We start from the raw sequence: 57671 nt of genomic DNA, 5'->3' as shown, positions 1-57671 counted from the left end.
TAAATGATGATATGAAACAAGCGATGAAAAACAAGGAAAAAGACAGACTCTCCGTCATTCGGATGGTGAAAGCTTCGTTGCAAAATGAAGCCATCAGGCTCGGAACAAAAGAGCTTTCCGAGGATACAGAGCTAACAATCCTTTCTCGCGAAGTAAAACAACGCAAAGACTCCCTCCATGAATTTGATAAGGCTGGTCGTCAAGATCTAGTTGATAAGTTGCATACAGAGCTGGCAATCGTCGAACTGTATTTACCGAAACAGCTTTCTGAAGCTGAATTATCAGAGATTGTAAAAGAAACAATTTCTGAAGTCGGTGCAAAATCAAAAGCGGAAATGGGAAAAGTGATGGCTGCTATTATGCCCAAAGTTAAGGGAAAAGCAGACGGGTCACTTGTAAATAAATTTGTACAACAACACCTTTCATAGTATTCTGACACTGAGACCGCAGGCTAACAAGTCTGCGGTCTTTTAACATTAATAAATCTAATGAAACTTTCTTCGAGTTCAAACGTATTAAAAACAGTCAGTTGAAAAAAGAAAAAAAGGGGGGGACACCTGATGATTGAATTTCTTACTGACCCGATTGTTGTAACCGTTCTCTTAACGATTGCTGGGGTCGGCATCGTCATGGAACTTTTTTCATCTAAGTTTGGTATAGCTGGATTCATCGGGATCTTTGCATTAATACTATTCTTTTATGGCCATTTTCAAGCTGGACTTGCAGGATGGGGCGCATTAGTATTATTTGTGGCAGGAATTCTTCTAATTTTTTTAGAGTTCTTTTTGCCAGGGGCGATTGCGGGAACACTTGGTGTTGCTGCGTTAATTTTAAGCCTTTTTTTATCAGGGGAAGATGCCTTGCAAATGGGGGTATCCATCTTAATTGCCATCATCATTTCTATCGTCGTTTTCTTTAGTATGATTAAGGTTTTTGACAAAAAGCTGGTTCTGTTTAGTAAAATGGTTTTGTTTGATTCAGCTAAGAATGAGGATGGATATGTTTCTAATATTAACCGGACAGACCTTTTGGGGAAGACAGGGACGGCATTAACGGTTTTAAGGCCGGCTGGGACGGTTATTATTAATCATGAACGAATCGATGTGGTCAGTGAAGGCGGCTTTATTGAACAGGATGCCAGAGTTAAAGTCATTAAAGTTGAAGGAGCCCGCATTGTTGTTAGAGAAGTGAAATAGTTGAAGGAGGGTTTAATAATATGCAAATTAATGATGGAACCATTTTTATTCTTGCTGTTGTCGTCGTTGCTTTAATTCTTTTTGGTATTCTATTATCCTTTGTACCAGTCATGCTCTGGATTTCAGCACTTGCTGCCGGAGTACGCATCAGTATTTTTACATTAGTAGGGATGAGACTTAGAAGGGTAACGCCAAGCAGGGTCGTTAATCCGTTGATTAAAGCCCATAAAGCCGGTATCAATGTCACGATCAATCAGCTTGAAAGCCATTACCTTGCCGGCGGGAATGTCGATAGGGTAGTAAATGCTTTGATTGCCGCACACCGTGCCAATATCGAACTATCGTTTGAACGCTGTGCAGCCATCGATCTTGCCGGCCGTGACGTGTTAGAAGCGGTACAAATGAGTGTTAACCCAAAAGTAATCGAAACCCCGTTTATTGCGGGTGTAGCGATGAACGGGATTGAGGTTAAAGCGAAGGCGAGAATTACCGTTCGTGCCAATATCGAGCGCCTCGTCGGTGGTGCCGGTGAAGAAACTGTTGTTGCCCGTGTTGGTGAAGGGGTCGTTTCTACCATCGGTTCATCGGATAGTCATAGTAAAGTCCTTGAGAATCCAGATTTAATCTCACAAACGGTCCTTGCCAAAGGGCTTGATGCGGGTACAGCATTTGAAATTCTCTCGATTGATATCGCGGACGTTGATATCGGTAAAAACATTGGTGCAGAGCTGCAAACAGAACAGGCTGAAGCAGATAAGAAGATTGCGCAGGCGAAAGCGGAAGAGCGCCGGGCAATGGCTGTTGCTTCTGAACAAGAGATGAAGGCGAAAGTACAGGAAATGAGAGCAAAGGTTGTAGAAGCAGAAGCAGAGGTTCCACTTGCGATGGCTGAAGCACTTAAATCTGGAAATATCGGTGTGATGGATTATATGAACATTAAAAACATTTCCGCTGATACAGATATGCGAGGATCCATCGGGAAGATAACCGGTGAGAAAAAGGACGGCCAGTAAAACCCACTTTGATAAAAAAGGAGGGTAAGAGTTGAATACACTAATAATCATGATTGTTATCGGCATCATCACTTCAATGTTTGGTAAAGCAAAAAATAATCGCGGACAATCCCAAAATAAGCCTACTTCACCCAATGGTATCGGGGAGATCCGCAAACTTTTTCAAGAGCTTACTGATCATGAATTAAGTGAACCGAGCCCAATTAAGGAACCAACAAGAACGAGTCCGGTAATGGTTGAGCAAAAAAAAGCAGCTACGCAAAATCTCGAAAAAGAGTACTTGCAGGTGAGAAAAGAGTCTGAATTCAGTCGAGAGAGAGCAGCCGTGTCTCGACAGCAAAAAGAAATAAGTAAAGAGCATGTTAAGAAGGATAAGCAAGAAGAAGCTGGAACGATTTTTTCTGAATATCCGGATGCTAAGACACTGGTTAATGGAATTGTCTGGTCAGAAATTCTTGGCGAGCCACGTTCAAAAAAACCGTATTTTGCTAAAAGAGGCTAAGCGGGCCATCATTAATCAAATCGAAAAAGATGTGCTAGAACCCCCTTTCATTTCATAATATGAGATGAAAGGGGGTTCTTTTTTTATGGCAAAAAAGTGGGGCCAAAGAGTCCGCAATTGGATGGCTAATAAAATGGATCTTCCTCAGGATGTCATGATGGATCTGCCTCGGATTACGATGATTGGCCAAATCCATATATATATTGAGAACCACCGTGGCCTGCTGGCCTTCACCGATAAAGAGCTGCGCCTGCTATTAAAGCAAGGCCAATTATTGATAAAGGGAAGTTCGTTTGTGATTAAAACGATTTTACCTGAAGAACTCTTGTTAGAAGGAAAAATTGATCAGGTCATTTTTATAACTGATAATCCGGGAGGAAAAGAATGAAGAATCAGTGGATTGAATTTCTTTATGGCAGAGTGACCGTTAAAGTATCTGGGAAGGGAATTGAGCGTTTCTTAAATGTTCTAATAAGGGATGGTATTCATATTTGGAATGTTAAGCGCCATGGAACGGAAACCATTACCTTTATAATGAGGCTTCAAGATGCCAAGAACATTCGACTTTATGCAAGAAAAAGCGAATGTTTAATTACCTTTTTGCGAAGAAGCGGTATCCCTTTTTTATTCAAAAGATTGTTAAAAAATAGCGGTTTTTTGCTAGGCGCAGGTGTTTTCCTGTTCATCATCTTATTTTTATCAAACGTTATTTGGGGAATTGAAATAAAAGGTGCCAAACCCGCGACAGAATACAAAATTCGCAAAGAATTGGACAAGATGGGTGTGAAAATTGGCAAAGTTCAATTCTTTGTTAAAAATGTTGAAGGAATTCAGCGGCAATTAACGAATAACATTGGCGATCTTACTTGGGTTGGTGTGGAGTTAAACGGGACAACCTATCACCTGCAAGTGGTCGAAAAAAATGAGCCCAAAAAGCCAGAGCAATTATCCCCGCAGAATCTTGTTGCGAAAAAGAAGGCCACAATTGTAAACATGTTTGTTGAAACGGGTCAGCCGGTTGTTGAGAGAAATGACCATGTAGAGCCGGGGCAAATCCTTGTTTCCGGAGTGTATGGACAAGAAGGTAATACAGAATTAGTTGCAGCTACGGGGAAGGTTTGGGGGGAAACTTGGTATAGAAGTACCGTTAAGCTCCCGTTAATCACTACTTTTAAGGTATATAACGGTAAAGAAAAGCAAAAACAATCTCTTTTAGTGGGCAGTTGGGAAATCCCTTTTTGGGGCTTTGGAAAGCCGGAGTTTGCAAAATATGAGACAGAAAAGGATGTTCGTAAAATTCACTTTTTAAAGTGGGACTTGCCGATATCCTATGTTCATAAAACACTTCGTGAACGAGAAGAGTTTACTCGTGAATATACAAACGAAGAGGCGGAAAAAGAAGCGCTTAACTTAGCAAAAAAACAAATAAAAAGTCAATTAGATGAAGATGCTATCATCAAAGATGAAAAAATTTTACACAAGTCAACTAAAAATGGTAAAGTTATACTAGATATCCACTTTAAAATAATCGAAAATATAGCAGTCGGACAACCGATATTCAAGGAGACACCTGAATGACAGAGAAATTAACAACGATAAAAGTACAGCTAGAAAATCCAGCTGAGGCGATTACGCTCCTGGGTAATTCTGATCAAAATTTAAAAATAATTGAACAAGAGCTTGATGTCTCCATCATAACAAGAGGGGAATCTGTTAGCCTGTCAGGTGACGAGGAGAAGGTCAGCCTTGCCGGTCAAATTCTTGACAAATTAATGATTGTGATTCGCAAGGGAATTAATATTAGCCAAAGAGACGTCCTCTATGCGGTGCAAATGGCGAATAAGGGAACACTTGATTACTTTGTCAATTTGTATGATGAGGAAATCGGCAAAAATGTCAAAGGCAAAACCATTCGGATTAAAACCCTTGGACAAAGGCAATATGTTATGGCGATTAAAAAGCATGACCTTGTCTTTGGAATTGGACCGGCGGGAACGGGGAAAACCTATCTAGCCGTGGTTATGGCTGTGGGTGCGCTAAAAAATGGTCAAGTAAATAAAATTATCTTAACAAGGCCGGCTGTTGAAGCGGGAGAAAGTCTTGGGTTTTTGCCCGGAGACTTGAAAGAGAAGGTGGATCCTTATTTAAGGCCCCTGTATGACGCTTTAAACGACGTTTTGGGCGTCGAACATACACAGCGGCTAATTGAACGGGGAACGATTGAAATTGCTCCTCTAGCGTATATGAGAGGCCGTACATTAGATGATGCCTTTGTTATTTTAGATGAGGCCCAAAATACTACACATGCCCAAATGAAAATGTTTTTGACAAGACTAGGCTTCGGGTCGAAAATGATTATTACTGGCGACAAAACACAAATTGATTTGCCTAAGGGAGCAAAATCCGGCTTAATCGCAGCGGAAGAAATTTTACAAAATGTAAATGGCCTTTCGTTTATCTTTTTAGAACAAAGCGATGTTGTCCGTCATCCGCTTGTAGGCAGGATTATTGAAGCTTATGAGAAGAAACCGATCTAAAAAAGTCTGGGGTAAACCTGTTTTCATGGTTTACCCCTTTTTCCTTAGCAAAATAATCAATCTTCTTCGTTTAGTGGATGAAACTTGATAGAAAAACTGTTATCATTTTACATAAAGCATACTTTCAGTAATAATATGTTTAATATTCGCTATAAAGTCGGGCCGCGCTTGGGGGGATTTAGTTGGAAAAACTGCATAAACACTTCATACGGATACGAAAGCTGCTCGATATTACCTTTTTTCGAATCCTATTTTTTATTGTATTAGGAGCCGTCCTTTTTACTGCGATGTATAGTCAAGTAAAGCCAGAAAAACTTGATGTAGGCTTGTTTTCAGTTGCTGATCAGACAATCCGTTCCCCGGGGACTGTCGAGGATAAAAAGAGTACGGAAAAAAAACGAAAAGAGGCTCGCGACCAAGTCCAGCCTGTTTATACCTTAAAAAATGAATACACGCAAAACCGAGTTGATTTAATTACTTCGATTTTCTCCGCAACAACGGAGGTCAATGATGAAATAAAAGAAGAAATAAAGAAGCAGGAAGAGCTGGCTACTGTGGAAAAGCCGGCAAAAGGGGAGCCGAGTGTATCAGAAAAAGTGACAAGGCTTAAAGCAAAATTGACATCCGGTGTTTCAAAGGATCTCCCTGGTCAAGTGTTCTCAAGCTTAGTCCAAGCTAGTAACGATGAGTTGTCCATCGCAAAGGACTTGACCGTAACAGCCATCAACAATGTCATGACGAAAAGAATACCTGGAGATGAAGTCGAAAATGCTAAAAAGCGAGTCGAGGAAGAATTAAAATACACATCATTAAATGATAGTTTAGGAACCGCAGCGATTGAACTGGGCAGGTATGCAGTGATTCAGAATGAATTTTATGACCCGGCTGCCACAGAGGATTTGCGACTTCAGGCGGCTGAAAACGTAGAACATGTAAAGATTCTTCAAGGGCAGATAATAGTGGAAGAAGGAAAATTAATTAATCAGGATATTTATCAGCAGTTAAAGCTGGTAGGTCTTCTCAATAACGAAAAATCATTTAAACCATTTATTGGGTTAGTTGTCTTAATTATCATTATTCTTTCGGCAGTCTATTATTATTTTTATCAAATGAAATCTCTTCCCGAGCAGCGGCAAACGTTTTTATTATTGTATGGGATTATTTTTATCCTTTCCATTTTAATTATGAAACTGGTCAGCCTGCTGCAAATATTTAATTATGCAGGAATTGGCTATCTATTCCCTGCCGCGATGGGGGGCATGCTAATCAAGATATTAATTGATGAAAAGCTGGCCATCCTCACGGCGATTATTATGGCAGTTTGCGGCAGTGTTCTTTTCAATGAAGGAGTTACTGGAACCCTTAACTTTTCAGAAGGTATATATATTCTTTTCAGCGCTTTAGCGGGCATCCTGTTTTTGAGCGGACAAAATCATCGCTCGAAAATATTACAAGCGGGCTCCATTGCGTCATTAGTCAATCTTTTGACGATAGTGGCGTTAATGTTTCTGCCAAATGGTCAGTTCTCAGGAATCGAATATGGGTATTATCTTATTACAGCCCTTGTGTCTGGCATTGGCTCCGCTGTGTTAACAATTGGCTTACTTCCTTTCCTAGAGGCTAGTTTTGGGATTCTTTCGACGATGAGGCTGATAGAACTTTCTAATCCAAATCACCCGCTGCTTAGAAAAATTTTAATGGAAGCACCCGGTACCTATCATCATAGTGTAATGGTCGCTAATTTAGCGGAATCTGCGTGTGAGGCAATTGGGGCAAATGGTCTTTTAGCAAGGGTTGGCAGCTACTATCACGACATTGGCAAAACAAAAAGGCCAAACTTTTTTATTGAAAATCAAATGCACCATGATAATCCTCATGACCGCTTGCCGCCAGACAAGAGTTCTCATATTATCCTTGCTCATGTAACAGACGGCTCTGCGATTTTGAAGAATTATCATATGCCTAAAGAAATTATTGATATTGCTGAACAGCATCATGGGACAACATTATTGAAGTTTTTCTACCACAAGGCCCTCCAAAGTGATGCAGAAACAAAGGAAAGCGATTTTCGCTATCCGGGACCAAAGGCACAGACTAAAGAGTCTGCTATTGTTGGCATTGCAGACAGCGTAGAGGCTGCAGTCCGGTCTTTATCACAGCCAACCCCCGAATTAATTGAGTCGCTTGTCAATAAAATTGTCGCTGACCGGCTCCAAGACGGTCAATTAAATGAATGTGATATCACAATTAAGGAAATTGAAACCGTAGCCCATACGTTATGTGAAACATTAAAGGGGATTTTTCACTCTCGGATTGAATATCCAGAAATGACGAAAAAGAAGGTGAAGCAAGCATGACATTACTGATTGATTGTATCGACGAAACCAATGAACTTACAGACGAACAAATGCTTGAAATCGAAAGAATATTAAATTTTGCAGCAAATAAACAAAATGTTGAAATTCATAGCGAAGTTTCGGTCACATTTGTTTCCAATGAGAGAATTCAAGAGATTAACCGGGAATATCGTAAGAAAGATACTCCAACCGATGTTATTTCTTTTGCAATGGAAGAGCTTGGCGAAGGAGAAATTGAAATAACTGGCAGCCAGATACCTCGTGTCCTAGGGGATATTATTATCTCTGTTCCAAAAACAAAAGAGCAGGCAGAGGAGTATGGGCATTCTTTTTTACGTGAGCTCGGGTTTCTAGCGGTTCATGGTTTCCTGCATCTTTTAGGCTATGACCACATGAGCGAGGATGAAGAAAAAGAAATGTTCACTCTGCAAAAGGAAATATTAAATGAGTATGGACTCACAAGATAAACGAAATCCAATCCCTTTCATTAGCTCTTTGTCATTTGCCATATCGGGGGTTAATACAGCGCTTAGAGCAGAAAGAAATATGCGGATTCATTTCATCAGTTCCATCATTGTTTTACTCGTTTCGTTTTATTTTTCGATTACTAAAATAGAGTGGTTATTTATCCTTCTCGCTATTGGCGGCATGTTTGCCTTAGAGCTGGTAAATACCGCTATCGAGCGAGTGGTTGATCTAGTGACGGGGGAATATCATCCGCTTGCAAAACAAGCGAAGGATTTGGCTGCTGGAGCTGTCTTAGTTTATGCTTTCCTCTCGGTGGCAATCGGGATTCTCATTTTTTTCCCTTACGTTCTAAATTTATTTTAGCAACGATTTGAAAAGGGATTGGGAATTCGGTAAAATGACATATCGGCTCAAAATTTTAGGTTAAGCTGACTTATGAGAAAATTCTAACTTTTTAAAATTTTTATTACTTTTTTGTTGCAAGTAATGATTTTCTCTCATTTTTGATGTAAAATAAAGGAACAGCAGATTTCTGCTGGAAGGGAAGAAGAATCATGAACATCGAAGAATTAATTGAAGAAGCAAAAAAAGCAAGAGAAAAAGCCTATGTTCCTTATTCGAAGTTTAGAGTAGGGGCAGCCTTGTTAACAACGGATGGAAAAGTATATCATGGCTGTAATATAGAAAATGCCGCTTACAGTATGTGCAATTGTGGTGAACGTTCAGCCCTTTTTAGTGCCTATTCACATGGCGATCGGGATTTCGCTCTACTTGCCGTTGTAGCAGATACAGAACGACCATGTTCTCCTTGCGGTGCCTGCCGGCAAGTAATTTCTGAATTGTGCCCTAAGGATATGAAGGTGGTTTTAACCAACCTAAAAGGCGATATTCAAGAAATTACTGTTGAAGAGCTATTGCCGGGTGCCTTTTCGCCGGAGGATTTACATGCAGAATAATGGGAATGAAAACGGATACAGGTCTGGGTTTATTTCGATTATTGGCCGGCCAAATGTAGGGAAATCAACGTTCCTTAATCGAGTGATTGGCCAGAAAATTGCCATAATGAGTGATAAACCGCAAACGACGCGTAACAAAATTCAGGGTGTGCTAACCGTTAATGATGCACAAATGATTTTTATCGATACACCAGGTATTCACAAACCAAAACATAAATTAGGCGACTTTATGATGAAGGTTGCACAAAATACACTAAAAGAAGTTGATTTGATTCTATTTATGGTTAATGCTGAAGAAGGATTTGGACGTGGGGAAGAATTTATTCTTGAAAAATTCCAAACTGTCAACACACCAATCTTCCTTGTTATTAATAAAATTGATCAAATCCACCCGGATGAATTATTGCCAATTATTCAGTCTTATAAAGACAAATATGCCTTTAAAGAAATTGTGCCTATTTCTGCGCTTGAAGGAAATAATGTAGAGCGTTTGTTAGACCAAATTAAGTCTTTCTTACCCGAGGGTCCACAATATTATCCTGCAGACCAGGTTACCGATCACCCTGAACGGTTTATTATTACAGAACTGATAAGGGAAAAGGCGCTGCACTTAACGAGGGAAGAAATTCCCCATTCTTTGGCTGTTGTTCTTGACAAAATGGAGCGGCAAAAAGATAAGGATATCATTCATGTCATGGCAACTGTGATTGTGGAAAGAGATTCACAAAAAGGGATCATTATCGGAAAACAAGGAAGTATGCTGAAAGAGATCGGAAAGCGTGCCCGTGTAGATATTGAAAATCTCCTTGGGTCAAAGGTATTTTTAGAGCTTTGGGTGAAGGTTCAAAAGGATTGGCGCAATAAGATGTCCCAGCTTCGCGATTACGGCTTCAACGAAGATGAATATTAATGATTCACCCTAATTAAAATATTAACTTACCTACAAAATTATGCATGGACAACATTAACAATATTTTCGTCTTATGATTTTTGCGCTGGCAGGCTATGATAATTGTAAGGTTTGGGACCCGAATAGGGCTAGTCTAAATATTGAAAGGTGGGGTTTTCGTTGATGGATTTTACGTGGAAAGTATTCCTTCAGACAGGTAATATTGACACATATCTTCTCTTCAAAGAGCTTGAGAAGGAAAACCAAGAAATACCCGGAAATCTGAATGAGGAGCTAGCACAAATCGATTTTCCCGTTTCATAAGCAAGTCTTTCGCGCTGCTTAAGAGGGTGGCTTTTAATGCTTCAGAAGTGTGAAGGCATCGTGATTAGAACGACAGATTACAGTGAAACCAATAAAATTGTCACAATATATACAAGGGAATGGGGAAAGATTGGTGCGATGGCACGAGGAGCTAAAAAGCCAAACAGCCGCCTTTCCTCCATTACTCAGCTGTTTACACATGGATATTTTCTTATTTCTAGAGGATCCGGTTTAGGAAGCTTACAGCAGGGAGAAATCATTACCTCATGGCGTTCAATCGGTGAGGATATTTTCTTAACTGCTTATGCTAGTTATATTGTTGAATTAACGGATAAATGTACAGAAGATAAAAAACCAAACCCGTTTCATTTTGAATTGCTTTATCAAACATTGAATTACATGAATGAAGGCTATGACCCGGATATTCTGATGAATATTTATGAGATGAAAATGTTAAATGTAATCGGGATGTATCCCATCTTAAATCAATGTTCCGTTTGCGGCAGTACAGACGGACATTTTTCTTTTTCGATACGGGAAGGTGGATTTATCTGCCACCGCTGTTTAGAGAAGGACCCGTATCATTTTAAATTATCACCAGCTGCAGTTAAATTATTAAGGTTATTTTATTATTTTGATCTTTCAAGGTTAGGTAATATTTCTGTTAAAGAAGAAACGAAGACAGAACTGAAAAATGTGATTACTGCTTACTATGAAGAGTATTCCGGCTTACATCTCAAAACAAAGAAATTCCTTAATTCCATGGATCAATTTCGCAATCTTTTATAAACGCCTTGTTGACAATGTTTGGAGTATTGGTTAAAATTTTGGTTAATAAAATAATTGCTGTGACGGAAAAGAGTACTTAGTCATCTCTATAAAAGCGAACCTAGGACGGTGTGAGCTAGGGTATAGGGCACTAACGAAGGCGTTCTTGAGCAATCATGTGTTGTTAAAACACAACTTAAAGAGGCTGCTCTCATGGCAGCAATTAGGGTGGAACCGCGGGTAACTCTCGTCCCTATGCTTAAAAAGCATAGAGATGGGAGTTTTTTTGTTTTATATTTTTATAAAAAGGAGCAAAAATGATGAATGTATCGATGGAGCAAATTGTTTCACATGCTAAACACAGAGGATTTATTTTTCCGGGGTCAGAAATTTACGGCGGCCTTGCAAATACGTGGGATTACGGTCCGTTAGGCGTTGAATTTAAAAACAATATTAAACAGGCATGGTGGAGAAAATTCGTTCAAGAGTCTCCTTATAATGTCGGCTTGGACGCCAGTATCCTGATGAACCCGCGAACTTGGGAAGCGTCTGGCCATATTGGGAACTTTAACGACCCGATGATGGATTGTAAGAACTGTAAAGCCCGTCATCGAGCCGATAAATTAATTGAAAATGCGCTTGAAGAAAAAGGCATTGAAATGGTGGTTGACGGACTGCCGTTTGAAAAAATGGAAGAGCTCGTTAAAGAGCACAATATCGCCTGCCCGGATTGTGGCAGCCATGATTTTACGGGTATTCGTCAGTTCAATTTAATGTTTAAAACCTTCCAAGGGGTAACAGAATCAAGCACGAATGAAATCTTCCTTCGTCCGGAAACAGCGCAGGGTATTTTTGTTAACTTTAAAAATGTCCAGCGGACGATGAGAAAGAAACTTCCATTTGGTATTGCCCAAATTGGAAAAAGCTTTCGGAATGAAATTACCCCTGGTAACTTTACCTTCCGGACAAGAGAATTCGAACAAATGGAGCTTGAGTTTTTCTGTAAACCAGGTGAAGAGCTGAAATGGTTCAATTATTGGAAGCAATTTGCGAAAGATTGGTTACTGTCATTAGGTCTTACGGAAGAAAATTTACGCCTGCGCGACCATTCAGAAGATGAGCTTTCTCACTATAGTAATGCGACAACAGATTTTGAATTTAAGTTCCCGTTTGGCTGGGGTGAATTATGGGGTGTTGCCTCGAGAACGGATTATGATTTGAAGCAGCATATGGAATACTCTAATGAGGACTTCCACTATTTAGACCCTGAGACGAATGAAAAATATGTTCCATTTTGTATTGAACCATCACTGGGTGCTGACAGGGTAACGCTTGCATTCTTAATTGATGCGTATGACGAAGAACAGCTTGAAGATGGCACGTCTAGAACGGTTATGCACTTTCACCCTGCAATTGCTCCCTTTAAGGCGGCAGTACTTCCATTATCGAAAAAGCTGTCTGAAGAGGCAAGAGAGGTTTTCGCTGCCTTAGCTAAACATTTTTCAGTGGATTACGATGAAGCGGGTTCCATTGGTAAACGTTATCGCCGTCATGATGAAATCGGTACACCATACTGTATTACCTATGACTTTGATTCCAAGGAAGACAACATGGTTACTGTTCGCGATCGCGATACAATGGAGCAAAAGCGAATCCCGATTACTGAACTAGTTAGCTTTTTACAAGAAAAAATGTCATTTTAAATGAAACCCGCCATCCGGCGGGTTTTCTTTTAAAATGAAGGTTATATAGGTTATAATAATTCTATAATAGTATGACTTTATTTTAATTTAAATGTAAATATCGGTATTTTAAGGTGGTGAGAAAAATCGAACTGACTAAACGCCAAGAGCATATATTGGACATTGTAAAGGAAAATGGGCCGATTACTGGAGAGCAAATTGCTGACCAGCTAAGTTTGACTAGAGCGACATTAAGACCGGATCTTGCAATTTTAACGATGGCAGGTTTTCTAGATGCAAGGCCGCGTGTTGGCTATTTTTATACGGGTAAGTCTGGGGTTCAGCTGTTAACAGAAAACCTGCAAAAAATTTATGTTAAGGATTATCAATCCATTCCCGTGGTAGTTACTGAAAATGTTTCTGTATATGATGCTATTTGTACCATGTTCCTTGAAGATGTAGGAACATTGTTTGTAGTCGATCAAAACACAATTTTAGTTGGTGTATTGTCCAGAAAGGATCTCCTTCGGGCAAGTATCGGGAAACAGGAGCTTACCACGATTCCAGTCAATATCATTATGACCAGGATGCCAAATATAACCATGTGTGAACGAGAAGATTTATTAATTGATATCGCTAAAAAATTGATTGAAAAGCAAATAGATGCCTTGCCGGTAGTTAAGAAATCAGACAAAGGTTTCGAGGTAATTGGCAGAGTAACGAAAACAAACATCACAAAAGCGTTTGTGTCGTTAGGCGATGAATAAACTAGGATATGAGGAGTTGTTGAGGGAGAATGAGTTTACCAATCATTTATGTTGTCTCTGATTCAGTCGGTGAGACAGCTGAATTAGTTACAAAAGCAGCCGTCAGCCAGTTTAATGGCGCAGGAATGGCATTAAAAACGTTTCCATATGTAGAAGACAACGAACATATTGATGAGGTATTATCGTTAGTGTCATTGGATAAAGGGATGATTGCCTATACCCTTGTTATACCTGAAATGCGTACATATATGAAGGAAAGAGCGGAAAAGGAAGGGATATTGGCAGTGGATTTAATCGGTCCAATCATCGATCAGATCCAAGCTTACAGCGGGAAGACGCCTTTATGTGAACCAGGACTTGTCAGGAAACTTGATGAGGAATATTTCAAAAAAGTGGAAGCAATCGAATTTGCAGTCAAATATGATGATGGCCGTGACCCAAGAGGTATATTAAAAGCAGACATTGTTTTGATTGGGGTCTCAAGAACCTCGAAAACTCCATTATCACAGTATTTGGCACATAAGCGCTTAAAGGTAGCGAATGTCCCGCTAGTTCCAGAGGTTGACCCGCCCGAAGAACTATATAAAGTCCCCATTGAAAAATGTTTTGGTCTCAAAATAAGTCCCGAAAAACTAAACAATATTAGACGGGAACGCTTGTTATCTTTAGGTTTAAATGATCAGGCGAGTTACGCGAAAATCGAGCGGATTAAAGAAGAATTAGCCTTTTTTGAAAATGTAGTGAAAAAAATTAATTGTCCGGTTATTGATGTTACAAATAAAGCAGTGGAAGAAACCGCAAACGTGATTCTAAATTATATCCAAAAAGGCAGACCTTAACACATAATCATTCGATTATGTGTTTTTTAAAAAAATAAATGAAAAATAATAAGAAAAAGTTATGGCAAAATGATAATTAATATACTATAATAAAAAATTGTGATAAAAATGTATCTTTTTAGGTTTAGAGTTGGATGTGAACGAATAAACTATTTATTGTTAGATGTCAAGGCAGGTACCCCTTAAAACTCCCAAAAAAATTCGACATCAATCCTTTTATAAAAGTTAACTCATTAAGAAGGAATATGCGGAGTGATGTAGAATTAATACTTAAGTAAAAAGCATTCCGACGATTTTTGTCGAAGTTACTGCTCATTTTTCCTTGTAGTGCTGTTTGCTGCTTCCTGGGATCACATGTGAAAGACAAGTATACATATGCAGCCTGGTAATATGTTGATTTAGGAAAGTTGCCGCAGACTTATTCGTCATGAACAATAAGGGTAAAGGAGATATAACGATTTGCGAAAGCAAGGAATAGGGGAGTTTCGGAAATGGCCCAAGATCCTTTCAATCAGAGGTTCTATTCAGATTAAGGACAGATTTAATAAAATTTTTGTCGAAATTTGCAGGAATTTAATTAGTTTCTGCCGAATACCTGTAGTATAAATGGAGTTGTTTTCATGGCAGACCGTATTGCCGAAGAAAAGATTGATCGAATTCGTCAGAATGTTGATATTGTCGAGATAATCAGCGACTATGTTCAACTGAAAAAACAGGGGCGAAATTACTTCGGATTATGTCCGTTCCATGGAGAAAGCACCCCATCTTTTTCAGTATCACCCGACAAACAAATTTTCCACTGCTTTGGCTGCGGAGCTGGGGGAAATGTTTTTTCTTTTTTAATGGAGCTAGAAGGAATCTCCTTTCAAGAAGCAGCCATTAAACTTGCGGCCAAGGTAAATATTGACCTTGAAATTAATTTATCATCGGTGCATGGTGAGAAAAAGGTTTCCGAAGAATTTCAAGCTATGCTTGATGCTCATGAACTGTTACAGAAATTCTACCATCACTTACTGGTAAATACAAAAGAAGGCCAGCATGCTTTAGAGTATTTGCTGGAGAGAGGCTTTACCCGCGAGTCAATCGATAAGTTTCAAATTGGCTATTCGTTAAATTCATGGGATTTTGTGTATAAATTCCTTTCTAAAAGGGATTTTTCATCTGAATGGATGGAAAAGGCCGGCTTGATTATCAGGCGTGAGAGGGATGGGACCTATTTTGATCGCTTCAGGGATCGAATTATGTTTCCAATACATGACCGAAATGGCAAAACGATTGCTTTTTCTGGGAGAACACTTGGGCATGATGAGCCAAAATATTTAAATAGTCCCGAAACAGCAATCTTTAATAAAAGCAAAATTTTATATAATTATCATTTAGCTAAACCAAGTATAAAAAAATTGCAGCACGCTGTTTTATTTGAGGGCTTTGCAGACTGCATCGCCGCGGACCGCTCAGGAGTAGAGAATGGTATTGCCACAATGGGGACATCCTTGACAGATGAACATATAACTCTTTTACGTCAAAGCGTCCAATCGGTTACCATTTGCTATGACTCTGATAAAGCAGGAATTGAAGCTGCTTTCCGTGCAGGTAATCACTTAAACAATGCGGGTTTTCAAATCAAGGTTGCCATGATGGCTGATGGACTCGATCCTGATGATTATATTAAAAAAAATGGCCCTGAAAAATTCCGCAATGAGGTGATAGGTGCAAGTTTAACTTGGATGGCCTTTAAATTTCTTTACTTTCGAAGAGGGAAAAATCTTCAGATTGAAGGAGATCGGCTTGCTTATATCGAAGTCATAATCAAAGAAATCAGCAAATTAGATAAAGCGGTTGAAAGAGATCATTACTTAAGGCAGCTTGCAGCAGAATTTTCGCTTTCGCTGGATGCTTTAAAACAGCAGCAGAAGCAGATATTTTTTGCAGAAAAAAGGAGAACAACTGGGAAAAACGAACCACTTCATAAACCTCTCGTAATTGCAAAACAAGTAAAAGCATTAAAGCCTAAACATTATACAGCAGAAAGGCGTTTAATTGCCCATATGCTGAAAAACCGCGATGTGGCTTATAAGGTTCAGGATTTACTTGCGGGTCAGACGTTCAATATTGATGAACATCAGGCAATAATAACCTATCTGTTAGGATTTTATGAGGAACACCAAGAACCTGATTCTAGTGCGTTTTTAACCTATATTGAAGATGGAAATCTTAGAAGAATGGTTGCGGACATTGAAATGATGTCAATTAATGACGAGGTAAGCGATCAAGAATTAACTGATTACATCAAACAGGTGTTGAATTATCCAAAGTTGTTAAAGATAAAAGAAAAAGAAGTGGAACTAAAAGAAGCAGAGCGGCAAGGTGAAATTACTAGAGCTGCAAAAATTGGAAATGAAATCAACCAATTACGTAAATCGCTATAGATTATATTGGAATTGTCTTTGATTTTGGAAGGAGGGGCCCCATATGGCTGCTGAAAAATCAGCCCGTTCAAAAGAAGTTGAGAATGAATTAACTTTTGAACAAGTGAAAGACCAATTAACGGCACTGGGTAAAAAAACCGGCGTCCTTGCCTACGATGATATTGCAGAAAAAATGGCAAATTTTGAATTAGAATCTGATCAAATGGATGAATTCTTAGAGTTTTTAGGTGATCAAGGAATCGAATTAGTCGGTGAGAGTGACGAGGAAGATCCTGATATTAAAAAGTTAGCAAAAGAAGAGGACGAATTTGATTTAAATGACCTCAGTGTTCCACCAGGAGTAAAGATAAACGATCCCGTTCGTATGTATCTGAAAGAAATTGGCCGGGTGGATTTGCTGTCTGCTGAAGATGAGATCAAGCTGGCTAATCGCATTGAAGAAGGCGACGAAGAAGCAAAACGCCGTCTTGCTGAAGCAAACCTGCGCCTTGTTGTAAGTATAGCGAAACGCTATGTTGGCCGGGGAATGCTATTTCTTGATCTCATTCAAGAAGGAAATATGGGCCTCATTAAAGCTGTCGAAAAATTTGATTATCGCAAAGGCTTTAAGTTTAGTACCTATGCAACGTGGTGGATCCGCCAGGCGATTACCCGTGCGATTGCAGACCAAGCAAGAACCATTCGTATCCCTGTGCATATGGTTGAGACCATTAATAAATTGATTCGCGTTCAGCGTCAATTGCTTCAGGATCTTGGGCGTGAACCAACACCTGAAGAAATCGGCGAAGATATGGATCTAACACCTGATAAGGTACGTGAAATCCTCAAAATTGCCCAAGAGCCAGTATCGCTTGAAACACCGATTGGTGAAGAAGATGATTCACACCTTGGGGATTTTATTGAAGATCAGGATGCAACATCACCTTCTGAACATGCTGCTTATGAATTATTAAAAGAGCAGCTTGAAGATGTCCTTGATACATTAACGGACCGGGAAGAAAACGTACTACGCCTCCGTTTTGGATTGGATGATGGCCGTACTCGCACCCTTGAAGAGGTAGGAAAAGTTTTCGGTGTAACCCGTGAGCGTATTCGCCAAATTGAAGCGAAGGCATTAAGGAAATTACGTCACCCAAGCCGGAGCAAACGACTTAAAGACTTTTTGGAATAGAATACTTGAGATAAAATAGTTTACTCCTTTGCAGGGGTGAACTATTTTTTTGCCTTCATCCTTGTTCGGTAAAGCTGAGCAGGCACTTTCTGTTATTTTACTGAATTGTCTTTCACTTTGCAAATAGACTGAGGGAAATCTATTTAATTTTTATTGGTTTTTATTTTTGCAAAAAAAGAATAATTGGCATTCATTTTTTGCAGGTTGTAATTGTCTTCATTCATTTCCTCTTATTACTTAAAGGACATATTATTTTTTATTATATTCACATAATATTTTATTTTTAAAAATTTTTAAATGTTGAGAAATCATGATAAATGCTCTTATAATAATAAAGAAAGCGTATACAAAGTGTTCTAGGGGGATGGAAATGAATTTTGATTTAACTTCTGAACAAGAAATGATTAAACGAATGATCCACCAGTTTGCAGATGAAGAGGTTGCGCCTGGTGCCATAGAACGTGATCGAACAAAGAAATTTCCTTTGGAGATATTTCAGAAATTGGCTGAGATGGGGATTATGGGGCTGCCTTTTCCTGAGGAATACGGCGGCGGCGGTGCGGATACGGTCAGTTTTGCTATTGTAGTAGAAGAATTAAGCAGAGCCTGCGGTTCGACAGGCATTACCTACTCTGCCCATATTTCCTTAGGCGGGGCACCGCTCTATTTGTTTGGGACAGAAGAGCAAAAGCAAAAATATTTAACGCCGATTTGTACGGGAGAATCTTTTGGTGCTTTTGGTTTGACTGAACCGAATGCTGGTTCAGATGCAGGCGGAACAAGAACATCTGCCAAGGAGGAAAATGGTGAATTTGTTATTAATGGTAATAAGTGCTTTATTACCAATGCCAGCTTTGCCAATCATTTAGCGATTACGGCTGTAACTGGCGAGAAGGAGGGGAAGAAGGAAATTACAGCGATTATCGTTCCTACCAATACGGCTGGATTTACGGTTGTCGATAATTATGAAAAAATGGGCTTAAATGCTTCGAATACAACGGAACTTGTATTAGAGGATGTAAGAGTTCCTGTAGAAAACCTCTTAGGGAAGCGTGGAGAGGGCTTTAGACAGTTTTTAATTACACTTGATGGCGGACGTATCGGGATTGGAGCAATGGCAGTAGGGATTGCTCAGGGGGCGTATGAAAAGGCCCTTGCCTATGCGAAGGAACGGAAACAGTTCGGCAAATCGATTTCCTCCTTTCAAGCGATTCAGTTTAAGCTTGCCGATATGGCAATGAAAATTGAATTAGCACGAAATATGGTGTATAAGGCCGCCTGGTTAAAAGACCAGGGAAGACCGTTTTCAAAGGAAGCTGCCATGTGTAAGCTCTATGCTTCAGAAATGTGCATGGAAGTGACGGACCAAGCCGTACAAATTCATGGCGGTTACGGCTATATGAAGGAATATCACGTTGAGAGAATGATGCGTGATGCAAAGCTGCTTGAAATTGGTGAGGGTACATCTGAAGTTCAGCGAATGGTCATTTCACGAATGATTGGTTGTTAATAAGAATAACGGAAGTGCCCTGTTCAGCGGCGTATGGCCTGGAGCTGGACAATTCTCAAAGTCGAAATGATATATTTGAACTAAATAGGGGAGGATAACAAGAGGCTGAAAAGATAATTTTATGTTGTACAGCCTCTTTTTTCTTTTTTACAAAGATTATAGTGATAAAATAAGTTTAGGGCTTTTCCTTCTGTTCTTTTTCAAGTAAAATAGTAGTTGTTTGTAAACGATTTTTTATTTAACAGATTTACGTACATAAGGGAGGTATTATCATGAAGAAAAATCCAGCTATTCCTTACATTCTAATCTTGGTTTTTGGAATTGTACTTGTATTTATCTTGTCGTTCAAAGGCCTTGGTGATATGAAAGAGATTGCAAAGGGTAATAAAGGGGATGGCGGCGCTAAAACAGAAACGGCTTCAGCCAAACCTGAAGACATTTATAAAAATGCCGGTTGTCTTGGATGCCATGGCGACCAATACCAAGGAGTAGTGGGCCCTTCATTAAAAGGAACCGGGTTATCAAAAGATGAAGTCAAGGATATCCTTGCAAATGGAAAAGGTACAGGGATGCCGGCTGGTCTTGTACCGGCAGACCAAATTGACGCAATGGCAGAGTGGGTATCAAAACTTAAGTAAGTAATATGAAAAAAAGTCCTTTGCAACTGTAAAGGACTTTTTTTATACTTAAATGATTACATAAAGAAGTGGTGATATTTTTGAATACAGATAAATTATCAGTCCGGTTGTCAACGGTGGCGAAATATGTAATTGAAGGAGCAAGAATTGCAGATATTGGCTCCGACCATGCCTATTTGCCTTGTTACTTAGCGAAAAATGTGGGGATTCGCTTTGCCGTTGCAGGAGAAGTGGCTATGGGCCCTTATCAATCGGCTGAAAGAAATGTTTTGTCAGAAGGGTTATCTGATATTATTTCTGTCCGAATGGGTGACGGTCTTGAAGTAATTCAGCCGGGAGAAGTGGATTGCATTACGATCGCCGGCATGGGCGGCGCTTTAATTACAAATATTTTAGAAAATGGGAAAAACAAGCTGGATTCGGTCAAGCGACTTGTGCTGCAGCCGAATATTAGTGCGATATCGATTCGAAAATGGTTTTTAGCAAACAACTGGGAGCTTGTTGCCGAAGAAATCATTGAAGAAGATGGAAAAATTTACGAAATTTTAATTGGTGAAAAAGGTGACCCTTACAAGCCGTACAGAACGAATGTAGATATGGGGCTTTTACTAGGGCCCTTCCTTGTAAAAAAACAAGATGCTGCCTTCAGGAAGAAATGGGCAGCAGAAAAGGAAAATTGGCAATGTATTTACGGAGCACTTGAAGGGGCAGCCGAGACTGCCGAAACAAACGAAAAAAGACAAGAGCTAGTGAATAAGATGAAACTTGTAGAGGAGGCTTTGGGAAATGAAAAATCCTAATGGGCATGAAATCATTCAATTATTTGAACAATTCTCACCGAAAGGGTTGGCTATGGAAGGGGACAAAATTGGCTTACAAATCGGCCGTTTAAACAAAAAGATTGAGCGGATTATGATTGCCCTTGATGTCCTCGAAAATGTAATCGACGAAGCGATTGAAAAAAAGGTGCAGTTGATTATTGCCCATCATCCGATCATTTATCGCCCGCTTAAAAATTTGCAGACCGATACGGTTCAAGGGAAAATGATAGAAAAATTACTTAAACACGATATTGCTGTCTATGCAGCGCATACAAACCTTGATGTCGCAAAGGGCGGGGTGAACGATTTATTGGCAGCGGCGCTAGGTTTAGAAGATGCAGAGGTACTTGTCCCTACTTTTGATACAAAGCTAAAGAAATTAGTCGTTTATGTTCCAGCTAGTCATGCAGAAGAGATTAGACAGGTCTTGGGCAATGCAGGCGCAGGCTTTATCGGCAATTACAGCCATTGTTCGTTCTCAGCAGCTGGAACGGGGCGGTTTCTGCCCGGGGAGCAAACCAATCCATTTTTGGGGCAGGCTGGCCGGTTAGAGGAAGTGGATGAAGTGCGGATTGAGACCATTGTTCCCGAGCCGCTTCTGAAGAAGACGATTACGGCAATGATTAAAGCACATCCATATGAGGAGGTTGCGTATGATGTGTATGCACTCGAAAATAAGGGGGAAGTTCTTGGGCTTGGCAGAATCGGGAAGGTCGAGGAAATGACCTTAGGTGAATTCGCGGAAAAGCTGAAAATTGCACTTGAAGTGGATAAAGTGCGGGTAGTGGGCGATTTAGCCACAAAGGTAAAAAAGGTTGCCGTTTTAGGCGGCGATGGCAATAAATATTTCATGAGTGCCAAATTTAAAGGGGCAGATGTGTATGTGACTGGGGATATTTATTACCACACCGCCCACGATGCGATGATGCAAGGCTTGAACATGATTGATCCAGGCCATAATGTCGAAAAAGTAATGAAAAAAGGGCTGACAGCTACCTTACAAAAGATGTGCCAGGAAACTGGCTATGAAGTGGAGATTTTTCCTTCTGAAGTCAATACGGATCCATTTCAATTTCTATAAAACAAAAAGAACCGGTCATCCGGTTCTTTTTCTATTTTATTCAGCTGTCTTTTTCACTTTAGGTAAAATCCTGCTTAATTGGACCTTTTTACTAAGTTCCCAAGTTGCTTCGTTATTTGGGTCGAATTGTTCAAGGAACGTGATGACCTCTTTTGTAATAGGTGTTGGCGTTGAGGCACCTGATGTAACGGCAACATTTTTGGCATCCTTAATCCAATCAATTTTTAATTCGGTAATATCAGCAATGCGGTAGGCCTTTGTTCCGGCAATTTCCTCCGAAACCTGGGCAAGCCGATTGGAATTATTACTCATTGGATCACCGACGACAATCGTCACGTCAGCTTCGGTTGCTTGTTCTGCTACTGCTTCCTGACGGATTTGGGTAGCATGACAAATTTCATTATAAACTTCCACATGTGGAAACTTTTCCTGTACTTTTTTCATTGTATCGGAGACATCCCACTGACTCATGGTTGTTTGGTTGGTAACAATAAGTTTTTCACTTTCAACCGTTAACGCTTCAACATCATTAGGAGTTTCAACTAGATGGACCATACCTGGTGCAACACCAACAGCTCCTTCTGGTTCTGGATGACCCTTTTTCCCGATATAGATCACTTGAAACCCTTGTTTTGTTTTCTCTTCAATCAGATCATGGGTTCTGGTTACATCAGGACATGTGGCATCAATCGTTACCAGACCTTTGGTTTTCGCGAGCTCGCGAACTTCTGGAGATATTCCATGTGCAGTAAAAATTACGGTACCGCTATCGACTTTATCGAGAATATCCTTACGGTTTTTGCCGTCAAGGGTAATAATTCCTTCTTCCTCGAAAGCATCGGTTACATGTTTATTATGAACAATCATCCCTAAAATGTAGATTGGGCGCGGCAGAGATTTATCTAAAGCGGCATTTCTTGCGATGACCATTGCATCGACAACACCATAACAGTACCCGCGAGGCGAGATTTTGATTATTTGCATATATGAAGTCCCCCTAAAAAAGACATTGTTTACTAGTCTATATATATATTATATAAAACTAATAGGTATATTACAAAGATACAATTTTTCTTCATTAATTTGACCAAATAGAAAGAATGCTGCGGGGACACAGCATTCTTCGCTTATATATACATTTTAGGCACGGAACTTCCTTTTGGGGATGGGCTCCTTTTATGTGAACTTGACGTCTGCCTTCTTCTGCCGGTACTTGACCGCTGGCTGCTTATTTTGGAACTTGTTTGAGGTCTTTTCTGGCCGGATTTTTTCCGTGAGGTTCTGTTTTCTGATGACTCTTCAATCATTTTTGCTGTATTCTTTTTATTTTTTTCAACAGATTCTTCTTCCGTACTTTTTGCATTTTTGAAGCCTTTATAAAGCCTCCACATGGCAGGAAGATTTCTGACCATTGGGCCATACTGCTGAATCATCGGACCAAATGACTGTGCTGTCTTCAGCACATTCTGGGTATTATTCAGAAATCCTGATATTCCTCCGGGGTTTGCTAAGGATTTGAGTAAGCCGCCGCCTCCTGATGCCGCTCTTCCGGCACCCTGCGCACCCATTAGTCCACCAGGACCGCCGCCGGCTCGCGCTCCGCCGCCGAGAATTCTCGAAAGTAAGCCGCCGCCGCCGCCTCTGCCCATTTGGCGGCCCATCATTTGCCCCATCATCTGGCCGCCGCCGCCAAATGGACTAGCCCCAGGCCCCATCATCGCTCTACCGGCCATAGGACCCATTGCTCCTCTTCCTCCAAATAGACCTGCCCCCATTCCGCCCTGCATGGGCATTCCTGGTCTTGGCATCATATCTATAACATCCCTTCAAATGAACTTCATACATTAAATTATGCAAATAACCTAATTTGGTTTAGGTATTAAACACAAGAATAAACAAAATTTGATGTTAAAAAATGAATTTACGGTAAAAGATTAGAATAAATGGATTGTTAGCTGGTGATTTAAGAGAAACTTTACTATAATTACATGATGGAAAGAAAAGTGGAAGCTCTGGAAGGGCAATAAAAACACTCCATAATCACTAGATTATTTTAATAATAAGGAGCAAATACATGAAAGAAAATCGTTTTGATCGTTTTAAGTTTCAACCATTTATTATTGAATCCCTAAATAAGTTTGGATTTTATGAGCCGACTGAAATTCAGGAACGGATGATTCCGCTCGTTTTAAAAGGGGAAAGTGCGATTGGTCAATCGCAAACTGGAACCGGTAAAACATTTGCTTATGTTTTGCCAATCCTTGAAAAAATCAATTCGGACAAGCAGGAAGTTCAAGCCGTTATTACCGCACCGACAAGGGAATTGGCGACGCAAATTTATCACCAAATTTTGAAGATAACAGAACAATGCAGTCCCGAAAGCCCCATCATGACAAGATGTTATGTTGGCGGGACGGACAAGCAGCGTACCATTGAGAAATTGAAGGTACAGCCGCATATTGTCGTTGGGACACCGGGTAGAATTAAAGACCTTATGAATGAGAAGGCTCTTTTCATCCATACATCGGAAGTCCTTGTTGTTGATGAAGCTGATATGATGCTCGATATGGGATTTATTGAAGATTTGGACCAGGTGGCTGCAAAAATGCCAGAAGACCTGCAGATGCTCGTCTTTTCAGCCACCATTCCGGAAAAATTAAAACCATTTTTAAAGAAATATATGGAAAATCCAAAGATGGTTCAGATTGATTCAAAAAGAAAGGCAGCAGAAAACCTGGAGCATTATCTCCTGCCTTCAAGACATCGTAATAAAAAGCAGCTTGTTCACGATGTGCTAGTACAATACAATCCGTATTTGGCGATTGTGTTTACGAATACGAAAAAAATGGCTGAAGAAGTTGCTGGCTTCTTAATTGAAAAAGGTTTAAAGGTCGGCCGTGTTCATGGTGATTTAAACCCGCGCGAACGAAAAAAAATGATGAAGCAGATTCAGGATTTGGAATACCAATATATCGTTGCTACCGATCTTGCTTCGAGGGGAATCGATATTGAGGGAGTCAGCCATGTCATTAATTATGAGCTTCCATCAGACTTAGATTTTTACATCCACCGGGTAGGAAGAACGGCACGGGCTGGAAACTCAGGGATTGCACTTACGGTTTATGAGCTTTCTGATGAAGACGCCTTAAATCGTTTAGAGAAAATGGGGATTCAATTTAAGTATGTCGATCTCAAAAAGGATGGATTTATTGAGGTGGATGAAAGAAATAAAAGAAAGACCCGCGTCAGGAAAGAGGATGATGCGGAAAGAATAGCCAAATCAATGGTTAAGAAACCGCAAAAAGTGAAGCCAGGCTATAAAAAGAAAATGCAGTGGGAAATGGATAAAATAAAAAAACGGAAACGAAGAATCGATCAAAGAAAAAAATAAGCGGCAGCAGGGAGAGAATGAAATGTTGAAAATTGGCTCACACGTGTCAATGAGTGGAAAAGATATGCTCCTCGCAGCAAGTCATGAGGCGGTAACATATGGTGCCAATACATTTATGGTCTATACAGGCGCACCGCAAAACACAAGAAGAAAGAAAATTGAAGACTTGAATATTGAGGCCGGGAGAAGGCATATGGAGGAAAACGGGATTTCAGAAATTGTTGTCCACGCTCCCTATATTATTAATATCGGAAATACCACCAATCCAGATACGTTTGACTTGGGGGTCAGATTTCTTCGAAGCGAAATTGAAAGAACGGAGGCAATTGGTGCAAAGCAAATTGTTCTCCATCCTGGTGCCCATGTAGGTGCCGGTACAGAAGCAGGAATTAAGAGAATTATCGAAGGCTTAAATGAGGCTTTAACTGGCAAGGAGCAGCTCCAAATTGCCCTGGAAACAATGGCTGGGAAAGGATCGGAGTGTGGTAAATCATTTGAGGAATTAGCAATGATTATCGACGGTGTTAACTTTAGTGATAAACTCTCTGTTTGTTTCGACACCTGTCATACCCATGATGCTGGCTATAACATTGTCGAGGATTTCGACGGTGTCTTAAATGAGTTTGATAAAATTATTGGCCTGGAGAAGCTTAAGGTACTCCATATCAATGACAGCAAAAATGCGGTGGGAATGAGAAAGGACCGACATGAAAATATCGGGTTCGGTCATATCGGTTTTAAGACACTCAATTACATTGTTCATCATCCACAGCTGACTGATGTACCTAAAATCTTAGAAACCCCATATGTTGGTGAGGATAAGAACAATAAAAAAGCACCCTATAAATTCGAAATCGACATGCTACGCAATCAAAAATTCAATGAAGATTTGCTGGATGTAATCATGCAAGGATAAGAAATAAAAAGCTGTGCCAAGGCACAGCTTTTTATTTCTTATTGCTTTGTAAACTGCATAAATAATTTGTTTACTTCACGTGCTGTTTCGGGTCCGGCCAATTTTGCGATTTGTTTCACTAATTGGGCCCGCTGTCCGTCATCAAATATATTGATATTTTTACCTCTTAAGTATTCGGCAATTTTTCTCGCCTGATGCCTATTTATCGAAACATTAAATTGCTGTGCATACTTTAACAGCTCATCAGCGGTTATCGTGTTAATCTTATGATTAATGATGTTTTCAAATATTTTCACTCTCTCACCACTCCTCCATGCTAATGTATGAGGAAGAGTCAGGAGTGTTACAATGGATTATTACTTTTGCTTAGATATTAATCAAAAGCCTGCAACCTTTACAAAGTGGATGGGCCTATTGTATACTACTTTAAGTTAAATCGGAATGATTCTTATATATTAAGGGTGAGAGTGCAGTTATGCAACCAATTATTGAAATAAAACAATTGACCTACCGCTATGAAAAGGATACTGTCCTTGAGAATATCAATATGACGATTCCGGATGGTTCCTTTTTGGCAATTGTCGGTCCAAACGGGTCGGGGAAATCGACCTTATTAAAGTTATTATTAGGTTTATTAAGGCTGCAAACAGGGGAGGTCCTTTTATTTGGCAAGGAAATTAGCAAATTTAGGGACTGGCAGCAAGTCGGCTATGTATCACAAAAGGCCAACTCCTTTAACACCGGTTTTCCGGCAACCGTATTTGAAGTTGTCGCAAGTGGCTTAACAAAAAAATTAGGCCTGTTTACATTTTTTAAAAAAGAACATGCAATCAAAGTAAATGAGGCCTTAGACGCGGTCGGAATGAAAAGCTATAGCAACAGAAATATTGGCGAATTATCAGGCGGACAGCAGCAAAGAGTTTTTATTGCCCGTGCCCTTGTCAGTGAACCGCGGCTGCTTATCCTTGATGAGCCAACTGTCGGCGTTGATTCCGAAAATGTTAATTCTTTTTATCAAATGTTAGGTGATTTAAATATACACCGCAATATTACCTTGCTATTGGTTACCCATGATATTGGTACAATATCGGATAAAGTCTCACATGTTGCCTGTTTAAATAAATATTTGCATTTTCACGGAGAAACGAATGAATTTGAACAATTTAGAAATGAAGATGTATCGAAAGTTTATGGTCATGATGTTCATTTGCTTACCCATCACCATGAACACGGGGGTGTTGTAAGATGATTCAGGGAATTTTTCATTATGAATTTTTACAAAATGCCTTCCTTACTGGGATTCTGATTGGCATTCTTGCCCCATTGCTCGGGGTATTTATTGTGGTGAGAAGATTATCTTTGATTGCTGATGCCCTTAGTCATGTGACGCTTGCCGGAATAGCTGCCAGCCTCCTCATTGAAAGGAATTTTCAGGTGATGGCCGGCTTAAATCCTCTTTACATGGGAATGGTTTTTTCAGTGGGCGGGTCACTGTTTATTGAAAAACTAAGAGGTGTCTATAAACATTATCAGGAACTGGCCATTCCGATTATCCTCTCTAGCGGCATTGGTCTCGGGGTTATTTTTATTTCACTGGCCAATGGATTTAATACAGATCTATTTAGTTATTTATTTGGCAGTGTATCTGCTGTTAGCAGAACCGATTTATGGGTCATTCTTATCATAAGTATCCTGGTTATACTTGTCATTATTTTTATGTATAAAGAGCTGTTTTTACTTTCCTTTGATGAGGAGCACGCTAAAGCCTCTGGGATTGCCGCGAAAAGTATCCATTTCATTTTTATTGTCATGGTTGCACTTGTCATTGCGGCTTCGATGCGAATTGTTGGGATCCTTTTGGTTTCTTCATTAATGACGTTACCGGTGGCGGCAAGTATTCGCCTTGCTAAAGGGTTTAAACAGACAATTTTCTTATCCGTGCTTTTTGGTGAAATTTCTGTGCTTGGAGGCCTTTTCACTGCCTATTATCTTGACCTGGCACCCGGGGGAACCATTGTCATGCTTGCGGTGCTAATATTAGTACTGGCAATTTTCTATAAAAAAATAATGATCAATAAACAGGTGAATATTGGGGGTGGAGCCAAGTGAATGTTCAGGAAGCTATTCAATATTTAAAAGAACATGGATTTAAGCAGACAGGAAAACGAGAGGATATGCTTCAATTATTCGCAGATAGCGATAAATATTTAACCGCTAAGGATGTTCTTGATCAGTTAAAGGATGCTTATCCGGGATTGAGCTTTGATACTATTTATCGAAATCTGACCTTGTTTGTTAATATGGGGATTTTAGAAATGACAGAGTTATCAGGCGAAAAGCACTTCCGCTTTACATGTTCGAGACACCAGCATCATCATCATTTTATCTGCTTAGACTGTGGAAAAACAAAAGAAATTGAAACTTGTCCAATGGATGGATTAAGTGAAAACTTAAAAGGATATGATATTTCCGGACACAAATTTGAAATTTATGGACGTTGTCCGGAATGTATATAAAAAAACTCGCCTGATGGCGAGTTTTTTGTTAAATTACTTTTGTTCAATTAGTATTTCTTGACGATTTTTCTCTTGTTTCAGCCAATTTTCAACCCAGTGATTGGCCTCTTTCCAATTGTTAACACGGATAACACCTTTTGGAATCGAACTTTGATTGTAAGGTGTATCAAATAAGATGACTGGAATTTGACACTCTTCATGAATCATTACAGCATTATCGTGTTTATCCTCAAAAAAAATATCCACTTGATGTTTTTTCACCGTGTTCACTTTATCGTGGGAGCCGATTAATTCAATATGATGAAAGGTTAAACCATTATCAAAGAACCATTTTTTAGTGATTTCAAGTAAATGGGATGACCGGGCACTAATAAAAAACAATTCATGGTCTTTTTCCCATTTGTGTAAAATCCGTTTTGCTCCAGGCGCAAGCGGAGATTCTTCATAAATAGTTGGTTCATTTTCAGCAAACCACTTCGCAAACACTTCCTCAGAAACATTTACGAAGGGTGTTAATTCATATTGATCAACGTCCTCGTAGGCAATGTTCATGTCAAACGCTTTATTTATATAAGGTAATATTGATTTTGGACATGTGACCGTACCATCAATGTCGATTCCAAATCTCTTTCTCATTTGTATGCTCACCTTCAAATTGCTTTAGTACTTCCATTCATATTTTACCAAAGACGGGTTATTAATAAAGGATTTATTTATGGAAAAGGGGCGGAGCGCCGCAAAAATGAATCAGTTTATCCAAGTTTTGGGGGAATATACGTTTTTCACTTTGAATAAGTGAAGCATTGCTCTGCTCACACCGCCTTTATTGGCAGGAATGGTTCTCTGAATTTATTTCCATGCTAAATGGTGGCGTGGGACGTCTAATAAGTTCTATAGAAAATTTTATCAGGAAAAGAAATATATCGCTAGATGTGATAAACATTAACATCTTTAAAAAACAGCAAGAGGCTAACAATAATAAATGCTCCTATTACTGAAAGCGAGGGATTAGGATGGCAGATGAAAGAGACACGAAAGTGCAAGAGGCTCTCCAAAGTGCTAGTATTGGACAAGATATCCCAAATTTCCCTTCTGAATTCAGGGAAGCAACTAGAGAAGTTGATCATCCTGTTCCAATCCAATCCTCGGCCGATTTAGAAGCAACCGTGTTTGGAGCATCCGTTCCAATTAGAACTGCTGCCTATAATGAAGATACAGCTGCGGAAATTGGTGCTTCTGTTCCAATCAGGTCTTCAGAATATAACGAAGAAACTGCAGCGGAAATTGCGGCGCCAGTTCCTCTCGTCCGAGGAAGGGATCGAGATGACAATAGGGAAAGGGCAGCTGGTGGAACCGGAATGGGGACACTGGCTTTAGCACTTTCGATTTTATCACTGTTTGTTTTGCCTATTCTTTTTGGTGCTGCAGGTATTGTGTTAGGGTTCGTTGCCAGAAGCAGAGGAGCAGCAGGCCTCGGTGCTTGGGCAATCGGAATTGGGGCTTTATCGATTATTGTCGGTATCTTCATTCTTCCGTTCTTTTAACATAATCTGCACGCATAGGAGCAAAAAAGAAACCCGGTACTTTTACCGGGTTTCTGACGCTTTTATTTTGCAAGTTTTGCTTCTTCTTCCGCTTTCTTTTGGAAATATTCTTCAGCTACTTTATCAATTTCCTTTTTCAATTCTTCAACCATTTCCGCTTCCGGAACCTTGCGGACGATTTCACCTTTTCTAAATAACAAGCCTTCGCCGCGGGCGCCAGCAATGCCGATATCTGCTTCTTTTGCTTCACCAGGTCCATTAACGGCACAGCCTAGTACAGAAACCTTAATCGGCGCCTTGATATTTTGAATATATTCTTCGACTTCATTTGCGATGCTGATCAGGTCAATTTCGATACGGCCGCAGGTAGGGCAGGAAATCAGGGTGGCGGCGTTCGATGAAAGTGCAAATATCTTTAAAAGCTCTCGAGCTACTTTTACTTCTTGAACAGGGTCTGCGCTTAAAGAAACCCGAAGTGTGTTGCCGATTCCTTTATTGATGATTGCACCAAGTCCTGCAGCACTTTTTATGCTTCCAGAAAAAAGTGTTCCCGATTCAGTAATCCCTAAATGCAGTGGATAATCAAAAGCACGTGCTGCCTTATCATAGGCTTCGATCGCAAGATTTACGTCAGATGCTTTCATTGAAACAATAATGTCATGGAAATCTAAATCTTCGAGAATTTTAATGTGGTGAAGCGCACTCTCGACCATGCCATCTGCAGTTGGATAACCGTACTTTTCTAAGATTTTCTTTTCGAGAGAACCGGCATTTACTCCGATTCTGATTGGGATACCCCGTTCCTTTGCAGCCCTGACGACAGCTTCAACCTTTTCCCGTCTTCCAATATTTCCTGGATTAATTCTAATCTTATCCGCTCCGCCCTCAATTGCTTTAAGAGCTAATTTATAATCAAAGTGAATATCAACAACTAGGGGAATATTGATTCTTTTTTTGATTTCTGGGATGGCATTTGCAGCACGTTCGTCTGGACAGGCAACCCTGACAATTTGACAACCAGCGTCTTCGAGGCGCTTGATTTCGGCAACGGTTGCCTCAACATCATGCGTTTTAGTGGTTGTCATGCTCTGTATAATTATTTCATTACTCCCGCCAATTGTTAAATTGCCCACTTTAATTGGCCGGGTCTTTGTGCGATGGATAATTTCATTCAACTTTTATTCGCTCCTTTAATTGGAATCCAATTGGATAACAACAATTCGAGTTTATTTTAACAGTCTTTTGCCACCTTTGACAAGATTAAGGCCCATTCTGTTTATTTAGAGTAATCGGGAAAATGATAGGTGGACCCAATTTTAATTTTTTCCGGCGTTTGGTCTGGATTCAATTTACGAAAGTCGTCGATTAGATGACTAATCGAAACTGGTAGTGGTTTATTTATTTTATGCTCAACAATAGAGATGACCGTTTCACCAGGTTTGACTTTGGCATCAAAAGAAGGAAGGTCAGTTTTGGATTTTACCGTGGTTTCTACCTTTGCATCCACATGCTGCTGAGTAAAAGACGCTGGAAGTGTGCCAACCGTTAAATCGAAATAGATGACATATATGATTAAAATGGCAAATAAGAACCCAAATAATTGTTTCATCGGACAAGCCTCCAAAAGGGAATGTTTGTACATTCCTATGCATGTCCACTTCCCAATAGAACAAATAAGCAAAAAAAAAGCATCCTCGAGGGACGCTTATTCATTCATCTTCTTTTTTGGTCTTGGTATTTCATTAATGGCCAGATATAAAACGATTATCACGACTAACCAGTTTATCATAAAGCTGTTCGGTACTGATGTTTTAATGGCAGCCATAACGGTGAAAAATAACGTAGGCAGGGTTTCGCTGTATGCGGCCAATCGCCACAATTGCCGATAAGTTAACTTTCTGCCTAACAGGTTTTTTAATACTAATCCAATTAAGGCGAGGACGGAAACCTCAACAAAACTGGCTGCACTGGAAACTAAATAGATGAACAAAGAGAAGAGTGGAATGATAATCCCTCTATTTCCAGCTATTGTATCAATAAATTTGAGCAAATCTTCTTTAGAGAAATTTAAACCCTGCAGCATTGCATATGGATAAATATTGCTCTGACCGCCTGCTGTTAGGACAAATTCATCCTTTAACATGGCAAAAGCATTTCCTTCATTTTCAACATCTGCGTCTGAAATGGTCCCTGTGGGGTCAAGAATAATCGTAAAGTCATCTTGATTACTCGTAACAGGCACCAATGTATCTGCCGAAAGCTGACCGTTCTTTATTGCAAAGTCAGGTAATTCTTTGCTTATAATGGTTCTAGCGGAATCTATCCCCGTAGTTAGGGCAGTGCTTAAGTAAATAATCGAAGGAAGGATGGAAATTAAAGTTAGAAGGAAGACATATAAAATTGTTTTTCCGATTCCTTGAAAACGAAATAAGGCAATATCCTTTGGAGAATAGATACTCTTAACTAATTGTTTAAAAATATTCATAACAACCACCTCAATATAGATTCACCATTCTATTGTAGCTTTTGTGAATGGTATACACAAGATTGGCCCATTATTTATGGAACAAAATTCGGTGTTATCCGTAAATAGGTAAGGATGAATGAAATATCTCAAAATATTATTAAATAAAGAAGGTTGGATGAGATGGATATTGTTTATTGGCTGATCATAGGTGTTCTTTTTGTTGTTGCTTTCATCGGGCTGGTGTACCCCATTATCCCCAGTGTATTGTTTTTGTTAGCAGGGTTTTTATTATATGGGGTGTTCTTTAGTTTCGAGTCGTTCCATTGGCTGTTTTGGGTTATTGAGGGAATGTTTATTGTTCTTTTGTTTGTCGCGGATTATATTGCCAATATGATTGGCATAAAAAAATATGGCGGCTCGAAAGCAGGTGTATGGGGAAGTACGATTGGCATTCTCCTTGGCCCATTTGTTATCCCAGTTCTCGGAATCCTAATTGGCCCATTTATCGGAGCGATAGCAGCTGAGTTAATTTTCAACAAACGAAACTTTAGCGACAGCTTAAAAATCGGCTTCGGCTCTGTTATTGGTTTTATTAGCAGTATCTTGACCAAAGCAATCATTCAAATCATTATGATTGCCTGCTTTTTCATTGCAGTGCTTTAAAAAAGCCACCATTAAGCATAGGTGGCTTTTAGCTGATTAATTGATCCCGCAAATTTCAAAGGAGCAGTTTTGGCAGTCTACTTCTTCTTTTAAATAGTTTAAGTTCTTCACGGTAAACATTTGATTTTCATACAAAATTACATCCTTCTCGCGAAGTTCTTTTAATGAACGTTGAATGACTTCCCTTGTTCCATACGTAAGATTGGCTAACTCTTGATGGGTTAAGGGCAGGTCAATCAAGATGCCATCCTCTGTTTTCACGCCATAGGTGTTGCAAAGACGGATGAGAATAGAGTATAGACCGCCTTTCTTCCCGTTCATAATTAAGTCCTGGCATTTCATCTGTGCCTTTAAATAACCGGTACTTAACCAGGAAACAAAAGTATTCATTGCCTCGGGATCGGTTAAGATAAAATCTTCAAACTGTTCTCTTTTAATGACCAGAATCTCGCAGTCGCTTAATGTTTTGGCGTAAAACTGATAACGGGGGTTTGCTTTAAAAAGCTGATACTCAACAATAAGTTCCCTATCATTTAAAATTTTTAAGATAAACTCTTTTCCGCGCAAATGGACTCTTCCAAGCGCAATACTTCCTTTAAGCAATAAGTAAACAAATTGAGCGGGATCCTTTTCTTGAAAAAGAACGGAACCTGCTTTTATTTTTTGAATGGGCTCATTTTTTTGGAAAAATTGAACCATTAAACTATATATCGAAAAATGTGAATCTTGCATGTCTATCACTCCTTTCAATTCGATTTAAATGAATTATTAGCACCATGTCAATATGGGAAGTTCATGAATAAATAGCGCCGGCAAGGGGATATGACAAAAATCGTTGACAGACTGCAGTTTGGTTGAATCATGACAATTTTTCGAAACATTGAAACGTGGTGCCTTATTTTGCGGTTTCAAAGTTTAGTGAATAAATATCATCCCAATGGGAATTGTATTTATGTTGGAACATAAGCATTTTATTTGAAACGATGAACCAACTTTGGTATCTTAGAAATAAAGCTTTAGAAATATTCTTAAAAATCATTTGATTTTAGATTATCTAAGGCTAAAAAAACAATTACATAGGAGGAATTATCATGGCATTTGAATTACCACAATTACCTTATGCAGAAGATGCACTTGAGCCACATTTTGACAAAGAAACAATGAACATTCACCACACTCGACACCATAACACATATGTTACAAACTTAAACAATGCTTTAGCAGGTAACGAAGAATTGTTATCTAAATCTGTTGAAGAAGTAATTGCCAATTTAGATGCTGTTCCAGAAGCTGCACGTACGGCAGTGCGTAACAATGGCGGCGGACACGCAAACCATTCTTTATTCTGGCAAATCCTTTCCCCAAATGGCGGCGGCGCACCAGCAGGTGAACTAGCAGACGCAATCAACAATAAATTTGGCAGCTTCGAAAGTTTCAAAGAAGAGTTTGCCAAAGCAGCAACAACTCGTTTCGGCTCCGGCTGGGCATGGCTTGCTGTAAACAACGGCGAATTAGAAGTAACTAGCACACCTAATCAAGATTCACCATTAATGGAGGGTAAAACTCCTATCCTTGGCCTTGATGTGTGGGAACATGCTTATTACCTAAAATATCAAAACAAACGCCCAGACTACATCGGTGCATTCTGGAACGTTGTAAACTGGGACGAAGTTTCTAAACGTTATAACGAAGCAAAGTAAAAAGGAAAACGAAAAAAGGCGGCCGCGGGCTGCCTTTTTTCGTTTTCCTAAAATATTGAATAAGAACAACTGCCGGGATAAAGACTACCCATATACAAAGGGGAGTTTTTTTATGGCAAAAAAATTAAAACTATTAGGTGATGTAGAGTTAACCAAAGATCTATCACTGTTGTTAATGATTGGCGGGTTATACTCATTGAGTGTGGCTCTTTCCAACACATTTGTGAATATCTATCTTTGGAAGCAAACGGGAAAGTATTCGGATTTGGCCCTTTATAACCTCTCGATTGTAGTACTTCAACCGTTAACATTTATTCTAGCGGGCAGATGGGCAAAGAAAATCGACAGGGTCATTGTGCTAAGAATTGGTGTAATCTTTTTGGCTTTTTTTTACTTGTCTGTCCTAATTACAGGAACGAAAGCACACACCTATTTACTACTGTTAGGGAGCCTGCTTGGGATCGGCTACGGGTTTTATTGGTTAGCTTACAACGTGTTAACCTTTGAAATCACGGAACCTGAGACGAGAGATTTCTTTAATGGTTTTTTGGGAACGTTAACCTCTGCGGGAGGAATGATTGGTCCGCTGGCCGCTGGTTTCATTATTACCAGATTTGAAAAATTCACAGGGTATACGTTTGTTTTTGGTTTGTCATTAGCCTTATTCGCCCTTGCTGTGTTCTTGAGCTTTTCGTTAAAACCACGACCGGCAGCGGGAAGGTATTGCTTTAAGCGGATTTTAGAGGAAAGAAAACATAATAAGAATTGGCGTCTCATTACAAATGCCCACTTTTTCCAGGGATTAAGAGAAGGGACGTTTTTATTTATCATCTCCGTGTTTGTTTACATTTCGACAAATAGTGAAATGGCTTTAGGTACATTTGGCCTGATTAATTCGGGGATTTCATTTATTGCTTATTATCTAGCCTCGCGCTTAATTAAAAAAAATCACCGAAAAAAAGCAATCCTTATGGGCGGTATTCTTCTTTATGCTGCTGTTCTAGTAATTGTTTGGGATGTGAATTTCGCTAAACTGTTAATCTATGCCGGGATGATTGCGATCGCCTATCCACTGTTGCTCGTTCCGTATATGTCAACTACATACGATGTGATTGGAATTGGCTGGAAAGCCGCAGAAATGCGAATTGAGTATATTGTAGTCCGCGAAATTTTCTTAAATGTTGGCCGAATTGTTTCTATTTTAGCATTCCTTGTAGCGGTAACCAGATTTAATGATGTAAAAAGTATTCCGATTTTACTTTTGATTTTGGGTGCTGGGCATTCGGTGATTTATTTGTTTATTAGAAAAATTCAATTACCTGCTGCGTAATGCGATGAGTTTAATACTCATCGCATTTTTAGTGGAAGTTTGTAAAATTGGTAAGGGTTATTCATAGAAAAATGCCGGATTATCTTATAGAATAGAGGAAGTTATCTTATGGCTTGAAAAAAGGAAGTGTATATAGACATTGAATAATAAAAAGAAAAAGAAGAAGACACATGTCCCGTTTCGCTTGAATATGGTTTTCTTTGTGGTTTTTGTGCTATTTTCTGTCCTCATTCTGCGTCTTGGTGAAATACAAATTGTTTTCGGTGACGATTTTAAACGAGAACTTCAGCGGACCGAAGATATTACCGTTAGTAATCCAGTGCCGCGTGGAAAGATGTTTGACCGAAATGGGAAAGTCATTGTTGACAATACCCCGTTAAATGCGATTACTTATACAAAATACCAAAATACAAATCAAAAGGAAATGCTTGATACAGCAGAACAATTAGCAAAAATCATTACAGTTGATACGACAAAGGTCCGTGATCGTGACAAAGAGGAATATTGGATCTTAAAAAATCCCGACAGAGCAAAGGCATTAATTACAGAAAAAGAATGGAAGTTATACGACGATAAAAAGTGGGAATATAAGCAAATTTATTCTTTGCAGATTAAAAGAATTCCAAAAGCTGAAATCGCTGATTACAAAAATAATGAACTCAAAACCATTGCTATTTTAAAGCAATTTAACAGTGGATACGCCTTAACGCCGCAAATTGTCAAAAATAAAGATGTCACTTCAGAAGAATTTGCAGTAGTCAGTGAAAATTTAGAGAATCTTCCTGGTGTGGATACCACAACAGACTGGGAACGAATGTATGCCTTTGGAAATACATTAAAATCAATTTTAGGGGACGTAACTACCTCCGAAGCAGGCATACCTAAGGAACAGTTAGATAAATTTCTTGCCCGCGATTACAGCCGAAACGACCGAGTAGGAAAAAGTTATCTCGAGCTTAAGTATGAAGATGTCCTCCATGGTCAAAAAGCAAAAGTAAAAAATGTAACAGATAAGACAGGGAAAATCCTTTCTACCGAAGTGGTTTCGGATGGCAAGCGAGGAAAAGACCTTGTCTTATCAATCGATATGGATCTGCAGCAGCAAGTCGAAAAGATCATTGAAAAAGAGATGTGGGAGGCCAAGAAAAAGCCAGGCACTGCTCTTTTGGATCGTGCTTTTGTGGTCTTAATGAATCCTAAAACCGGCGAAGTGTTATCGCTTGCTGGAAGGCAAATTGGCAAGGATGACGACGGCAAAACGGTAATGAAAGACTTTGCCGGCGGGAATATTACCACTTCCTATAACGTTGGTTCAACGGTCAAAGGGGCGACCATTTTAACCGGTTATAAAACGGGCGCTATTAGTCCAGGAGATAAACTTTTTGATGAGCCGTTACTATTCAAAAATACAAAACCAAAAAAATCCTGGAAGCAATTTAATTCCATTAATGACCTTAGGGCATTACAGGTTTCATCCAACGTGTACATGTGGAAAACGGTCATTGCTATGGGAGGTGGAAGGTATGTTCCAAACGGTCCACTTTTAATAGACTCGAAGAAGACGTTTAATACGCTGCGCCGATCCTTCGCACAATTCGGTCTAGGAACGAGGACAGGGATTGACCTCCCTAATGAAATGAGTGGTTTTCCGGGCGGAGATGAACAGGCGAGTTTAGCTCTAGACCTTGCAATCGGCCAATATGATACGTATACACCAATCCAGCTTGCACAATACGTGTCCGCGATTGCAAACGGTGGTAATCGTGTGCAGCCGCATATTGTAAAGGAAATTCGTGAGCCTGTCATGGATAGTAATGATTTAGGCCCGATAATCCAAGAAATCCAACCTAAAGTGTTGAATCACTTAGATTTGAAAGATGAATGGATCAATCGGGTTAAGGAAGGATTCAGAATGGTTATGCAGGTAGGTGATGGTACGGGTGTTAATACCTTTAAAGGTGTTACTTATAACCCGGCTGGAAAAACAGGAACAGCACAAGCATTTTATGACGGTCCTGTTAAATCGCAAAAGAATGCAGAGGTTATGAACCTAAGTCTTGTCAGCTTTGCCCCATATGATAATCCGGAAGTGGCTATGGCTGTTGTTGTCCCATGGGCATATCAAGGAAATACGGGACCAAGTATTAATATGACCATCGGCAAGAGCGTAATGGACGCATACTTTGACTTGAAGAAATCACGTTCTGAAGGGGCTGCAGATGGTACGCAGCAATCAGAGAATGCAGACACCACACAAAACAGCCAGCAAACTGGCCAATAAAAGTTTTTCGAAACACCTGTCTCAAATTTGAGGCAGGTGTTTTTTACATATTTAAAATAATAAATGCGAACAATAAAAATAGAAATTTGTTAATCCAAATTAGCTAAGAAAGTCAATAGGAGCAAATTCACAATTTACAAAAGCGTAATGCAAATTTACAAAACCTTTACATTTCATTAAAACGCCGTTTACAGTAATAGATTATTCTAATACATGTAAGGCAGACAAACATCATCACACCAAAAACCTTAGGGGGAATAAAGGAAATGAAAAGTTTGAAAAAATTAAGCCTTGTTACATTATTTGCAGCATTAATGGTATTTATGGCTGCTTGTGGGGGCGGGGCTTCAAAAGACAACACAAGTGGAACAGACAAGAAAAACGATACAACTCCAAAAACTGAAGAAAAACAAGAAGTTTCCGGTTCATTAACCGTTTCTGGTTCCTCTGCTATGCAGCCCTTAGTCGCAGCTGCAGCTGAAGAATTTATGAATGCAAATCCAAAAGCTGATATTCAAGTAACTGCCGGCGGATCTGGTACTGGTCTTTCACAAGTTTCTGAAGGATCTGTACAAATTGGTAACTCAGACGTATTTGCTGAAGAAAAAATTCCTGATAAAGCAAGTGAGCTTGTTGATCATAAAGTTGCAGTTGTAGGTATGACTGCAGCGGTTAATCCTAAAGTTGGCATTAAAGATATTAAAAAAGCAGATTTAATTAAAGTGTTCACTGGAAAAATTACCAACTGGAAAGAACTTGGCGGTAAAGACCAAAAGATCGTTCTTGTAAACCGTCCTGATTCTTCAGGAACACGTGCAATTTTCAATAAGTTTGCACTTGATGGTGCAACACCAGCTGAAGGAATTACTGAGGACTCTTCAAACACGGTTAAAAAGATTATCAATGAAACAGATGGAGCAATTGGTTACCTTGCATTCTCATACTTCACTGATGAATCTGTGACACCACTTGCTATCGATGGTGTAGAACCAACCGAAGAAAATGTACAATCTGGTAAATTTCCAGTTTGGGCTTACCAACATTCTTATACTAAAGGCGAAGCTGAAGGCTTAGCAAAAGCTTTCCTAGAGTATTTAATGTCAGATGAAATCCAAACTACCTTATTAAAAGAACAGGGCTACCTTCCTGTCACAAAAATGAAGGTAGAACGTGATGCAAAAGGAAATCAAAAAGATTTATAAGTTGAATAAATAAATGGATAAAAAAGGGTAAGTGCAGATATGCATTTACCCTATTATGACGTATTTTAGGGGTGTTTGGTGCATTATGGAAAAGATTATTCCTGCAAAGGAAAGATTGATAAAATCCTCAAAAAATAGGATGGACGGGGAATTACGTGGAAAAATTCTCGTAATTTTATGTGCCGTAATCATGATATCTGCAACCATATCCATTACTATTTTTTTAGGCACAAAAGGTTTACAATCATTTGTTAAAAATGGTGTCAGTCTTATTGAGTTCTTAACCAGTACACACTGGAATCCTACAAATCAAGCCAATCCGGAATATGGTGCCTTGCCATTTATTTTCGGTTCATTTGCCGTCACCTTCCTTGCGGCGCTTATTGCGGCACCATTAGGAATTGGCGCTGCAATCTTTATGACGGAAATTGCACCTTCATGGGGAAGAAAAATATTACAGCCAGTCGTCGAGCTATTAGTTGGAATTCCATCTGTTGTTTATGGATTCATCGGGCTTACAGTATTAGTTCCATTTGTAAGGGCACATGTTGGTGGACTAGGCTTTAGTTTGCTATCCGGGATGATCGTGTTATCGGTTATGATTTTGCCAACGATCACTTCGATTGCAACAGATGCAATGGGCACCTTGCCAAAAAATTTAAGAGAAGGCTCTTACGCACTTGGTGCAACCCGATGGCAAACGATTCGAAAGGTGCTAATTCCTGCCGCCCTTCCAGGCCTCCTGACTGCGGTTGTTTTGGGGATGGCTCGGGCATTTGGTGAAGCATTAGCTGTTCAAATGGTCATTGGAAACGTAAGAAATTTACCATCAAGTATTTTAGATGCCTCAGCTACTTTAACAACGATTATTACATTAAATATGGGACATACCACTTACGGAAGTGTGGAAAATAATACACTATGGTCGATGGGCTTAATTTTATTAGTTATGTCATTTGCCTTTATTCTACTCATCCGCTATCTATCATCAAGGAGGAAGCTGTAATGAAAAGTAAAACAGCTGACCGAATTGCAACAGGCGTATTTGTTGCTATTGCTATTATCATTGTTTCTATACTTGTTGGATTATTCTCTTATATTTTGGTCAATGGATTTAAATACATTTCCTGGGATTTTTTAACTACTCCTTCAAGCAATATTCGTGCGGGTGGAGGAATTCGCGATCAGTTATTTAACTCGTTTTATATTTTACTCATTACCATGATTATTGCTGTCCCCCTTGGAGTTGGCGGGGGAATCTATATGGCGGAATATGCGAAACCGGGAAAATTAACAGACACAATTCGTTCCTGTATTGAAGTGTTAGCATCGCTTCCATCTATCGTAATCGGAATGTTTGGATTATTGGTGTTTGTTAACGTAACAGGTTGGGGATATACGATTTTAGGAGGGGCTCTAGCACTTACAGTCTTTAATTTGCCCGTTATCGTACGTGTAAGCGAGGATTCCATTCGGACTGTTCCTCGGGATCTGAAAGAGGCTAGTCTTGCATTAGGTATTACACATTGGCATACAATCAAAACCGTCCTATTACCTAGTGCTTTTCCATCGATATTAACGGGGATCATTCTTGCAGCTGGTCGTGTGTTTGGAGAAGCGGCAGCATTATTGTTTACAGCAGGTCTTTCAACCCCAAGACTCGATTATGCAAATTGGAATCCATTTTCTGAGCAATCTCCATTAAATATTTTCAGGCCGGCTGAAACGCTCGCCGTCCACATTTGGTCTGTCAATACACAAGGACTAATTCCCGACGTTGAAGCGGTCTCGAATGGTTCTGCTGCTGTATTAGTCATTTCAGTCCTACTCTTTAACCTATTAGCTAGATGGATTGGAAGTATCATTACGAAGAAAATTACTGCAACTAAATAAAGGGCAGGTGAGAACGGATGGTTACGACTCTTTTGGAAAAAGAAATTACAGAACAAACAATACAATCAACCGTCCCGTTGCAAATGGAACATATTTTAAATGTGCATAATTTAGAAATATTCTATGGTGAAAAACGTGCCGTTAACGGAATTTCTATGGATATAGAAAAAAATGCTGTAACGGCTTTGATAGGACCTTCAGGCTGTGGAAAGTCAACATTTTTAAGAAGCGTCAATCGGATGAATGACCTGATTCCCGGTGCAAGAGCCCAAGGGGAAATTATCTATGAAGATCTCAATATCCTGTCTAAACAAATTAATGTCGTGGCATTACGAAAAGAAATTGGAATGGTATTTCAAAAGCCGAATCCCTTTCCGAAATCCATATATGAAAATATAACGCATGCCCTAAAATTTGCTGGGGTTAGAAAGAAAAAGCAGTTAGACGAAATCGTGGAGGAGAGCCTTCGAAAGGCGGCATTGTGGGATGAGGTAAAGGATAGACTTCATAAATCCGCCTTATCACTTTCGGGAGGGCAGCAGCAGCGCCTTTGCATCGCTCGAACAATTGCGATGAAACCGACTGTCATGCTTCTTGATGAACCATCTTCGGCATTGGATCCTATCTCCAACGCAAAAGTTGAAGATTTAATTGTGGAATTGAAAAAGGATTATTCTATTATCATTGTCACCCATAATATGCAGCAGGCTTCCAGAATTTCCGATAAAACGGCCTTCTTTTTAAGTGGTGATTTGATTGAATATGATGCAACAGAAAAAATCTTCACCAACCCTTCTGTTAAAAAGACGGAAGAATATATTTCCGGAAGGTTTGGATAAGGAGGAAAATGGAATGTCAACTCCGACATTAACTAGACAGGTATTTGATATACGGGACTTGAATTTATGGTATGGTGACCATCATGCCTTAAAAAACATCAACTTTCCGATTAATAAAAAAGAGGTAACAGCGATAATCGGTCCATCCGGATGTGGCAAGTCCACTTTTATTAAAACATTAAATTTGATGATCAATATGGTTCCAAATGTAAAAATGACCGGAGAAATTAACTTTAATGGCCAAAATATATTAGGCGAGAAAATGGATCTGGTTGAACTTCGCAAACACGTTGGCATGGTTTTTCAGAAGGGCAATCCTTTTCCACAATCGATTTATGATAATGTCGCCTACGGTCCAAGAGTTCATGGAATCACTAAAAAGAAGCACCTAGATGAGCTTGTCATCAAATCATTAATGGATGTTGCTTTATGGGAGGAAGTAAAGGATCGTTTAACCGCACCAGCCCTAGGATTATCTGGGGGGCAACAGCAGCGGCTATGTATCGCAAGGGCATTAGCGACAAAACCGGATGTTTTGTTAATGGATGAGCCAACTTCTGCCCTTGACCCAATTTCAACCTTGAAAATCGAGGAACTGATTTTAGAGTTAAAGGAAAAATATACAATTGTCATTGTTACCCACAATATGCAGCAAGCGTCACGCGTGTCAGATAAGACGTCTTTCTTTTTAATGGGTGAATTAATTGAACTGGATTCAACTTCTACTATTTTTTCAAATCCAAAAGACTCACGAACTGAAGGTTATATTACAGGAAGATTCGGATGATGGGGTGGCATAAATGAGTGCAAGAGCTAATTTTGATAACAATTTAAAAGAATTAAAAGAACTGCTTTTAGAAATGGCTCATAAGTCAGAACATGCAATTAAAGAAGCAATGATTGCTTTACTAAATCAGGACATGTATAAGGCAAAAAAAGTTATTGAAGGCGATAATGAAATCGATGATTTGGAAGATGATATTAACAATAAAGCATTATTATTAATTGCAAGGGAATCTCCCGTAGCAACCGATCTTAGAAAAATTAATGTCGCATTAAAAGTTTCTTCAGAAGTGGAGCGGTTGGCGGATATCGCCGTAAATATTGCCAAATCGGCCTTGCAAATCGGCAATGAAAAATACTTTAAAGATATCATTGATATACCAAAAATGATGGAAATGGCGTTAGAGATGGTTTCTGAATCGATAACTGCCTATTATTCAGAAGATATTGAACTAGCTAAAAAATGTGCGGAAAAAGATGATGCAGTAGACAAAATGTTTGGAGACTTGGTACATGAGCTACTAAGCTTTATTCCGCAAAATCCTAATGCAACGAACCAGATTATCCAATTAGCATTTGTGTGCAGGTATATCGAAAGAATCGCAGACCATTCTACGAATATTTCCGAAAATGTTATTTACCTTGTTACTGGAAAACGCATTAATTTGAATGAATAGAAAAAGAATAGAGACTTACCCGAGATGAAGCTGAAAAATTTGGCTTCATCTCTTTTTTTTTACACGTTACGACAATTTGCGTTTATTGTGTGCTGGCCATTCTAGTGATACGATTACAATATCAACTTTTATGAATAATTTACTTAATATAGCATATATTGATAGTTTGCAGAATGGAGGAAGCTATGATTAAGGATATGATCAGTCCATCACCGAGAGCGTTTGCCCCTTTAAAGGGTGAGCTTACGGCGAAACTTGTGACCCCGGGAAAAATGATTCTATTCTGGGACGTATCAGAATTACCTAAAAAAATGACTGAATTATTTTTTAATTGCAGGTTTGAAGACCTTGTCACTGTTATCAGAATTTATGATGTTACTGATATCACCTTTAATGGGAAAAACGCCCCTCATTTTTATGAAATTACCGTGCCCTATCAAAGTGGACACTGGTTTATAAAAGGATTGTCGCCAAATCGCAGCTACACAGCTGAATTAGGCATTCATTTATCGGAAGCTAACTTTTTCCCTGTCTTTAGGTCAAACTGCATTCAAACCACTAAGTCGGCATTGCTAAGCGGGATTGAGATAAATCGGGATTTAATTCAATATCAGCAATATGAAGACCACCCGCCAAAATGGCTTGATCATGTAAGTACCTACAGCTATTATCTGGAATCAAACCCGCTGGAGAAGAAAAATGGATAAAGAATTATCCCATCAGGTTGACATGAACCAAAAAAGCTGGGGATTAAAAATATTGATGCTTTGCTGGGAATATCCACCTAATATAGTCGGAGGTCTTTCGCGGCACGTGTTCGGATTAGCTGTTCATTTGGCCGCAATGGGTCATGAGATTCATGTAGTAACAGCTGGAAATGGGAGCCTTCCGCCATTTGAAAAAAATCATGGTGTGAATGTTCATCGTGTCAAACCACTTAATGAACTCGATGATGATTTTCTTTCCTGGATAGGCGGGCTTAATTTAGCCATGGCTTTCAAGGCGGAAAAATTAACAGAAGAGATAAAATTCGACTTTATTCATGCCCATGACTGGCTGGTCGGCTCCGCTGCGATTGCTTTAATGGATACCCTGACCATTCCGCTCCTTGCGACAATCCATGCTACAGAGCATGGCAGGCATAATGGTATTCATACGGAAATGCAGCAATTTATCCATGAGAAGGAACTGCAGTTAATTACTATGTCCGATCAATTAATCGTTTGTAGTGAATACATGAGGGGTGAACTCTTATCGGTTTTTAAAGCACGAGCTGATAAGATAACAGTTATTCCTAATGGGATTGACCCGATGACAGCAGAACGAACAACAGAAGAAATACTACCTGACCTAAAGCAAAAAAAATATATTTTTTCGCTAGGGAGAATGGTAAAAGAAAAAGGATTTGAAACCATTATTGAAGCGGCATTCAATGCTAAAGAGAATGGCCAAAGTTATTTTTTCGTTATTGCGGGGAAAGGACCGATGCTTGAGACATATCGGCGTCAGGTTGTTGAGCGGAAATTAGAAAACATTGTTGCATTTGTAGGTTATATTAGCGATGAACAAAGGAATGCACTCATCGAAGGATGCGAAATGGCTGTCATTCCAAGTTTGTATGAGCCATTCGGAATTGCCGCCCTTGAAACGATGATACTTGGGAAACCTACGATTGTGTCAAATACAGGTGGTATAAAAGGGCTTGTGAAGCATTTGCAAACAGGATTATTGATGGTACCAGGTGATGCTCAAAGCCTGCAAGAACAAATTGACTTTTTATGGGGAAATCCCCAAAAAGCAAAGGAAATTGGTAAGCGGGGAAGACAAATTGTAAAAAGTTTATATGGCTGGAAACGGATTGCCTCAGAAACAGGCAGAGTTTTCGAAGATATGTTGTTAAACAAACGAGTGAATGAGTTTAAGCAAGCAGAAACACCAAATAAATTGTAAATTAGGTGTATATGATGATAAATCTAACAGAATCACAAAATAATCAGCAGACTTCTAAACGCCAGCAGCCATTCGAAACACTGCAATTTATTCCTGGGATATGGGTAAATGGAATGTCTTACTGGCTGCAAAATTGCACTGAAAAGGTTATTTACAATGAAGAGTTAGTTATTAAAGTGAAACTGGAGCAAATCCACTCGAAAATTCGTCTTGCACATATTTATGTGAGTAATCACAGCAAGCAATGGAAAGAGATTAAGGTTTTAGCGATGCACCATTATTCAAACGTTAGCCAAGATAACGTAACATTTATTTCACCGACAGATAATCGGATTTTTCACCATACGAATAACCATGTTTTTCTTGTTAATGGGCTAAATCAGGGAGAAGGGTTGAAAGAGTGCACGACAATACTGCAGTGGTATGCGTATACAGATCAAATTTGGAGTTCCCTGCAAAAGGGTTCCTTAAAGTATCAGCCAATAGCCAAAGGTCCTGCTGCGAGTATATTCGCAATGAAAGTGTCAGTAGAGCCGCGGGAGACTAGCAAAATGAACACTTGGACAATAACAGGCACTAACAAAAATGAATTAATTTCCATGGACGAAGGTCTTTTGAAAAGAATAGAAACCCTTTAACTTCGACCACTGAGATGTAAGCATCCAGCGGCAAGTGTACTTCGCAAAAAGACGTTTCCCTTTTCTTTAAAAACAGACTAGCATTTCATCTTGATAAATGATATTATAGAAAAGTCGTATGAATGAATAGCTTAATCGTTTGGAGGGAAATAAACATGCGTGTGAATATTACATTAGCTTGCACTGAGTGTGGAGATCGTAACTATATTTCAACAAAAAATAAACGTAATAATCCAGATCGTCTTGAGCTTAAAAAATATTGCCCAAGAGAAAAACGTACAACTGCACACCGCGAAACAAAATAAGCATCAGGGCTTCCTGTTGCTTTTTTTATTGCCTAAATAAGGAGGTTTCTTTAAATGAGTGATAAAACTTCCCTTCGAAAGCAGATGAAAGAAACACTCTCAATGCTTTCAAAGCCCGCCTATGAAGATTATTCCTATAAAATTGCAGCTAAGCTCTTTGAAGAAGAAAACTGGATACAAGCAAAAGTCGTTGGAATTACTGTTTCAAAGGCGCCAGAAGTAGATACCTACCAAATTATCCGGAAAGCATGGGAATTAGGAAAACAAGTGGCGGTTCCTAAATGTTACCCGGTGGAGCGGAAGCTATCTTTCAGAACCCTAAGCGAATTCTCTCAGCTGGAATCCGTATACTATGGGTTAATGGAGCCGATTGTAGAACTGACATCGGAAGTTCCTTCAGAAGAAATTGATCTCTTGATTGTTCCTGGAGCGGCTTATACAAGAGAAGGGTATCGCTTAGGGTTTGGCGGAGGTTATTATGACCGGTATTTGACTAATTACTTTGGTAAAACCTTATCACTAGCCTTTAACGAGCAAATTATCCCTCAATTCCCAGTCGAAGAGCACGATATACCCGTCTCGAAAATTATTACCAATCTTGAGGTTATCGAAACAAAATGATGGAAATAATGATGATTTTCTCCGTAATGATCTTAACAGGGTTCGCAGGTTACTTATTGAAGTCATTGACGATATCAGGTGCTGTTGCGGCTGTTTTGGTTGGTCTCGCCGTCTATCTTGGCTTTGGTGTTAATGGGCTGTTCCTGCTTGGTGCCTTCTTTTTATCTTCAAGTCTTTGGTCCAAATATAAAAGTTCGCAAAAAAGGACGATTGAAGAAAAACTAGCTAAGGGAGCAACCAGAGATTGGCGTCAAGTACTGGCAAACGGCGGGGCAGCAGGGCTTTTTAGCATTATCCATTACATTTCTGATGATAGTACCTGGTTAGTTGGATTTGCAGTGAGCCTTGCCAGTGCTAATTCGGATACATGGGCTTCGGAAATTGGGTCTTTAAGCAAGAAGAATCCCATTTACATACGTACCTTTAAACGAATTGACAAAGGTACATCTGGCGCAGTGAGTATTTTAGGAAGTCTAGCCGCACTTGCCGGTTCACTCCTTATTTCACTTATCAGTTTTTGGTTGTTCCATTTGGAATTTATATTTTGTTTGCTTATTTTTTTATCCGGTTATTTCGGAAATGTCATCGATACATTAATGGGTGCCTTTTATCAACAAGTTTTTCGCTGTACCCATTGTGGAATAGAAACTGAAAAAAGACTTCATTGTCATTTGCCGACGATCCGAATAAAAGGGTCTCCCATTATGGATAATGATATGGTTAATTTTCTTTCAGGCTTTTTAGCGGCATTGATGGCGATTGGTGTTTTTCAGTTTATTCATTGATTTTTTCAGTCACTAAAAAAATGTGGTATCAAACGGATTGGAGGGATTTTTATGTTAAATCGAGTGAATAGAGTTGCTCTTATTGGAACTGGCTTTGTTGGTTCCAGCTATGCGTTTGCCTTGTTAAATCAAGGGATAACGGAAGAACTTGTCTTAATTGATTTAAATAAAGATAAAGCTGAAGGGGATGCAATGGATTTAAATCATGGTCTTCCTTTCGCTCCATCACTGACAAAAATTTGGTATGGCAGTTATGCTGATTGCGGCAATGCAGACCTTGTTGTCATAACCGCTGGTGCTAACCAGAAACCAGGTGAAACACGGCTTGATCTAGTAGAGAAAAATACACGGATTTTTAAGGGGATTGTCGAGGAGATTATGGCAAGCGGGTTTGATGGCATTTTCCTTGTCGCTACCAATCCAGTGGACATATTAACGTATGCGGTTTGGAAGTTTTCGGGTCTTCCAAAAGAGCGGGTAATTGGTTCCGGTACGATTCTCGATACAGCGCGGTTCCGCTTTTTGCTTGGGGAATATTTTGATGTGGATACCCGTAATGTCCATGCTTATATTATTGGGGAACATGGCGATACGGAGCTTCCGGTTTGGAGCCACGCTGATATTGCGGGTTTATCGATTTCTGAATGGGCCAAAAATAAGGATGGATATAATCAAGAGGACCTTAATCAACTCTTTTTAAATGTCCGCGATGCTGCCTACCATATTATCGAGCGAAAAGGGGCAACCTTTTATGGAATTGCCATGGGCTTAGTAAGATTGACGAAAGCAATACTTCGGAATGAAAATTCTGTTCTTACCGTTTCTGCCTATCTTGAGGGTGAATATGGGCAAAATGATATTTACATTGGTGTACCTGCTGTAGTTAACCGGAATGGGATTCGGAAAATCGTCGAACTTGATTTAAGTGATGATGAAAAGGAAAAATTCACGAACTCTGTCAATGTCTTAAAGAAGACGATGGAGCCAGTGTTTAAGAATAGTTAAGTTTTTATAGGATTAAGATTCTAACAAATGAATCTAATCCTTTTTTTTAATTGATTTTTCGGATAAACCTTTGGTAATTATCACAGAATATGGTGTAGGAGGGATTTGAATGTCGCGTATGTTAACATCCATTTTGATGATTGGGTCAATAGGTTATTTTGCATTCCGGTACAGATACCGACTTATCAATGTGCTGCTTGGTCCTAGTTGGATGCGCCGGCTTACTGTTGGCTCCATAATGAGTTTCCCAGGTGTAAAACGGAAAATGATGCAATCGGTATTTGGAGGACCATCTGATTGGTGAAAACCACAGATGGCTTTTTTATGTCTAATTCACAACATTTCAAGTTGTTTTATTAATGGGAAATGCTTATTTCGTTTATAATGAATATGATGGCAGACTAAAATTCCTAATATAAGATAGATTATCATTCTATTCGCAGGCTCAACACATTATTTGGAAAGGAGGGGGGATATGAGTAATAAAGAAGGATACGTCTTTTGGAGATTGGCCTATTCTTTCATCTCGGATCACGGTTACCGAATTATTCAATTGTTTGATAATCAAAAAGAATTATGGCTTGGAAAGGTAGAAAATAAGAAAGCGCCAATTATTCGTATGCTGCTCCATGACTTAGATTGGAGCAATGCGATGCAAAGAGATATCGAATTTACTGCATCTAACGGGGAAAAGGTTCGCAGGCAAATTGGCCGCAATGAGTTAAATGTTATCAATATTTACATTAGCCATTTACCGCCATTTGATGAATATGAATATCGTCTGGCAGCACCATTTGTCCATCCGGAGGGAAATAAAACATCGGTTAGTACATTTCTATTGGCAAATGGTAAATACGACACTGGGTTTCAGCAAATTTCCGCCAGGCTCAGGGCTGAGATTCACTTTCCAATTCATGACGATTACTCTGAACAGGAGGTTGATTCATTAAAGAAAGAAGCCTTGGAGCATGCTTTTAAAAAAGTGAAAACCGAAAGAGCTATTCTGTTAAATAGCAAGCCTATTTTTACATATGTGTTCATTGCGATCCAGCTTGTTGTGTTTCTCTGGCTTGAATTACACGGCGGGAGCACCAATAACTCTACCCTTACCAAATACGGAGCGAAGGTTAACCAATTAATTTATGAAGGAGAATGGTGGAGATTTATTACACCTGTTTTTCTACATATTGGCTTTTTGCATCTGGCATTGAATACACTTGCATTGTATTTTCTTGGAATAACTGTTGAACGAATTTTCGGAAATGTTCGTTTTGCGTTTATTTATTTGTTTGCCGGCGTCACGGGTGTCATTTCCAGCTTCCTTTTTAGTTCTATTTTATCGGCCGGGGCCAGTGGTGCTATTTATGGCTGTTTCGGTGCCTTACTCTTTTTTGGAATGATCTATCCAAAGTTATTTTTCCGCACAATGGGTGTCAATTTGATTGTCGTTCTTGCCATAAATCTTATGTTTAGCTCTGCTGCTCCAGGTATTGATAATGCAGGTCATTTGGGCGGACTGGCAGGGGGCTTTTTGGCAGCTGGGATTATGTACTTTCCGAAAAAAAGCAAACTTTGGTTACAATTACTCTTTCTAATTGGCTCGGCTGCTATTGTTTGGGGTTCATTATTCTATGGGTTTAATACTACTGCACAAAAGGAAAATGCAATGATTATGATGGCTCAAGAGTATATTACACAAAATAATTATGACCAGGCCTACAGTATTTTAAAGGACTCTGAGAAGAACTCAACGAATCTGTCTGAGAAAACATATTTTCTTTTATCCTTTGTGGAAATTAAAAAGGGGATGCTCTCTGATGCGAAGACACATTTACAAAAGGCAATCAAGCTGGACCCCAATTTTGATGAAGCCTATTATAATCTAGCGCTTATTAACTATGAGCTAAAAGATTTTGAACAGGCAAAAGTAAATGCAGAAAAGGCGGCTGAATTAAAGCCAAAGCAAAAGGCGTATACAGATTTAGTCCGCGAAATTAATCAACTTCCTTAGGTAGAAGGGGGGACCACAAGATGAAAACGGTTTATGATATTCAGCAATTATTAAAGCAATTCGGAACGATTATTTATATTGGTGATCGAGTCGCAGACCTTGAATTAATGGAAACAGAGCTAAAAGAGCTCTATCATTCACAATTGATAGAAACACGTGAATTTCAAACAGCATTATTAATTTTACGGCACGAAATTCAATTTCAAAAAGAAAAATCAAAGATAGGTGAATAAATTGGCAAATCAATGGATTGCAGGCGTTGACTTGGGCGGGACCACTACGAAAATAGCCTTTATTACAATGGATGGAGAAATCGTTCATAAATGGGAAATACCTACGGATAATTCGAATGAAGGCCAGAACATAACGACTAATATTGCTAAAGCCATTAATGAAAAATTGAATCAACTTGGTAAGTCAAACGACAGCTTATTAGGGATAGGTATGGGGGCACCCGGGCCAGTAGACTATGAAACAGGTATTATTTTAAATGTGGTGAACCTAGGCTGGAAGGATAACTATCCACTTAAGGAAAGTCTTGAAGCGGCAGCCTCAATGCCCGTTGCAGTTGAAAATGATGCGAACTGCGCGGCATTGGGTGAGATGTGGAAGGGCGCCGGTAATGGAGCGAAGAACCTTGTCTGTGTCACCCTCGGTACAGGTGTTGGCGGCGGGGTTATTGCTAATGGAAGTATTGTCCAAGGTAAGAACGGTGCGGCGGGAGAAATAGGGCATATTACCGTCATCCCAGATGGTGGTGCACCATGCAATTGTGGAAAAACAGGCTGTCTGGAAACGATTGCTTCTGCAACTGGCATTGTTCGCCTAGCTAATGAGGAACTCTTAAAAGGTGAATCAAAAGGGGAACTTGCAGAAAGGCTTGCTGCAAATGGCAAAATTACCTCTAAAGATGTTTTTGAATCGGCTGAAAATGGTGATGCTCTGGCAAATAAGGTATTAAAAGAAGTTTACTTCCACTTAGGTTTTGTTTTGGCGAGTATTGCCAATACGCTAAATCCAGATAATATTGTTTTAGGTGGCGGAGTTTCAAAAGCAGGAAACATACTTTTAGATGCAGTAACCGAAAACTTTGCTAAGTTTGCCTTTTCAGCAGTTCGAGATTCGACAAAACTGGCACTGGCGACATTAGGAAATGATGCCGGAGTGCTTGGTGCTGCCTGGCTGATTAAAAATAAATTAAATCAATAGGTTATAAAGGAGAAAAGTCGGTAGTCTACGGCTTTTTTCCTATTTGTTGAAATGTTTCGAAAACCTTGAAACATTTTTATCAAAAATACGTACTAACATATGTGAGATATATAGGGAGGGGGCAAATCATTTAAATTGAACAGATTATCGTTTCAAAAGTTTATTTTAATACTCATTTTCATTTTTTTGACCCTCCTTTTAAGTGGATGCACGAGTAAAGAACAGCAGAAGCCAAAAATTCCAGCAAAAAATGAACGGCCGAAACCAGCGCTTACAGTGGGAAGTGCATGGAAATTACCTATTTCCATACCCGAGGGAGAATTTGATCGACTTTGCGGCTGGCTTTCAGAGGATGAGGTTGTTTACATCACCAACCTGGAACAAACGTCAAATGTCTATCGCTATCATCTTTTAACGGGTAAAAGTGAATTAATTTATAAAACAGAGCACCCAATTGTCACCGTGCAAATAAGTCCCTCGAAAAAGTATATTTTGATCCATTCATCACCTTCATCGTACGAAGGATTAATCACCATTATTGATACACAGGGAACTGAAAAGATAAAGGAATCACTCCCCTCCTATGAACTTGCATTTGAGTGGAATCCTTATAATGAAGAACAGGTACTTGTATCAAAATTTAAGGAAGACTGGACCTTTCAAGTAGTCTTGCTGGATATGAATAAATTAAACACGACGGAGCTTTCGATACCGCAGCCTTTTATTAAGTGGATGGGGGAAAAAAAGATTGCCTATTTAGATTGGGATGAGGATAATCCTACTTTATTTGCCCCGCTTACTGTGAGCGATTTAGAGAAGGGAATTGAACAAACGCTGTTTCCCCGCGTATTACAATTTGCAACGTTTCACGGTAAACTAATGACTATTACGGTTAAGGAACAAGATCAAACGAATGCTGTCTATTCTTTTTTTGATAAGAATCTAAAAGAAAACTTTTCATTTTCTCAGCCGCAGCTGACAAAGTTTTCAGATTGGTTAGTTCCCTTTTATGACTATAATGATCCCCTGGGACAATTTATCACCTTCAGACCTGTAAAAAGCGGGGAAGCCGATTCCTATTCGGACGGCTTTGAGCTCCTGCTCTATAATCTTAAGAAGGGGTCCCTTCCTAAACTGATCATGGCGGGCATGGAAAATGAGCCAATTAATTTTTCTCCGTCTGGAGAGGCGCTCCTTTATGGCAACCGTTTCGAAAAAATCATCGATCTAAATGCAAAGAAAATATATGAGTTAATTAAAGAATAAGCTAAACAAAAAAGACTGTCAGTGACAGTCTTTTAGTGTGTTCCGGTAGGAAATCCAGATTTTAAAATTGTCATCACGGTAAACCAGCCAAAAACCAAGAATGAAGCCACTCCCCAAAATGCGCCCAAGTGGTTTTTGTTCTTAAGTGCGCTAAATCCACCGAAGGCGGCAAGCACGGTTACAATCGCAAAAATAATAACTAAACCCATAATTAAATCCCCCTTTTTAGTATAAGCAGGCTAGAGCCTAACATGGTCAAAAAAATTATGTACCTATATTATATACATTCGAATCCTATTTTATATTTTTTTCATTCATTTGTCGAGGGCAAAAACGCACTAATATAATAACACTGCTTTCACTCTGCTTGTTATTTGGTGTAAAATGAGGGTATCGCAATTTGTAATGGAGGTCCTTTTAATGAAATGGCAGCAAATTCCCTTAGGCAGTCTGCAAACAAACTGTTACATCGTAGAAAACCCTGATCGCTCCTGTTTAATTTTCGATCCTGGCAGTGAAGGAAAAAAACTGATTCATTTACTGAATCAAAGAAAATTAAAGCCTCAGGCAATTTTTTTAACACATGCACATTTCGATCATATTGGAGCCGTTACCGAGGTTAGAGAGACTTTTCAGATTCCCGTTTATATTCACAAACAGGAAGAAAAATGGTTAGCTGACCCAGCGTTAAACGGCTCACAATTATTTATGTATCAGAATTCAATCAAGGTAAATGATGCCGACCATATTATAAAAAACGAGGGGGCTATGGAAATCAATGATTTTGCTTTCAGCGTTTTTCATACCCCTGGTCATTCGCCAGGAAGTATTTCTTATTATTTCGAGCAGGAGGGATTTGTTATCTCTGGTGACGCCTTATTTCAAGGCAGTATCGGCCGTACGGACCTTCCGGGCGGGAATCACTCACAGCTGATCAAAAGCATTCATGACAAGCTGTTAACCTTGCCAGAGGACACCTATGTCTTGTCAGGCCATGGTCCAGTGACAACAATTGGTGATGAAATGGATAGCAATCCATTTTTAAATGGATTTTAAGATACTTGCGGAAGCGTCTAGGCGCTGGATTTAGACGACAAAAAAAGAAAGGCCCTTCTCAATTAAGAGAAGGGCCTTTCTGGGGGATGTTCTTTTTCATATAATGGGAGGGGATATTGTTAAGCTACTAACATAACAATATAATAAAGTTAACACTATGTCAATAGTGTTAACTTGAAAAGGAGTTACTATGATTACCTATTTACAAAGTTTAATTGAAAATTCGCCAACAAAGTTAATTTCCTACGCTGATTACATAGGGGCCGTTCTTTATCATCCCGAATATGGCTATTATATGAAGGATAAGCAAAAGGTCGGCCGGCAGGGTGATTTCATTACAACAAGCAATATTTCTGATGTTTACGGCAGATTAATCGCAAAATGGTTTTCATCCGTCTGTGAAAAAACAAACCTGCCACCCGTATTTTGCGAAATAGGCGGTGGAAATGGTCGATTTGCCAAGGCTTTTATACAGGAATGGCATGAATCAATAAAAACTCCCTTACATTATATGATCGTTGAGGCAAGTCCTTATCATCGAAAGTTACAAAGGGAATTACTAACGCCCGGTTATTCGGTTGTCCAAGTAGAGCGGCTTGACGAAATAAAGGAATTTGAGGGAACTATCTTTTCAAATGAGCTTTTCGATGCGCTGCCAGTCCACGTCGTTGAACTGGTTGACGGACAGCTTTTTGAGGTAATGGTTGGTTGTCATGATGAGGAATTATTCGAGCAGAACATTCAATTGAAAAATCCGGCGATTATTTCTTTTATCGAAGAAAGTAAGATCGAATTACAAGAAAAGCAGCGGATTGAGATTCCCTTAGCAATGGTGAAGATGCTCCAAGAGATTTCGAAGACCTTGACAAAGGGAATGGTTGTAACAGCAGATTATGGCTATACAATCGAGGAGTGGAAGGATCCGCTTAGGGCAAAGGGGAGCTTAAGAGGATATTACCAACATAAAATGATCGATAATGTCCTTGAAAGTCCGGGAGAAATGGACATTACCACCCACATCCATTTTGATGAACTGATTCAAAAAGGAGAGCAAGTAAATTTAAAGTTGGTAACAAAGCTTAGGCAAGATGAATTTTTATTAAAAGCAGGTATCTTGAAGGAATTAGAAAATCATTATGATCCGAATCCTTTTTCGGCGGTCAGCAAGCGTAACCGGGCAATTCGGAGCTTAATTATGCCAACAGGGATGAGTTCTTATTTTCATATCATTATTCAACAAAAAGGTCTTGAATTAAGTGAAAGTAACGTGTTCACTGACTAAAAAGAAAAATGCCGGAGCTAAACTCCGGCATTTTTCTTTGTCTAGCTACAGCGCCAAGGCGCTGTAGCTTTTCTTATAGCCCTCCGCCAAGCGGCATCATGAACGTTGTCCAATATGTGAAGCCTGCGAAGAAAACAGTTAAATATGCTCCGAACACGTACAAATACATACGCTCAGAAAGTTTAAGATAGCTAAGCAGAACAAAGAATCCGGTTTGGGCTAAGAACAGCATTGCTGTCTTATCCATATCACCAAGATAAAACATAACGGTAAAAATGCCCGTCCAGAAACCACAAACTCTAAACATGCGATCCATATGTATCCCTCCTTTTACCCCATCGATACCATCATTACAATATTATAAAGTAAAAGGAGGTGTAATGTAAATAATGGTTTCGAATTAGTTTGTTACAAGTGCTTGATATGAGCATGTATTACAACCGGTAAGCATGTTTTCCTTTTCAATTAACTCAACGGAATTAAACAGGGCATCAAACATTCCCTTAAGAAATTCATGGTGCATGCTGCAAACCGTTTCCGAATGTTCCTCGGCCACTTCTTTAAATGGACAATTGAATATTTGGAAGTAAATTTTAGTTTTTTCACCATTTGCTTCAAATTCTGGATAAAAACCGGCAAGTGTTGCAGCACTTTTTAATATTGTTAGCTTTTGATCAAATTCTAATTCCTCACCAAGTGATCTTTTTGCCATTTCTTGCTCAATCACCTCAGTACCAAACCGTTTTCCTGTTATGAAAAGGGCTTGTTTTCCAGCTTCTCCAAGTGAAATCATCGTTTGGATCGCCACTTTTGATAAAAGCATATAGTCGCGGAATGGAAAATGAAGTTGAATGACATCGTCGGATAAACGATATAATCGACTTGGTCTGCCGCCTTTACCCGTTTTCTTCGTTTCGGATGCTAACATATTAACATCCTCAAGCTTCGATAAATGCAGTCTGGCAACATTCGGATGAATATTAAAATTTTCTGCCACTTCTTGAACAGTTACTTCTTGATGCCGTTTGGTAATGTATTGATAAATGTAGTACCGTGTTGGATCTGACAAAACGTTTGTTATTTTTAATGTTTGTTCCATCTCTGTTCACCTCGGACCCCCATAATTTATTCCATTATAATACAGGCGTAATAACAAGGGAATGTGGTTAACAACATAGTCACTATATGTTTAGAAAATGTTCACAATTACTGTCTTTATATTGTAAAAACATTATAAAATGATGCGATTTCATAACGATGGTAGTTTGTCAATAGTTATCTTTTGGTGTTTTAAATTTGGCTGTGTTAAAAGTGAATGTTGATTTCCGTTCCAGGCGCGAGCGGTTCGCGGGGCGGGCGGTGAGCCTCCTCGGCGCTAAAGCGCCTGCGGGGT

General features: G+C 39.4%; 64 protein-coding genes and 1 other annotated feature (1 of these 65 running past the window's edge). Of the genes, 53 read left to right on the top strand and 11 right to left on the bottom strand.

Annotation, left to right across the window (positions count from 1 at the left end):
• From ACIQCO_RS12835 to ACIQCO_RS12725, 23 genes are all read left to right on the top strand, one after another.
• Positions 1-428, top strand: the 3' portion of a protein-coding gene (locus ACIQCO_RS12835; RefSeq protein ID WP_066090218.1) for a GatB/YqeY domain-containing protein. The gene continues 19 nt to the left of window position 1, outside the view; only the last 428 of its 447 coding nucleotides appear in the window; its start codon lies beyond the left edge, outside the window; its stop codon occupies positions 426-428.
• A gap of 132 nt (positions 429-560) precedes the next feature.
• Complete coding sequence (locus tag ACIQCO_RS12830; RefSeq protein ID WP_400429018.1) at positions 561-1196, top strand: NfeD family protein; 636 nt, start codon at positions 561-563, stop codon at positions 1194-1196.
• Positions 1197-1216: 20 nt separating this feature from the next.
• Positions 1217-2209, top strand: a complete 993-nt coding sequence (gene floA / locus ACIQCO_RS12825) for a flotillin-like protein FloA (RefSeq protein ID WP_400429016.1) — start codon at positions 1217-1219, stop codon at positions 2207-2209.
• Between the two features lie 31 nt (positions 2210-2240).
• On the top strand, positions 2241-2711 hold the full coding sequence (locus ACIQCO_RS12820; RefSeq protein ID WP_400429015.1) for a hypothetical protein: 471 nt from the start codon (positions 2241-2243) through the stop codon (positions 2709-2711).
• 85 nt (positions 2712-2796) lie between these two features.
• Positions 2797-3099, top strand: a complete 303-nt coding sequence (yqfC, locus tag ACIQCO_RS12815; RefSeq protein ID WP_400429013.1) for a sporulation protein YqfC — start codon at positions 2797-2799, stop codon at positions 3097-3099.
• Positions 3096-4289 carry a sporulation protein YqfD gene (yqfD, locus tag ACIQCO_RS12810; protein WP_400429011.1) on the top strand — a complete coding sequence of 398 codons (1194 nt, stop codon included), beginning with the start codon at positions 3096-3098 and terminating at the stop codon, positions 4287-4289. Before yqfC ends, yqfD begins: the two co-directional genes overlap by 4 nt.
• The gene (locus tag ACIQCO_RS12805; protein WP_400429009.1) at positions 4286-5248 is read left to right on the top strand and encodes a PhoH family protein; all 963 of its coding nucleotides are present in this window, start codon (positions 4286-4288) and stop codon (positions 5246-5248) included. Before yqfD ends, ACIQCO_RS12805 begins: the two co-directional genes overlap by 4 nt.
• A 182-nt stretch (positions 5249-5430) precedes the next feature.
• Entirely contained in the window at positions 5431-7605 is a 2175-nt protein-coding gene (locus tag ACIQCO_RS12800; protein ID WP_400429007.1) for an HD family phosphohydrolase, read from the top strand.
• Positions 7602-8072 carry an rRNA maturation RNase YbeY gene (gene ybeY, locus ACIQCO_RS12795; RefSeq protein ID WP_400429005.1) on the top strand — a complete coding sequence of 157 codons (471 nt, stop codon included), beginning with the start codon at positions 7602-7604 and terminating at the stop codon, positions 8070-8072. The genes ACIQCO_RS12800 and ybeY overlap by 4 nt, the downstream gene beginning before the upstream one ends.
• On the top strand, positions 8050-8436 hold the full coding sequence (locus ACIQCO_RS12790; protein ID WP_400429003.1) for a diacylglycerol kinase family protein: 387 nt from the start codon (positions 8050-8052) through the stop codon (positions 8434-8436). Before ybeY ends, ACIQCO_RS12790 begins: the two co-directional genes overlap by 23 nt.
• 191 nt (positions 8437-8627) lie before the next feature.
• Positions 8628-9029, top strand: a complete 402-nt coding sequence (locus ACIQCO_RS12785; RefSeq protein ID WP_400429001.1) for a cytidine deaminase — start codon at positions 8628-8630, stop codon at positions 9027-9029.
• The gene (era, locus tag ACIQCO_RS12780; protein ID WP_400428999.1) at positions 9019-9939 is read left to right on the top strand and encodes a GTPase Era; all 921 of its coding nucleotides are present in this window, start codon (positions 9019-9021) and stop codon (positions 9937-9939) included. The genes ACIQCO_RS12785 and era overlap by 11 nt, the downstream gene beginning before the upstream one ends.
• Positions 9940-10098: 159 nt before the next feature.
• Positions 10099-10242: a YqzL family protein gene (locus tag ACIQCO_RS12775; protein ID WP_024030127.1), complete on the top strand. Its 144-nt coding sequence runs from the start codon at positions 10099-10101 to the stop codon at positions 10240-10242.
• Between the two features lie 36 nt (positions 10243-10278).
• Positions 10279-11031, top strand: coding sequence for a DNA repair protein RecO (gene recO, locus ACIQCO_RS12770; protein WP_400428996.1), 753 nt, complete (start codon positions 10279-10281; stop codon positions 11029-11031).
• 50 nt (positions 11032-11081) lie between these two features.
• Positions 11082-11268 (top strand) — a binding site (T-box leader).
• Between the two features lie 62 nt (positions 11269-11330).
• On the top strand, positions 11331-12713 hold the full coding sequence (locus ACIQCO_RS12765) for a glycine--tRNA ligase (RefSeq protein WP_400428995.1): 1383 nt from the start codon (positions 11331-11333) through the stop codon (positions 12711-12713).
• A 113-nt stretch (positions 12714-12826) separates the two neighbouring features.
• Positions 12827-13459: a transcriptional regulator CcpN gene (ccpN, locus tag ACIQCO_RS12760; protein WP_400428993.1), complete on the top strand. Its 633-nt coding sequence runs from the start codon at positions 12827-12829 to the stop codon at positions 13457-13459.
• A gap of 29 nt (positions 13460-13488) precedes the next feature.
• Positions 13489-14298, top strand: coding sequence for a pyruvate, water dikinase regulatory protein (locus ACIQCO_RS12755; protein ID WP_400428992.1), 810 nt, complete (start codon positions 13489-13491; stop codon positions 14296-14298).
• Positions 14299-14918: 620 nt separating this feature from the next.
• Positions 14919-16727 (top strand): DNA primase, encoded by a 1809-nt coding sequence (dnaG, locus tag ACIQCO_RS12750; RefSeq protein ID WP_400428990.1) that lies wholly within the window; start codon positions 14919-14921, stop codon positions 16725-16727.
• Between the two features lie 43 nt (positions 16728-16770).
• Positions 16771-17898, top strand: coding sequence for an RNA polymerase sigma factor RpoD (rpoD, locus tag ACIQCO_RS12745; RefSeq protein ID WP_400428988.1), 1128 nt, complete (start codon positions 16771-16773; stop codon positions 17896-17898).
• Positions 17899-18268: 370 nt separating this feature from the next.
• Positions 18269-19408 carry an acyl-CoA dehydrogenase family protein gene (locus tag ACIQCO_RS12740; protein ID WP_400428986.1) on the top strand — a complete coding sequence of 380 codons (1140 nt, stop codon included), beginning with the start codon at positions 18269-18271 and terminating at the stop codon, positions 19406-19408.
• A 272-nt stretch (positions 19409-19680) separates the two neighbouring features.
• On the top strand, positions 19681-20046 hold the full coding sequence (cccA, locus tag ACIQCO_RS12735) for a cytochrome c550 (protein ID WP_400428984.1): 366 nt from the start codon (positions 19681-19683) through the stop codon (positions 20044-20046).
• An 80-nt stretch (positions 20047-20126) separates the two neighbouring features.
• Positions 20127-20846, top strand: coding sequence for a tRNA (adenine(22)-N(1))-methyltransferase (locus ACIQCO_RS12730; protein WP_400428982.1), 720 nt, complete (start codon positions 20127-20129; stop codon positions 20844-20846).
• Complete coding sequence (locus ACIQCO_RS12725) at positions 20833-21948, top strand: Nif3-like dinuclear metal center hexameric protein (protein WP_400428981.1); 1116 nt, start codon at positions 20833-20835, stop codon at positions 21946-21948. Before ACIQCO_RS12730 ends, ACIQCO_RS12725 begins: the two co-directional genes overlap by 14 nt.
• 36 nt (positions 21949-21984) lie before the next feature.
• Here ACIQCO_RS12725 and ACIQCO_RS12720 read toward each other — a convergent pair whose 3' ends face one another.
• A complete protein-coding gene (locus tag ACIQCO_RS12720) occupies positions 21985-22932 on the bottom strand; it encodes a 4-hydroxy-3-methylbut-2-enyl diphosphate reductase (protein ID WP_400428979.1) in 948 nt (315 codons plus the stop codon).
• A 143-nt stretch (positions 22933-23075) separates the two neighbouring features.
• Positions 23076-23759 (bottom strand): VrrA/YqfQ family protein, encoded by a 684-nt coding sequence (gene vrrA, locus ACIQCO_RS12715; protein WP_400428977.1) that lies wholly within the window; start codon positions 23757-23759, stop codon positions 23076-23078.
• A gap of 263 nt (positions 23760-24022) precedes the next feature.
• Between vrrA and ACIQCO_RS12710 the strand changes: the two genes are divergently transcribed.
• A complete protein-coding gene (locus tag ACIQCO_RS12710) occupies positions 24023-25339 on the top strand; it encodes a DEAD/DEAH box helicase (RefSeq protein WP_400428976.1) in 1317 nt (438 codons plus the stop codon).
• Between the two features lie 22 nt (positions 25340-25361).
• Positions 25362-26255 (top strand): deoxyribonuclease IV, encoded by an 894-nt coding sequence (locus tag ACIQCO_RS12705; RefSeq protein ID WP_400428974.1) that lies wholly within the window; start codon positions 25362-25364, stop codon positions 26253-26255.
• A 38-nt stretch (positions 26256-26293) separates the two neighbouring features.
• On the opposite strand, the gene ACIQCO_RS12700 is transcribed toward ACIQCO_RS12705, so the two are convergent.
• On the bottom strand, positions 26294-26551 hold the full coding sequence (locus ACIQCO_RS12700) for a DUF2624 domain-containing protein (protein WP_400428972.1): 258 nt from the start codon (positions 26549-26551) through the stop codon (positions 26294-26296).
• Between the two features lie 179 nt (positions 26552-26730).
• Here ACIQCO_RS12700 and ACIQCO_RS12695 point away from each other — a divergent pair, with 179 nt between their 5' ends.
• From ACIQCO_RS12695 to zur, 3 genes are read left to right on the top strand one after another with little or no spacing between them, the layout of a single operon-like run.
• Positions 26731-27504, top strand: a complete 774-nt coding sequence (locus ACIQCO_RS12695) for a metal ABC transporter ATP-binding protein (RefSeq protein ID WP_400428970.1) — start codon at positions 26731-26733, stop codon at positions 27502-27504.
• Positions 27501-28364 carry a metal ABC transporter permease gene (locus ACIQCO_RS12690; protein WP_400428968.1) on the top strand — a complete coding sequence of 288 codons (864 nt, stop codon included), beginning with the start codon at positions 27501-27503 and terminating at the stop codon, positions 28362-28364. The genes ACIQCO_RS12695 and ACIQCO_RS12690 overlap by 4 nt, the downstream gene beginning before the upstream one ends.
• Positions 28361-28771 carry a zinc uptake transcriptional repressor Zur gene (gene zur, locus ACIQCO_RS12685; protein WP_400428967.1) on the top strand — a complete coding sequence of 137 codons (411 nt, stop codon included), beginning with the start codon at positions 28361-28363 and terminating at the stop codon, positions 28769-28771. Before ACIQCO_RS12690 ends, zur begins: the two co-directional genes overlap by 4 nt.
• 33 nt (positions 28772-28804) lie before the next feature.
• Here the strand turns inward: zur and ACIQCO_RS12680 are convergent, their stop codons facing one another.
• On the bottom strand, positions 28805-29407 hold the full coding sequence (locus tag ACIQCO_RS12680; RefSeq protein ID WP_400428965.1) for a hypothetical protein: 603 nt from the start codon (positions 29405-29407) through the stop codon (positions 28805-28807).
• Between the two features lie 551 nt (positions 29408-29958).
• Between ACIQCO_RS12680 and ACIQCO_RS12675 the strand changes: the two genes are divergently transcribed.
• Complete coding sequence (locus tag ACIQCO_RS12675; protein ID WP_400429286.1) at positions 29959-30315, top strand: hypothetical protein; 357 nt, start codon at positions 29959-29961, stop codon at positions 30313-30315.
• Between the two features lie 62 nt (positions 30316-30377).
• Here the strand turns inward: ACIQCO_RS12675 and ispG are convergent, their stop codons facing one another.
• From ispG to ACIQCO_RS12660, 3 genes are all read right to left on the bottom strand, one after another.
• A complete protein-coding gene (gene ispG / locus ACIQCO_RS12670; RefSeq protein ID WP_400428963.1) occupies positions 30378-31490 on the bottom strand; it encodes a flavodoxin-dependent (E)-4-hydroxy-3-methylbut-2-enyl-diphosphate synthase in 1113 nt (370 codons plus the stop codon).
• A gap of 101 nt (positions 31491-31591) precedes the next feature.
• On the bottom strand, positions 31592-31924 hold the full coding sequence (locus ACIQCO_RS12665; RefSeq protein WP_400428961.1) for a LysM peptidoglycan-binding domain-containing protein: 333 nt from the start codon (positions 31922-31924) through the stop codon (positions 31592-31594).
• Between the two features lie 96 nt (positions 31925-32020).
• Complete coding sequence (locus ACIQCO_RS12660) at positions 32021-32800, bottom strand: DUF1189 domain-containing protein (RefSeq protein WP_400428959.1); 780 nt, start codon at positions 32798-32800, stop codon at positions 32021-32023.
• Positions 32801-32962: 162 nt separating this feature from the next.
• Here ACIQCO_RS12660 and ACIQCO_RS12655 point away from each other — a divergent pair, with 162 nt between their 5' ends.
• Positions 32963-33445, top strand: coding sequence for a DUF456 domain-containing protein (locus ACIQCO_RS12655; RefSeq protein ID WP_400428957.1), 483 nt, complete (start codon positions 32963-32965; stop codon positions 33443-33445).
• A 36-nt stretch (positions 33446-33481) separates the two neighbouring features.
• On the opposite strand, the gene ACIQCO_RS12650 is transcribed toward ACIQCO_RS12655, so the two are convergent.
• A complete protein-coding gene (locus tag ACIQCO_RS12650; protein WP_400428955.1) occupies positions 33482-34177 on the bottom strand; it encodes a Crp/Fnr family transcriptional regulator in 696 nt (231 codons plus the stop codon).
• Between the two features lie 359 nt (positions 34178-34536).
• Between ACIQCO_RS12650 and ACIQCO_RS12645 the strand changes: the two genes are divergently transcribed.
• The 21 genes from ACIQCO_RS12645 to ACIQCO_RS12545 all read left to right on the top strand — a co-directional run bounded on the left by ACIQCO_RS12645 (position 34537) and on the right by ACIQCO_RS12545 (position 53940).
• Positions 34537-35145, top strand: coding sequence for a superoxide dismutase (locus tag ACIQCO_RS12645; protein WP_066090098.1), 609 nt, complete (start codon positions 34537-34539; stop codon positions 35143-35145).
• A gap of 112 nt (positions 35146-35257) precedes the next feature.
• Complete coding sequence (locus ACIQCO_RS12640) at positions 35258-36475, top strand: MFS transporter (protein WP_400428953.1); 1218 nt, start codon at positions 35258-35260, stop codon at positions 36473-36475.
• A 190-nt stretch (positions 36476-36665) separates the two neighbouring features.
• On the top strand, positions 36666-38756 hold the full coding sequence (locus tag ACIQCO_RS12635) for a peptidoglycan D,D-transpeptidase FtsI family protein (RefSeq protein WP_400429283.1): 2091 nt from the start codon (positions 36666-36668) through the stop codon (positions 38754-38756).
• Positions 38757-39022: 266 nt separating this feature from the next.
• On the top strand, positions 39023-39958 hold the full coding sequence (locus ACIQCO_RS12630) for a phosphate ABC transporter substrate-binding protein (protein WP_400428951.1): 936 nt from the start codon (positions 39023-39025) through the stop codon (positions 39956-39958).
• 85 nt (positions 39959-40043) lie between these two features.
• The gene (pstC, locus tag ACIQCO_RS12625; RefSeq protein WP_400428949.1) at positions 40044-40964 is read left to right on the top strand and encodes a phosphate ABC transporter permease subunit PstC; all 921 of its coding nucleotides are present in this window, start codon (positions 40044-40046) and stop codon (positions 40962-40964) included.
• Complete coding sequence (gene pstA / locus ACIQCO_RS12620) at positions 40964-41851, top strand: phosphate ABC transporter permease PstA (RefSeq protein ID WP_400428947.1); 888 nt, start codon at positions 40964-40966, stop codon at positions 41849-41851. The genes pstC and pstA overlap by 1 nt, the downstream gene beginning before the upstream one ends.
• Before the next feature lie 83 nt (positions 41852-41934).
• The gene (pstB, locus tag ACIQCO_RS12615) at positions 41935-42690 is read left to right on the top strand and encodes a phosphate ABC transporter ATP-binding protein PstB (protein WP_400429280.1); all 756 of its coding nucleotides are present in this window, start codon (positions 41935-41937) and stop codon (positions 42688-42690) included.
• A 13-nt stretch (positions 42691-42703) separates the two neighbouring features.
• A complete protein-coding gene (gene pstB, locus ACIQCO_RS12610; protein WP_400428945.1) occupies positions 42704-43477 on the top strand; it encodes a phosphate ABC transporter ATP-binding protein PstB in 774 nt (257 codons plus the stop codon).
• A gap of 13 nt (positions 43478-43490) precedes the next feature.
• Positions 43491-44150 (top strand): phosphate signaling complex protein PhoU, encoded by a 660-nt coding sequence (phoU, locus tag ACIQCO_RS12605; RefSeq protein WP_400428943.1) that lies wholly within the window; start codon positions 43491-43493, stop codon positions 44148-44150.
• A gap of 185 nt (positions 44151-44335) precedes the next feature.
• Complete coding sequence (locus ACIQCO_RS12600) at positions 44336-44857, top strand: DUF4912 domain-containing protein (protein ID WP_400428941.1); 522 nt, start codon at positions 44336-44338, stop codon at positions 44855-44857.
• The gene (locus ACIQCO_RS12595) at positions 44850-46100 is read left to right on the top strand and encodes a glycosyltransferase family 4 protein (RefSeq protein WP_400428939.1); all 1251 of its coding nucleotides are present in this window, start codon (positions 44850-44852) and stop codon (positions 46098-46100) included. The genes ACIQCO_RS12600 and ACIQCO_RS12595 overlap by 8 nt, the downstream gene beginning before the upstream one ends.
• 14 nt (positions 46101-46114) lie before the next feature.
• Positions 46115-46738 (top strand): hypothetical protein, encoded by a 624-nt coding sequence (locus tag ACIQCO_RS12590; RefSeq protein ID WP_400428937.1) that lies wholly within the window; start codon positions 46115-46117, stop codon positions 46736-46738.
• A gap of 155 nt (positions 46739-46893) precedes the next feature.
• Positions 46894-47043: a 50S ribosomal protein L33 gene (rpmG, locus tag ACIQCO_RS12585; protein WP_015594975.1), complete on the top strand. Its 150-nt coding sequence runs from the start codon at positions 46894-46896 to the stop codon at positions 47041-47043.
• A gap of 54 nt (positions 47044-47097) precedes the next feature.
• Entirely contained in the window at positions 47098-47664 is a 567-nt protein-coding gene (locus tag ACIQCO_RS12580) for a 5-formyltetrahydrofolate cyclo-ligase (RefSeq protein WP_400428934.1), read from the top strand.
• The gene (locus tag ACIQCO_RS12575; RefSeq protein ID WP_400428932.1) at positions 47661-48449 is read left to right on the top strand and encodes a DUF92 domain-containing protein; all 789 of its coding nucleotides are present in this window, start codon (positions 47661-47663) and stop codon (positions 48447-48449) included. The genes ACIQCO_RS12580 and ACIQCO_RS12575 overlap by 4 nt, the downstream gene beginning before the upstream one ends.
• A gap of 51 nt (positions 48450-48500) precedes the next feature.
• Entirely contained in the window at positions 48501-49454 is a 954-nt protein-coding gene (locus ACIQCO_RS12570) for an L-lactate dehydrogenase (protein ID WP_400428930.1), read from the top strand.
• A gap of 109 nt (positions 49455-49563) precedes the next feature.
• A complete protein-coding gene (locus ACIQCO_RS12565; RefSeq protein ID WP_400428929.1) occupies positions 49564-49758 on the top strand; it encodes a hypothetical protein in 195 nt (64 codons plus the stop codon).
• 171 nt (positions 49759-49929) lie between these two features.
• The gene (locus ACIQCO_RS12560; protein ID WP_400428928.1) at positions 49930-51465 is read left to right on the top strand and encodes a rhomboid family intramembrane serine protease; all 1536 of its coding nucleotides are present in this window, start codon (positions 49930-49932) and stop codon (positions 51463-51465) included.
• A gap of 20 nt (positions 51466-51485) precedes the next feature.
• Positions 51486-51698 carry a YqgQ family protein gene (locus ACIQCO_RS12555; protein WP_400428926.1) on the top strand — a complete coding sequence of 71 codons (213 nt, stop codon included), beginning with the start codon at positions 51486-51488 and terminating at the stop codon, positions 51696-51698.
• Between the two features lies 1 nt (position 51699).
• Positions 51700-52674, top strand: coding sequence for an ROK family glucokinase (locus tag ACIQCO_RS12550; protein WP_400428924.1), 975 nt, complete (start codon positions 51700-51702; stop codon positions 52672-52674).
• Positions 52675-52809: 135 nt separating this feature from the next.
• Complete coding sequence (locus tag ACIQCO_RS12545) at positions 52810-53940, top strand: YqgU-like beta propeller domain-containing protein (protein WP_400428922.1); 1131 nt, start codon at positions 52810-52812, stop codon at positions 53938-53940.
• Between the two features lie 32 nt (positions 53941-53972).
• Here the strand turns inward: ACIQCO_RS12545 and ACIQCO_RS12540 are convergent, their stop codons facing one another.
• Positions 53973-54149, bottom strand: coding sequence for a DUF2759 domain-containing protein (locus ACIQCO_RS12540; RefSeq protein ID WP_400428921.1), 177 nt, complete (start codon positions 54147-54149; stop codon positions 53973-53975).
• 211 nt (positions 54150-54360) lie between these two features.
• Here ACIQCO_RS12540 and ACIQCO_RS12535 point away from each other — a divergent pair, with 211 nt between their 5' ends.
• Together ACIQCO_RS12535 and ACIQCO_RS12530 are read left to right on the top strand one after the other, a co-directional pair.
• On the top strand, positions 54361-54996 hold the full coding sequence (locus ACIQCO_RS12535; RefSeq protein WP_400428919.1) for an MBL fold metallo-hydrolase: 636 nt from the start codon (positions 54361-54363) through the stop codon (positions 54994-54996).
• 190 nt (positions 54997-55186) lie between these two features.
• The gene (locus tag ACIQCO_RS12530; RefSeq protein WP_400428917.1) at positions 55187-56278 is read left to right on the top strand and encodes a class I SAM-dependent methyltransferase; all 1092 of its coding nucleotides are present in this window, start codon (positions 55187-55189) and stop codon (positions 56276-56278) included.
• 73 nt (positions 56279-56351) lie between these two features.
• Here ACIQCO_RS12530 and ACIQCO_RS12525 read toward each other — a convergent pair whose 3' ends face one another.
• Positions 56352-56594, bottom strand: a complete 243-nt coding sequence (locus ACIQCO_RS12525; protein WP_024029748.1) for a DUF2626 domain-containing protein — start codon at positions 56592-56594, stop codon at positions 56352-56354.
• Positions 56595-56678: 84 nt separating this feature from the next.
• Entirely contained in the window at positions 56679-57377 is a 699-nt protein-coding gene (locus ACIQCO_RS12520) for a helix-turn-helix transcriptional regulator (protein WP_400428915.1), read from the bottom strand.
• Between the last annotated feature and the right edge of the window lie 294 nt (positions 57378-57671).

Origin of the sequence: Neobacillus sp. NPDC093127 (assembly GCF_044754175.1) — a bacterium.
Lineage (GTDB): Bacteria > Bacillota > Bacilli > Bacillales > Cytobacillaceae > Neobacillus.
This window is presented reverse-complemented; position numbering and strand designations above follow the sequence as displayed.

Excerpts from the sequence above, each read along its gene's own strand:
- rpoD (WP_400428988.1), top strand. The coding sequence starts at position 16,771 with ATGGCTGCTGAAAAATCAGCCCGTTCAAAAGAAGTTGAGAATGAATTA.
- ACIQCO_RS12570 (WP_400428930.1), top strand. The coding sequence starts at position 48,501 with ATGTTAAATCGAGTGAATAGAGTTGCTCTTATTGGAACTGGCTTTGTT.
- ybeY (WP_400429005.1), top strand. The coding sequence starts at position 7,602 with ATGACATTACTGATTGATTGTATCGACGAAACCAATGAACTTACAGAC.
- ACIQCO_RS12725 (WP_400428981.1), top strand. The coding sequence starts at position 20,833 with ATGAAAAATCCTAATGGGCATGAAATCATTCAATTATTTGAACAATTC.
- pstB (WP_400429280.1), top strand. The coding sequence starts at position 41,935 with ATGGAACATATTTTAAATGTGCATAATTTAGAAATATTCTATGGTGAA.
- recO (WP_400428996.1), top strand. The coding sequence starts at position 10,279 with ATGCTTCAGAAGTGTGAAGGCATCGTGATTAGAACGACAGATTACAGT.
- ACIQCO_RS12785 (WP_400429001.1), top strand. The coding sequence starts at position 8,628 with ATGAACATCGAAGAATTAATTGAAGAAGCAAAAAAAGCAAGAGAAAAA.
- ACIQCO_RS12635 (WP_400429283.1), top strand. The coding sequence starts at position 36,666 with ATGGTTTTCTTTGTGGTTTTTGTGCTATTTTCTGTCCTCATTCTGCGT.
- pstC (WP_400428949.1), top strand. The coding sequence starts at position 40,044 with ATGGAAAAGATTATTCCTGCAAAGGAAAGATTGATAAAATCCTCAAAA.
- ACIQCO_RS12530 (WP_400428917.1), top strand. The coding sequence starts at position 55,187 with ATGATTACCTATTTACAAAGTTTAATTGAAAATTCGCCAACAAAGTTA.
- ACIQCO_RS12830 (WP_400429018.1), top strand. The coding sequence starts at position 561 with ATGATTGAATTTCTTACTGACCCGATTGTTGTAACCGTTCTCTTAACG.
- ACIQCO_RS12805 (WP_400429009.1), top strand. The coding sequence starts at position 4,286 with ATGACAGAGAAATTAACAACGATAAAAGTACAGCTAGAAAATCCAGCT.
- ACIQCO_RS12520 (WP_400428915.1), bottom strand. The coding sequence starts at position 57,377 with ATGGAACAAACATTAAAAATAACAAACGTTTTGTCAGATCCAACACGG.
- ACIQCO_RS12630 (WP_400428951.1), top strand. The coding sequence starts at position 39,023 with ATGAAAAGTTTGAAAAAATTAAGCCTTGTTACATTATTTGCAGCATTA.
- ACIQCO_RS12790 (WP_400429003.1), top strand. The coding sequence starts at position 8,050 with ATGAGTATGGACTCACAAGATAAACGAAATCCAATCCCTTTCATTAGC.
- pstB (WP_400428945.1), top strand. The coding sequence starts at position 42,704 with ATGTCAACTCCGACATTAACTAGACAGGTATTTGATATACGGGACTTG.
- ACIQCO_RS12705 (WP_400428974.1), top strand. The coding sequence starts at position 25,362 with ATGTTGAAAATTGGCTCACACGTGTCAATGAGTGGAAAAGATATGCTC.
- ACIQCO_RS12765 (WP_400428995.1), top strand. The coding sequence starts at position 11,331 with ATGAATGTATCGATGGAGCAAATTGTTTCACATGCTAAACACAGAGGA.
- ACIQCO_RS12575 (WP_400428932.1), top strand. The coding sequence starts at position 47,661 with ATGATGGAAATAATGATGATTTTCTCCGTAATGATCTTAACAGGGTTC.
- ACIQCO_RS12655 (WP_400428957.1), top strand. The coding sequence starts at position 32,963 with ATGGATATTGTTTATTGGCTGATCATAGGTGTTCTTTTTGTTGTTGCT.
- ACIQCO_RS12710 (WP_400428976.1), top strand. The coding sequence starts at position 24,023 with ATGAAAGAAAATCGTTTTGATCGTTTTAAGTTTCAACCATTTATTATT.
- ACIQCO_RS12680 (WP_400428965.1), bottom strand. The coding sequence starts at position 29,407 with ATGAGAAAGAGATTTGGAATCGACATTGATGGTACGGTCACATGTCCA.
- ACIQCO_RS12600 (WP_400428941.1), top strand. The coding sequence starts at position 44,336 with ATGATTAAGGATATGATCAGTCCATCACCGAGAGCGTTTGCCCCTTTA.
- ACIQCO_RS12525 (WP_024029748.1), bottom strand. The coding sequence starts at position 56,594 with ATGGATCGCATGTTTAGAGTTTGTGGTTTCTGGACGGGCATTTTTACC.
- floA (WP_400429016.1), top strand. The coding sequence starts at position 1,217 with ATGCAAATTAATGATGGAACCATTTTTATTCTTGCTGTTGTCGTCGTT.
- ACIQCO_RS12690 (WP_400428968.1), top strand. The coding sequence starts at position 27,501 with ATGATTCAGGGAATTTTTCATTATGAATTTTTACAAAATGCCTTCCTT.
- yqfD (WP_400429011.1), top strand. The coding sequence starts at position 3,096 with ATGAAGAATCAGTGGATTGAATTTCTTTATGGCAGAGTGACCGTTAAA.
- dnaG (WP_400428990.1), top strand. The coding sequence starts at position 14,919 with ATGGCAGACCGTATTGCCGAAGAAAAGATTGATCGAATTCGTCAGAAT.
- phoU (WP_400428943.1), top strand. The coding sequence starts at position 43,491 with ATGAGTGCAAGAGCTAATTTTGATAACAATTTAAAAGAATTAAAAGAA.
- ACIQCO_RS12695 (WP_400428970.1), top strand. The coding sequence starts at position 26,731 with ATGCAACCAATTATTGAAATAAAACAATTGACCTACCGCTATGAAAAG.
- rpmG (WP_015594975.1), top strand. The coding sequence starts at position 46,894 with ATGCGTGTGAATATTACATTAGCTTGCACTGAGTGTGGAGATCGTAAC.
- ACIQCO_RS12540 (WP_400428921.1), bottom strand. The coding sequence starts at position 54,149 with ATGGGTTTAGTTATTATTTTTGCGATTGTAACCGTGCTTGCCGCCTTC.
- era (WP_400428999.1), top strand. The coding sequence starts at position 9,019 with ATGCAGAATAATGGGAATGAAAACGGATACAGGTCTGGGTTTATTTCG.
- ACIQCO_RS12560 (WP_400428928.1), top strand. The coding sequence starts at position 49,930 with ATGAGTAATAAAGAAGGATACGTCTTTTGGAGATTGGCCTATTCTTTC.
- ACIQCO_RS12580 (WP_400428934.1), top strand. The coding sequence starts at position 47,098 with ATGAGTGATAAAACTTCCCTTCGAAAGCAGATGAAAGAAACACTCTCA.
- ACIQCO_RS12640 (WP_400428953.1), top strand. The coding sequence starts at position 35,258 with ATGGCAAAAAAATTAAAACTATTAGGTGATGTAGAGTTAACCAAAGAT.
- ACIQCO_RS12665 (WP_400428961.1), bottom strand. The coding sequence starts at position 31,924 with ATGAAACAATTATTTGGGTTCTTATTTGCCATTTTAATCATATATGTC.
- ACIQCO_RS12555 (WP_400428926.1), top strand. The coding sequence starts at position 51,486 with ATGAAAACGGTTTATGATATTCAGCAATTATTAAAGCAATTCGGAACG.
- ACIQCO_RS12590 (WP_400428937.1), top strand. The coding sequence starts at position 46,115 with ATGATAAATCTAACAGAATCACAAAATAATCAGCAGACTTCTAAACGC.
- ACIQCO_RS12535 (WP_400428919.1), top strand. The coding sequence starts at position 54,361 with ATGAAATGGCAGCAAATTCCCTTAGGCAGTCTGCAAACAAACTGTTAC.
- ACIQCO_RS12645 (WP_066090098.1), top strand. The coding sequence starts at position 34,537 with ATGGCATTTGAATTACCACAATTACCTTATGCAGAAGATGCACTTGAG.
- ACIQCO_RS12650 (WP_400428955.1), bottom strand. The coding sequence starts at position 34,177 with ATGCAAGATTCACATTTTTCGATATATAGTTTAATGGTTCAATTTTTC.
- ACIQCO_RS12755 (WP_400428992.1), top strand. The coding sequence starts at position 13,489 with ATGAGTTTACCAATCATTTATGTTGTCTCTGATTCAGTCGGTGAGACA.
- ACIQCO_RS12595 (WP_400428939.1), top strand. The coding sequence starts at position 44,850 with ATGGATAAAGAATTATCCCATCAGGTTGACATGAACCAAAAAAGCTGG.
- pstA (WP_400428947.1), top strand. The coding sequence starts at position 40,964 with ATGAAAAGTAAAACAGCTGACCGAATTGCAACAGGCGTATTTGTTGCT.
- ACIQCO_RS12720 (WP_400428979.1), bottom strand. The coding sequence starts at position 22,932 with ATGCAAATAATCAAAATCTCGCCTCGCGGGTACTGTTATGGTGTTGTC.
- vrrA (WP_400428977.1), bottom strand. The coding sequence starts at position 23,759 with ATGATGCCAAGACCAGGAATGCCCATGCAGGGCGGAATGGGGGCAGGT.
- cccA (WP_400428984.1), top strand. The coding sequence starts at position 19,681 with ATGAAGAAAAATCCAGCTATTCCTTACATTCTAATCTTGGTTTTTGGA.
- ACIQCO_RS12565 (WP_400428929.1), top strand. The coding sequence starts at position 49,564 with ATGTCGCGTATGTTAACATCCATTTTGATGATTGGGTCAATAGGTTAT.
- ACIQCO_RS12740 (WP_400428986.1), top strand. The coding sequence starts at position 18,269 with ATGAATTTTGATTTAACTTCTGAACAAGAAATGATTAAACGAATGATC.
- ACIQCO_RS12660 (WP_400428959.1), bottom strand. The coding sequence starts at position 32,800 with ATGAATATTTTTAAACAATTAGTTAAGAGTATCTATTCTCCAAAGGAT.
- yqfC (WP_400429013.1), top strand. The coding sequence starts at position 2,797 with ATGGCAAAAAAGTGGGGCCAAAGAGTCCGCAATTGGATGGCTAATAAA.